The 57,671-nt window shown below is 59.4% G+C and carries 45 protein-coding genes (2 of these 45 running past the window's edge); 30 read left to right on the forward strand and 15 right to left on the reverse strand.

The features are described 5' to 3' along the window. On the reverse strand, positions 1-1,165 hold the 5' portion of the coding sequence (locus GTQ55_RS05030) for an MATE family efflux transporter (protein ID WP_161857753.1). The gene continues 188 nt to the left of window position 1, outside the view; only the first 1,165 of its 1,353 coding nucleotides appear in the window; the start codon lies at positions 1,163-1,165; its stop codon lies beyond the left edge, outside the window. Between the two features lie 119 nt (positions 1,166-1,284). Between GTQ55_RS05030 and GTQ55_RS05035 the strand changes: the two genes are divergently transcribed. Together GTQ55_RS05035 and rhlB are read left to right on the forward strand one after the other, a co-directional pair. Next, positions 1,285-1,911: an HvfX family Cu-binding RiPP maturation protein gene (locus GTQ55_RS05035; protein WP_161857754.1), complete on the forward strand. Its 627-nt coding sequence runs from the start codon at positions 1,285-1,287 to the stop codon at positions 1,909-1,911. 171 nt (positions 1,912-2,082) lie between these two features. Continuing rightward, a complete protein-coding gene (rhlB, locus tag GTQ55_RS05040) occupies positions 2,083-3,633 on the forward strand; it encodes an ATP-dependent RNA helicase RhlB (RefSeq protein WP_161857755.1) in 1,551 nt (516 codons plus the stop codon). Between the two features lie 81 nt (positions 3,634-3,714). Here rhlB and GTQ55_RS05045 read toward each other — a convergent pair whose 3' ends face one another. The 6 genes from GTQ55_RS05045 to gatC form a co-directional block, all read right to left on the reverse strand. Further along, positions 3,715-4,593 (reverse strand): PPK2 family polyphosphate kinase, encoded by an 879-nt coding sequence (locus tag GTQ55_RS05045; protein WP_161857756.1) that lies wholly within the window; start codon positions 4,591-4,593, stop codon positions 3,715-3,717. Positions 4,594-4,687: 94 nt separating this feature from the next. Beyond that, positions 4,688-5,590 carry a sulfate transporter CysZ gene (cysZ, locus tag GTQ55_RS05050; RefSeq protein ID WP_161857757.1) on the reverse strand — a complete coding sequence of 301 codons (903 nt, stop codon included), beginning with the start codon at positions 5,588-5,590 and terminating at the stop codon, positions 4,688-4,690. A gap of 4 nt (positions 5,591-5,594) precedes the next feature. Beyond that, entirely contained in the window at positions 5,595-5,891 is a 297-nt protein-coding gene (locus tag GTQ55_RS05055; RefSeq protein ID WP_161857758.1) for a PA4642 family protein, read from the reverse strand. A gap of 418 nt (positions 5,892-6,309) precedes the next feature. Then, positions 6,310-7,761, reverse strand: a complete 1,452-nt coding sequence (gatB, locus tag GTQ55_RS05060) for an Asp-tRNA(Asn)/Glu-tRNA(Gln) amidotransferase subunit GatB (protein WP_237567830.1) — start codon at positions 7,759-7,761, stop codon at positions 6,310-6,312. Positions 7,762-7,772: 11 nt separating this feature from the next. Beyond that, positions 7,773-9,227: an Asp-tRNA(Asn)/Glu-tRNA(Gln) amidotransferase subunit GatA gene (gene gatA / locus GTQ55_RS05065; RefSeq protein ID WP_161857759.1), complete on the reverse strand. Its 1,455-nt coding sequence runs from the start codon at positions 9,225-9,227 to the stop codon at positions 7,773-7,775. Between the two features lie 61 nt (positions 9,228-9,288). Continuing rightward, the gene (gene gatC / locus GTQ55_RS05070) at positions 9,289-9,576 is read right to left on the reverse strand and encodes an Asp-tRNA(Asn)/Glu-tRNA(Gln) amidotransferase subunit GatC (RefSeq protein ID WP_161857760.1); all 288 of its coding nucleotides are present in this window, start codon (positions 9,574-9,576) and stop codon (positions 9,289-9,291) included. Between the two features lie 508 nt (positions 9,577-10,084). Between gatC and GTQ55_RS05075 the strand changes: the two genes are divergently transcribed. The 7 genes from GTQ55_RS05075 to GTQ55_RS05105 all read left to right on the forward strand — a co-directional run bounded on the left by GTQ55_RS05075 (position 10,085) and on the right by GTQ55_RS05105 (position 20,280). Beyond that, the gene (locus GTQ55_RS05075) at positions 10,085-11,119 is read left to right on the forward strand and encodes a rod shape-determining protein (protein WP_010132216.1); all 1,035 of its coding nucleotides are present in this window, start codon (positions 10,085-10,087) and stop codon (positions 11,117-11,119) included. Positions 11,120-11,346: 227 nt separating this feature from the next. Continuing rightward, positions 11,347-12,186 (forward strand): rod shape-determining protein MreC, encoded by an 840-nt coding sequence (gene mreC, locus GTQ55_RS05080; protein WP_237567831.1) that lies wholly within the window; start codon positions 11,347-11,349, stop codon positions 12,184-12,186. 3 nt (positions 12,187-12,189) lie between these two features. Further along, a complete protein-coding gene (gene mreD, locus GTQ55_RS05085; RefSeq protein WP_161857761.1) occupies positions 12,190-12,669 on the forward strand; it encodes a rod shape-determining protein MreD in 480 nt (159 codons plus the stop codon). A gap of 138 nt (positions 12,670-12,807) precedes the next feature. After that, a complete protein-coding gene (locus tag GTQ55_RS05090; protein ID WP_161857762.1) occupies positions 12,808-13,434 on the forward strand; it encodes a Maf family protein in 627 nt (208 codons plus the stop codon). Positions 13,435-13,446: 12 nt separating this feature from the next. Further along, positions 13,447-14,934: a ribonuclease G gene (rng, locus tag GTQ55_RS05095; protein ID WP_161857763.1), complete on the forward strand. Its 1,488-nt coding sequence runs from the start codon at positions 13,447-13,449 to the stop codon at positions 14,932-14,934. Positions 14,935-15,000: 66 nt separating this feature from the next. Continuing rightward, the gene (locus GTQ55_RS05100; protein ID WP_161857764.1) at positions 15,001-19,329 is read left to right on the forward strand and encodes a YhdP family protein; all 4,329 of its coding nucleotides are present in this window, start codon (positions 15,001-15,003) and stop codon (positions 19,327-19,329) included. A gap of 111 nt (positions 19,330-19,440) precedes the next feature. Continuing rightward, positions 19,441-20,280, forward strand: a complete 840-nt coding sequence (locus tag GTQ55_RS05105) for a hypothetical protein (protein WP_161857765.1) — start codon at positions 19,441-19,443, stop codon at positions 20,278-20,280. Positions 20,281-20,494: 214 nt separating this feature from the next. Here GTQ55_RS05105 and GTQ55_RS05110 read toward each other — a convergent pair whose 3' ends face one another. Both GTQ55_RS05110 and ypfJ read right to left on the reverse strand, forming a co-directional pair. After that, positions 20,495-20,776, reverse strand: a complete 282-nt coding sequence (locus tag GTQ55_RS05110) for a peptidylprolyl isomerase (protein ID WP_161857766.1) — start codon at positions 20,774-20,776, stop codon at positions 20,495-20,497. A 122-nt stretch (positions 20,777-20,898) separates the two neighbouring features. After that, a complete protein-coding gene (gene ypfJ / locus GTQ55_RS05115; protein ID WP_161857767.1) occupies positions 20,899-21,810 on the reverse strand; it encodes a KPN_02809 family neutral zinc metallopeptidase in 912 nt (303 codons plus the stop codon). 148 nt (positions 21,811-21,958) lie between these two features. Between ypfJ and GTQ55_RS05120 the strand changes: the two genes are divergently transcribed. The 16 genes from GTQ55_RS05120 (at position 21,959) to GTQ55_RS05195 (ending at position 41,921) form a co-directional block, all read left to right on the forward strand. Beyond that, positions 21,959-22,534 carry an LON peptidase substrate-binding domain-containing protein gene (locus GTQ55_RS05120; RefSeq protein WP_161857768.1) on the forward strand — a complete coding sequence of 192 codons (576 nt, stop codon included), beginning with the start codon at positions 21,959-21,961 and terminating at the stop codon, positions 22,532-22,534. Between the two features lie 94 nt (positions 22,535-22,628). After that, positions 22,629-25,358 (forward strand): DUF2339 domain-containing protein, encoded by a 2,730-nt coding sequence (locus tag GTQ55_RS05125; protein WP_161857769.1) that lies wholly within the window; start codon positions 22,629-22,631, stop codon positions 25,356-25,358. 191 nt (positions 25,359-25,549) lie between these two features. Next, a complete protein-coding gene (locus GTQ55_RS05130) occupies positions 25,550-26,788 on the forward strand; it encodes a glutamate-5-semialdehyde dehydrogenase (protein ID WP_221296352.1) in 1,239 nt (412 codons plus the stop codon). A gap of 89 nt (positions 26,789-26,877) precedes the next feature. Further along, positions 26,878-27,462 carry a nicotinate-nucleotide adenylyltransferase gene (gene nadD, locus GTQ55_RS05135; RefSeq protein ID WP_237567832.1) on the forward strand — a complete coding sequence of 195 codons (585 nt, stop codon included), beginning with the start codon at positions 26,878-26,880 and terminating at the stop codon, positions 27,460-27,462. 26 nt (positions 27,463-27,488) lie between these two features. Beyond that, a complete protein-coding gene (rsfS, locus tag GTQ55_RS05140; RefSeq protein WP_161857772.1) occupies positions 27,489-27,851 on the forward strand; it encodes a ribosome silencing factor in 363 nt (120 codons plus the stop codon). 47 nt (positions 27,852-27,898) lie between these two features. Further along, positions 27,899-28,375, forward strand: coding sequence for a 23S rRNA (pseudouridine(1915)-N(3))-methyltransferase RlmH (gene rlmH, locus GTQ55_RS05145; RefSeq protein WP_161857773.1), 477 nt, complete (start codon positions 27,899-27,901; stop codon positions 28,373-28,375). Between the two features lie 188 nt (positions 28,376-28,563). Further along, a complete protein-coding gene (gene mrdA / locus GTQ55_RS05150) occupies positions 28,564-30,486 on the forward strand; it encodes a penicillin-binding protein 2 (RefSeq protein WP_161857774.1) in 1,923 nt (640 codons plus the stop codon). Further along, a complete protein-coding gene (rodA, locus tag GTQ55_RS05155; RefSeq protein ID WP_237567833.1) occupies positions 30,479-31,624 on the forward strand; it encodes a rod shape-determining protein RodA in 1,146 nt (381 codons plus the stop codon). Before mrdA ends, rodA begins: the two co-directional genes overlap by 8 nt. Before the next feature lie 156 nt (positions 31,625-31,780). Next, complete coding sequence (mltB, locus tag GTQ55_RS05160; RefSeq protein ID WP_161857775.1) at positions 31,781-32,770, forward strand: lytic murein transglycosylase B; 990 nt, start codon at positions 31,781-31,783, stop codon at positions 32,768-32,770. A gap of 133 nt (positions 32,771-32,903) precedes the next feature. Continuing rightward, on the forward strand, positions 32,904-33,818 hold the full coding sequence (locus GTQ55_RS05165; RefSeq protein WP_161857776.1) for a septal ring lytic transglycosylase RlpA family protein: 915 nt from the start codon (positions 32,904-32,906) through the stop codon (positions 33,816-33,818). A 78-nt stretch (positions 33,819-33,896) separates the two neighbouring features. Continuing rightward, a complete protein-coding gene (locus GTQ55_RS05170; protein ID WP_161857777.1) occupies positions 33,897-35,045 on the forward strand; it encodes a D-alanyl-D-alanine carboxypeptidase family protein in 1,149 nt (382 codons plus the stop codon). Positions 35,046-35,244: 199 nt separating this feature from the next. Further along, on the forward strand, positions 35,245-35,526 hold the full coding sequence (locus tag GTQ55_RS05175) for an HP0495 family protein (protein WP_161857778.1): 282 nt from the start codon (positions 35,245-35,247) through the stop codon (positions 35,524-35,526). Next, positions 35,526-36,248, forward strand: coding sequence for a lipoyl(octanoyl) transferase LipB (gene lipB, locus GTQ55_RS05180; protein WP_161857779.1), 723 nt, complete (start codon positions 35,526-35,528; stop codon positions 36,246-36,248). The genes GTQ55_RS05175 and lipB overlap by 1 nt, the downstream gene beginning before the upstream one ends. Further along, positions 36,241-37,290, forward strand: a complete 1,050-nt coding sequence (gene lipA, locus GTQ55_RS05185) for a lipoyl synthase (RefSeq protein WP_237567834.1) — start codon at positions 36,241-36,243, stop codon at positions 37,288-37,290. Before lipB ends, lipA begins: the two co-directional genes overlap by 8 nt. 960 nt (positions 37,291-38,250) lie before the next feature. Continuing rightward, entirely contained in the window at positions 38,251-40,275 is a 2,025-nt protein-coding gene (locus GTQ55_RS05190; protein WP_161857780.1) for a cellulase family glycosylhydrolase, read from the forward strand. Positions 40,276-40,655: 380 nt separating this feature from the next. Further along, positions 40,656-41,921, forward strand: coding sequence for a sugar MFS transporter (locus tag GTQ55_RS05195; protein ID WP_161857781.1), 1,266 nt, complete (start codon positions 40,656-40,658; stop codon positions 41,919-41,921). A 130-nt stretch (positions 41,922-42,051) separates the two neighbouring features. Here GTQ55_RS05195 and GTQ55_RS05200 read toward each other — a convergent pair whose 3' ends face one another. Beyond that, on the reverse strand, positions 42,052-42,342 hold the full coding sequence (locus tag GTQ55_RS05200) for a DUF1540 domain-containing protein (RefSeq protein WP_161857782.1): 291 nt from the start codon (positions 42,340-42,342) through the stop codon (positions 42,052-42,054). A gap of 222 nt (positions 42,343-42,564) precedes the next feature. Between GTQ55_RS05200 and GTQ55_RS05205 the strand changes: the two genes are divergently transcribed. Next, entirely contained in the window at positions 42,565-46,110 is a 3,546-nt protein-coding gene (locus tag GTQ55_RS05205; RefSeq protein WP_221296346.1) for a hybrid sensor histidine kinase/response regulator, read from the forward strand. A gap of 1 nt (position 46,111) precedes the next feature. Here GTQ55_RS05205 and GTQ55_RS05210 read toward each other — a convergent pair whose 3' ends face one another. Both GTQ55_RS05210 and acs read right to left on the reverse strand, forming a co-directional pair. Continuing rightward, positions 46,112-46,828 (reverse strand): LuxR C-terminal-related transcriptional regulator, encoded by a 717-nt coding sequence (locus GTQ55_RS05210; protein WP_161857783.1) that lies wholly within the window; start codon positions 46,826-46,828, stop codon positions 46,112-46,114. A 183-nt stretch (positions 46,829-47,011) separates the two neighbouring features. Next, positions 47,012-48,916 (reverse strand): acetate--CoA ligase, encoded by a 1,905-nt coding sequence (acs, locus tag GTQ55_RS05215; RefSeq protein WP_237567908.1) that lies wholly within the window; start codon positions 48,914-48,916, stop codon positions 47,012-47,014. 322 nt (positions 48,917-49,238) lie between these two features. Here acs and GTQ55_RS05220 point away from each other — a divergent pair, with 322 nt between their 5' ends. The 3 genes from GTQ55_RS05220 to GTQ55_RS05230 all read left to right on the forward strand — a co-directional run bounded on the left by GTQ55_RS05220 (position 49,239) and on the right by GTQ55_RS05230 (position 52,669). Beyond that, positions 49,239-50,552, forward strand: coding sequence for a DcaP family trimeric outer membrane transporter (locus tag GTQ55_RS05220; protein WP_237567835.1), 1,314 nt, complete (start codon positions 49,239-49,241; stop codon positions 50,550-50,552). Positions 50,553-50,629: 77 nt separating this feature from the next. Continuing rightward, positions 50,630-50,965, forward strand: a complete 336-nt coding sequence (locus GTQ55_RS05225) for a DUF4212 domain-containing protein (RefSeq protein WP_161857785.1) — start codon at positions 50,630-50,632, stop codon at positions 50,963-50,965. Positions 50,966-50,968: 3 nt separating this feature from the next. Further along, the gene (locus GTQ55_RS05230; protein WP_161857786.1) at positions 50,969-52,669 is read left to right on the forward strand and encodes a sodium:solute symporter family protein; all 1,701 of its coding nucleotides are present in this window, start codon (positions 50,969-50,971) and stop codon (positions 52,667-52,669) included. A gap of 162 nt (positions 52,670-52,831) precedes the next feature. Here the strand turns inward: GTQ55_RS05230 and GTQ55_RS05235 are convergent, their stop codons facing one another. Next, the gene (locus GTQ55_RS05235) at positions 52,832-53,350 is read right to left on the reverse strand and encodes a GNAT family N-acetyltransferase (protein ID WP_161857787.1); all 519 of its coding nucleotides are present in this window, start codon (positions 53,348-53,350) and stop codon (positions 52,832-52,834) included. Between the two features lie 331 nt (positions 53,351-53,681). Between GTQ55_RS05235 and GTQ55_RS05240 the strand changes: the two genes are divergently transcribed. Then, on the forward strand, positions 53,682-54,404 hold the full coding sequence (locus tag GTQ55_RS05240) for an alpha/beta fold hydrolase (RefSeq protein ID WP_161857788.1): 723 nt from the start codon (positions 53,682-53,684) through the stop codon (positions 54,402-54,404). A gap of 117 nt (positions 54,405-54,521) precedes the next feature. Here GTQ55_RS05240 and GTQ55_RS05245 read toward each other — a convergent pair whose 3' ends face one another. Then, positions 54,522-56,894, reverse strand: coding sequence for an autotransporter outer membrane beta-barrel domain-containing protein (locus GTQ55_RS05245; RefSeq protein WP_161857789.1), 2,373 nt, complete (start codon positions 56,892-56,894; stop codon positions 54,522-54,524). 294 nt (positions 56,895-57,188) lie between these two features. Next, positions 57,189-57,671, reverse strand: partial view of a BCCT family transporter gene (locus tag GTQ55_RS05250; protein WP_161857790.1) — the end only. The gene runs 1,512 nt beyond the window's last position; only the last 483 of its 1,995 coding nucleotides appear in the window; the start codon falls outside the window, past its right edge — the gene reads right to left on this strand; it ends in the stop codon at positions 57,189-57,191.

Consider the following 57,671-nt stretch of genomic DNA (forward strand, 5'->3'; position numbering starts at 1 on the left):
GGGTGTCTTTGTAGCCGCGCAGTGCGCCCCAGGCCATGGCCTGGGTGACGTCCACCAGCTGGAAGGCGGCAGCAAGCAGCAGCAGGTTGCTGGCTACCGCAATGATGTCGGCGTTGTCGGTGTAAGCGAGCACCAGCACATTGCGCAGGCCGACCAATATCACCCCGGTCACCAGCGCATACACCAGCCCGCTGCCAACGCCGACAATACTCACAAAGCGGGCTCGCCTGGGGCGACCCTGGCCCAGTACCTGTGCTGTGCGGATACTGACCGCCTGGGCGAGTGCCAGCGCGACGAGGTAGAAAGTAGAGCCGATACTGAGGCCGATCTGGTGGGCGGCGACGATGGTGGCACCGTAGGACGCCAGCAGCAGGGTAAGGCTGGCGAAGAAAGTGACTTCACTGGCCGCGCCGATACAGATCGGCATACCCACCGCCAGCAGGTGCTTCAGTGTTGGCCAGTGGGGGCGAGGTGGCAGCAGCTTCAGGTCGAGAGCGCGATACGCGGGGGCCTGCCCCGCGTGCCAGTAGAGGGCGATGGCGATGCACCAGCACACCAGGCTGGTGGCCCAGCCACAGCCCGCGCCGCCCATGGCGGGGATCGGCCCCCAGCCGAACACCAGCAGGATGTCCAGTGGGATATTCAGCGCTGCTGCGGCGAGATAGATCCGCATCACCGGTCGCACCTGCCCCATCCCCTCACAGTAACCGCGCAGGGCGCTGCCGAAGGCAAATGGCAGGGTGCCGGTAGCCAGTGCCAGCAGGTATTTCACCATGACCTGGCGCACCGGTTCTTCCGTCTGTACCCACTGGCTCCACAGGGGGGCCGCCAGCAGGCCGAGCGCCACCAGCAGCCCGCCGACCAGGGCGATCCATACGGACTGGCTCATCTGCCGGGCGCAGCCGTGTTCGTCGCGCCGTCCGCGCAGGTTGGCTACCACGGGGGACACCGCAGCCAGCATACCGATCAGGGTGACTGCGCATACCGCCCAGATGCTCGAGCCCAGCGCCAGCCCGGCCAGGTTCACCTCGCCGGACTGACCGGCGACGATGGTGTCGGTAACCCCCATGCTGACCACTGCAAGGTTGCTCACCACCAGGGGGCCTCCCAGATTGGTGAGGTGGCGCAGCTCTGTGGCCGTGGCGCGTTTGTAGAGTCTTGGCATGGAGTGGGTACAGAGTGGCTAAACTGTTCGGGGCCCGGGCTGGGGCGAGTGCATTGTAAGAATCTCGCGAGGAAACCGACCAGTCCAAAAGGGCATGCCGGAAAAATCGGGAGCGAATTATGGATGGCGGCGTCAGTGGGTTCAATCGTCTTTATGGCTGTTTTCTGCACTTGCTGCGGCCACTGGATGGGTTGGGGCCGCTGGCGCTGCGCTTGTTTGTCGGTCCCATTTTCATTCTCGCCGGATGGAACAAGCTTACCGGTATTAACGACGTGGCTGCCTGGTTCGGTAACCCGGACTGGGGGCTGGGCCTGCCCGCGCCAGTGCTGATGGCGTGGCTGGCGGCGTTGACAGAGTATCTCGGGGGTATTGCGCTGTTGCTGGGCCTGGGGGTGCGGCTTGCCGCCATTCCGCTGATGGTTGTCATGGCCGTGGCAGCCGTGACCGCGCACTGGCAGTACGGCTGGCATGCGCTGCCGGAGCAAACACTCACTATGCCCTGGGAGTGGCGGGAGGACCTGATCGAGGAGGCGGTGGTGCGCAGGGAGAGGGCGGTGGAACTGCTCAAGGCCCACGGCAATTACAACTGGCTGACGGAAGCGGGCAGCTTTACCGTACTCAAGAACGGGATCGAGTTTGCGGCCACTTACTTCGTGATGGTTCTGGCGCTCCTGTGCACGGGAGGCGGCCGGTATGTGAGCCTGGATTACTGGATTGCCCGCCGCCGGGGGCTGCTCGCGGAGTGAAGCGGGGGGTAGGGTGTGCGCTCGAGGCTCGCGTTTCGCATATAAATGATATACTCGCCGATTATTTAACCCGTTACCACCGCCAGGGCGGTGGTACCGGGGTCTGAGCAGGTTGGATCACGGCGAACGGATCACCACCACGGGCCCCGGAACAATTGAGCGAGCAATCCTTTGATAGGTAAGTTTTTCCGTCGGTCGTCTGATAAATCTGAATCCACTGCCGGAGGCGAGAAAGCCGCCTCTTCACGGCCTGATAAGGGCCCCGCAAACCCGCGTTCCGGTGCTTCAGGCAAAGAGGCCGAAGCTGGCAGCGAGCGCTCGCGCAATCGTCGCCGTGGCAGCGGCGGCAAGGGTGGCGGCAAGGGCGACGATGGTGGCCGCGGGCGCAGCGCGCCGAAGAAAGCGCCGCAGAAGCCCTGGACTCTCGACGAGTTCCAGGTTCCTGAGGAAGAGGGCAAGGTACGGTTTCACGACCTGGACCTGCCGCTGCCGCTGATGCACGCCATCGCCGACCTCGGTTTCCAGTATTGCTCGCCCATCCAGGGCCAGTCTCTTCCCCATACCCTCAACGGTCACGACATGGTGGGCAAGGCCCAGACGGGGACCGGCAAGACGGCCGCCTTCCTGATTACGGTAATCGACGACCTGCTCAAGCACCCGTTTGAAGGCGAGCGCTATGCGGGTGAAGCGCGTGCGCTGATTATCGCGCCCACCCGCGAGCTGGTGATGCAGATCGCTGACGACGCCAAGGGCCTGTGCAAATACACGGATCTGGAAATCCATACGCTGGTCGGCGGCATGGACTACCAGAAACAGCAGAAGGCATTGAACGAACGTCTGGTGGATATTCTGGTGGCCACCCCCGGCCGCCTGCTGGATTTCGTCAGCAAGCGCGACTGCTTCCTCGACCAGACCGAGATCCTGGTGATCGACGAAGCCGACCGCATGCTGGACATGGGCTTTATCCCCGATGTGCGCCGCATCGTGCGCCAGACTCCCCGCAAGACCCACCGCCAGACCATGTTCTTCTCCGCCACTTTCACCCCGGAAGTTGACGATCTGGTGGAGCAGTGGACCTCGGAGCCGGTGATCGTCGAAATCGAGCCGGAGCATGTCGCTACCGATACGGTCACCCAGCATGTGTACCTGGTATCCGGTGACGAGAAGTACCCGCTGCTGTTCAATATTGTGCAGAAAGATGAGGTGGAAAGCCTGATCGTGTTTGCCAACCGCCGCGACCAGTGTCGCCGCCTGCACGAAAACCTGGTGGCCCACGGTATTGCCGCGGGGCTGCTGTCTGGTGAAGTGGCACAGAACAAACGTGTGCGCACCCTGGAAGATTTCAAGACGGGTAAATCCAAGGTGCTGGTGGCCACGGATGTGGCCGGTCGCGGTATTCACATCGACGGCATCAGCCACGTGGTGAATTACACCCTGCCGGAAGAGCCAGAGGATTATGTACACCGTATCGGCCGCACCGGGCGCGCGGGCAAGAGCGGTACTTCCATCAGCTTTGCCTGTGAAGACGATGCCATGCGCCTCGAGCCTATCGAGAAGTTGCTGGGCAGCAAACTGACCTGTGAAGTGCCGCCGGAAGAGCTGCTGGTCGAGCCACCCAAGGTGCATGTGAAGCGTAGCAGTGGCGGCGATCGCAATGATCGTGGTGGCAATCGTGATGGCGGCCGCGGCGGACGCCGTGGCGGTGGACGCCCACGCCGCTAATTCCTTTCTTTATTTTACTGCCCGGGACGAACCTGGTCCCGGGCAACCTCCCCACGCTAACGTCAGCTAACAGGGCTTGTATCAGTCCTTGAGCAGTTGTTTGCGATATTCCCTGAGCTCCTTGCGACGCGCCTTGGAGACAGTGGGGTAACACATCTTCATTTCGTCCAGCGCCTGGAGTACGGCGCTTGCCACAATCAGGCGCATGTTTTTCTTGTCATCTGCGGGCACTACGAACCATGGCGCGTGTGGAGTGGCTGTCTCGTTGATCATGTCCTCAAACGCACGCTGATAATCGTCCCAGAAGCCGCGCTCCTTCAGGTCCGCCTCGGAAAACTTCCAGTTCTTGTCGGGCTCATCAATGCGAGACAGAAAGCGGTTGCGCTGCTCTGTGCGGGAAAGGTTGAGGAAAAACTTCAGGGTGACGGTGCCGTTGTCCGCGGAATAGCGCTCGAGCGCGCGGATGGCTTCAAACCGGCTGGCAAATAGTGCGTCCAGGTCACGCGTGTGCTCTCCGGGTATTTTCTGGTATTCGGTAATCAGTTCCGGGTGCACGCGGCACACGAGCACTTCTTCGTAGTAAGAGCGATTGAAAACGCCGATATTGCCCCGCTTGGGCATGACGATGGATGTACGCCAGAGGAAGTTGTGCTCCAGCTCGGCACTGGTGGGGTGTTTGAAGGAAGTGATCTCCACGCCGTGTGGATTGACGCCATTGAAAACGGCTCGGATGGTGCCGTCCTTACCCGCGGCATCGAGGGCCTGGAAAATGGTCAGCAGGCTATAGCGATTGTGGGCGTACATGACCTGTTGGCGCACATCGATGTCGCTGCGTAATTTGCGAATCTTTTTCTGGTAATCTTTTTTGTCCGTATACAGGGGATCTATCCAGGTGGGAGACTTTCCCTGTCGGTATTCCTCCTTGCCATCGAATCGGATTGCCTTCCAGTCAATGTTCATCTACGCCATGCGCTCCGCTGCTCTTGCTTCCATGTAATGTTAGACAAGTGCGGCGGGGCGGTGAGGCTCTCAGCCGGGCGATCGGTTGCTGGCGTTATTTTCGGGGGCCGTCGATCCCTTTGGGGTATTTCTTCTCGGTAGTGATGGCCTGTGTTGAAGTGGCGGGTAGGTCGGCGCCATTCGGTCCCTTGCCAGGATCGCCTTCGGCCCAGATTCGTTCGACCCACAAGGCCGTTCCTCCGGCTACAGCGGCTGGCATCACAAAAATATTCAGTATCGGCACCATCTTGGCCAGCATCACTGCGCCACCAAAGCCGAGGGTGGTGAATTTCTTGCGCATCAGCACGCTTTTCAGCTCGGAAAAGGAACGCTGGTGGTTGTCCAGCGGGTAATCCACGTACTGAATCGCCATGCACCAGGCGCCCCACAGGGCACCGAGAATGGCGGGAATAAAGACGGTCCAGCTGGTGAGCAGGGCGATGACGAAGATCACGATGCCCCAGCCGATAAAGTACATAAGTTTGCGCAGCTCCCGTCCGAGGGTGCGGAATACCATGCTGTGCAGTGCCTCCGGGGGCGGGGGATGGCCGGTGAGAAGTTCCTCGACTTTTTCCGCGAGGAAGCCGTTAAACGGCGCGGCAATGATGTTGGTGATAATGCCGAACAGGTAGCCATACACAAAGAAGAACAGCAGCACCACGACGATGGCGATCAGCCATGCCAGCCACTGAAAGACGCTCGCCGCCCAGTCAGCGCCCTTGGCGAGAATCGCACGCCACCAGGACATGTTGGACGTGTCGACTGGGGTGTCGGAAAGCAGGCTGCCGATATAGCGGCCGAGGTCGTCGAACTGGCTGACCATCAGCGCGCCCAGTGCGATAAACAGCACCAGGTTGATGAGCAGTGGCATGATGATGAACGGGCGCAGCTCTTTCCGGGTAAGCAGCTGCGCCCCCCGGATCAGTGCGTGTACGCCATGTGCCGGGTTGGAGGTCATGATGTTATTCCGCTCCTGAAGCCTTGAGAATATTGGCGTATTCGGCGCTCTGCTGGTGCTCGCTGATGCGCGCCAGCAGTGTCTGTCCCTCCGGGCTCTGGCTATTCAGGTCCAGTCCCTGCTCCTTGAACAGGCGCACGAAAGTCTCGAAGTTCTCTGCCTTCATGCCGCGATAGGCCCGCTCCAGCAGATAAAAATCCCGATTGAACCCTTCCGGTGGCTCACCTACCAGAAACCCGGCGATTCGCTCGTCGTCGAATACTTCACCGAGGACTTTTTGCTTGTCTTTTTTCAGGCTCACTTGTTAATTCCTTTCGTGCTCTGATCGTACTTTAGTGTTCGTTTTGAGGTCAGCCCGGTACCGGGGTGCCTGTTAGCGGTGGTGCGGCCGGGGCTTGTTTGCGAAACACGCCGTGAACCCATCCCTGGGGGCTCTTCCGCGAGGTCCCTCTCGCGGAAGGTTTCGCAAACAAGCCCCGGCCGCACCACCTTCGCATCGAGGTCTGGTGCTTCCGAAAAATCAATCATCGATATTGCTACGAAGCGCAATCGTTCAAATCTAAGGCCAAGTGCCGGGGGAGACTTTTCGAAAGCGTCGGCGACAGGGACGTCGCCGACGCAGCGTACAGGGATGTATTCACAGCGGTTTCGAAAAGTCTCACCCGGTGCTTGGCCGCCACCGGGCCTGCTTTCAGGCGGGCCCGGTAACGCGGATGTGCTTATAAAAGCGCGTCCAGTTTCTCTTTCAGGATCTTGTTGATCATCTGCGGGTTCGCCTGTCCTTTGGACGCCTTCATGATCTGGCCAACAAAGAAGCCCATCATTTTGGGGCGCTTGTCCGGATCTGCGTTGCGGTAGTTATCTACCTGCGCAGAAGAGGCCGCGATCACATCGTCCACCATCTTCTCGATGGCGCCGGTATCCGTAACCTGCTTCAGGCCCTTGGCCTCGATCACCGCATCCGCATCTCCTTCGCCGTTGGCCATCGACTCAAACACCTGCTTGGCGATCTTGCTGGAAATGGTGTTGTCCTTGATGCGCGCAATCAGGCCCGCAAGATGCTCCGCTGAAACCGGAGAGTCCGCGATGGCTTTTTCCTCCCGGTTGAGTAGTGCCGCGAGCTCACCCATCACCCAGTTGGCGGCCAGCTTGGGCTCGCCGGATTTGGCCGCCACCTGCTCGAAATAATCCGCGGTGGCGCGCTCCTGGGTCAGCTGGTCTGCATCGTAGGCCGACAGACCGTAATCTTTTTCAAACCGAGCACATTTCGCATCTGGCAGCTCCGGCAGATCACGGCGAATCAGTTCCACATAGTCATCGGTAAGTACAACCGGGAGCAGGTCCGGGCACGGGAAGTAGCGGTAATCATTCGCCACTTCCTTGCTGCGCATGGAGCGTGTCTCGTTTTTATCGGAATCGTACAGCCGGGTTTCCTGCACTACCTTGCCGCCGTCCTCGATCAGGTCGATCTGGCGCTGGGCCTCGACCTTGATCGCCTTTTCGATAAACCGGAAGGAGTTCAGATTCTTGATTTCCGCACGGGTGCCCAGCTCGTCTTCGCCCTTGAGCCGCACGGACACGTTGGCGTCACAGCGCAGGGAGCCCTGGGACATATCCCCGTCGGAGATGCCGAGGTAAGTCACAATACTGTGAATCTTTTTCAGGTAGGCCACCGCTTCCGCGGCGCTGCGCATATCCGGCTCGGACACGATCTCGATCAGTGGCGTGCCGGCGCGGTTTAGGTCGATGCCGGACATGCCGTGGAAGTCTTCATGGAGTGATTTGCCGGCATCCTCTTCCAGGTGTGCGTGGTGCAGGCGCACGGCCTTGCTGCTGCCATCTTCCAGATGGATCTCGATCTGGCCCGCACCCACGATCGGCTTTTCCAGCTGAGTGGTCTGGTAGCCCTTGGGCAGATCCGGATAGAAGTAATTCTTGCGCTCGAACACGGAGCGCTTGCCAATTTCCGCATTCATGGCGAGGCCGAACATCACCGCAAAGCGGAACGCCTCTTCATTGGGTACCGGCAAGGTGCCCGGCATGGCCAGGTCTACCGCGCAGGCCTGGGTGTTGGGCTCGGCACCAAACGCGGTGCTGGCGCCGGAGAAAATTTTTGATTGGGTGGCCAGTTGCACGTGCACTTCCAACCCGATGACGACTTCCCATTCCACGTCGCGTCTCCTTATTCTGCTGTCGGGGCGGATTTCTGGTGCCAGTCACTGGCCTGCTGGAACTGGTGCGCCACATTGAGCATGCGCGCTTCGTCCAGGTAGTTGCCGGTGATCTGCAGGCCCACGGGCAGGTTGTGGGCAAAGCCACAGGGCAGCGACATGCCCGGCAGGCCCGCCAGGTTGGTGGCGATGGTGTAGATGTCTTCCAGGTACATGGCTACCGGATCGGCATTTTTCTCGCCGAGCTTGAACGCGGGGTTCGGTGCAGTGGGGCCCATGATCACGTCAACTTTGCTGAACGCATCGACAAAATCCTGCTTGATCAGGCGACGCACCTGCTGAGCCTTGTTGTAGTAGGCATCGTAGTAACCGGCGGAGAGCGCGTAACTGCCGACGAGGATGCGGCGTTTTACTTCCTCACCGAAACCTTCACCGCGGGAGCGCATGTAGAGATCACGCAGGTCCGCCGGGTTTTCGCAGCGGTAGCCATAGCGCACGCCATCGAAACGGGACAGGTTCGCCGATGCCTCGGCCGGGGCGATCACATAGTAAGCCGGTACCGCCAGGTGGGTGTGGGGCAGACTGATTTCCACAAGTTCTGCGCCGAGCTTTTCGTATTCCTTCAGGGCTTCCTGTACACGCGCGCCGATTTCACTGTCGAGACCTTCGCCGAAGTACTCCTTGGGCACGCCGATTTTAAGGCCCTGAATGCTGTCATTCAGGTTGGCGGTGTAGTCCTGTGCCGGTCGGTCCAGGCAGGTGGAGTCTTTTTTGTCACTGCTCGCCATCACAGACAGCATCAGTGCTGCGTCTTCTGCGGTGCGGGTGATCGGCCCGCCCTGATCCAGGCTGGAGGCGAAGGCGATCATGCCCCAGCGGGATACCCGGCCATAAGTGGGCTTGAGGCCCGTAGTGCCGGTAAGCGCGGCGGGCTGGCGGATAGAGCCGCCGGTGTCGCTGGCGGTGGTGCCGGGCACGAGCCGTGCTGCAACCGCTGCCGCGGAGCCGCCGGAGGAGCCGCCGGGCACACGCTGCACATCCCACGGGTTTTTCACCGGGCCGTAGAAGCTGGATTCATTGGAAGAGCCCATGGCGAACTCGTCCATATTGGTTTTGCCGAGGCTGACAGCGCCGGCCTGCTGGAAGTTGTCTACAACCGTGGCGTCATAGGGTGGCACGAAGTTGTCGAGCATTTTCGAGCCACAACTGGTGCGCACGCCGTTGGTGCAAAAGATGTCCTTGTGGGCAATGGGTACGCCGCAGAGGGCGTGGGCATTGCCTTCGGCAAGGCGGGCGTCGGCAGCGGCGGCTTCTTTGAGGGCCTGGTCGCCGGTGACGGTGATAAAACTGTTGTACTGGCCATCCAGCTGCTGGATGCGCTCGAGCAGGTGGCTGGTGATCTCGACGCTGGAGAACTGTCTGTCGCGCAGGCCGCGGACGATCTCGGCGATGGTCAACTGATGCATTGGAAATCCGGTTTCTTGTCTATTCTTTGGTAGCCCGATTGGCTGGCGGGGCCAGGTGGACTCAATCGATGACCTTGGGGACCAGATAGAGGCCCGCTTCGGTCTGGGGTGCCAGGGCGAGGAACTCTTCGCGGCGATTTGGCTCGGTGACTTCGTCCTTGCGCAGCACCTGTACTTCGTCCAGGGGGTGCGCCATGGGCTCGACGCCGTCGGTATTGACCGCCTGCAGCTGGTCCACCAGCTGCAGTACGTCGCCCAGTCGGGTGCTGACTTCGTCTATGGTTTCTTCGGAAATGGCGATGCGGGCCAGTTCGGCCAGCTTTTCAACGGTTTGCGCGTCCACGGCCATGGGGATGGAGACTCCAGCTTCTCATTGGCTAATTTGCGGTCAGGCCCGGTGTGTGGGGCCCGGACGGAATAGAAGGAGCGCAAATTTACCATATATGCGGGGGAATCTCCCAAGATCGATTGGGTAAAAGGGGGATTGCTCTGGCGGCCGCGGGGCTCGAATAAAACGCCTGGGGCTGAATAATGTGGTATCGACCCTCCTGCGGCTGCCAATTCGGGCTGTCCGTGGGCCTGGAATGGGGGAATTTCGAGATGGTTATTATTCAGCCTTGCCCTCAACCCCCGCCGTTGTTAGAGTTTGCCGATTCTGGCCAGGGCACCAAAGCCTGTGGCTTATTTGACAGAGACCGGGCAAAAACGATGTCCGGAACACAGAATTATTTGCGCGGACTAACTACCCTGTAACGCTTTCCCCGCCGGGGGCGCTATCGGGCTGTGATTGGCGCTCTGCGGCACCTGCCCTGATTCTGCCTCAGGTGTTGTATTTCAGATTAAGGTAACCGAATTCCATGTTTAAACGTTTGCGGGGCATGTTCTCCAGTGATCTCTCCATCGACCTGGGTACAGCCAATACGCTGATCTACGTGCGCGATCGCGGCGTAGTCCTCGATGAACCCTCTGTTGTCGCCATTCGCCATTACAACGGCACCAAGATCGTCGAAGCGGTTGGCGTCGAGGCCAAGCGGATGCTGGGCCGTACGCCGGGTAACATCACCGCCATCCGTCCGCTGAAGGACGGAGTGATTGCCGATTTTCAGGTTACCGAGAAGATGTTGCAGCACTTCATCAAGAAAGTGCATGAAAACAGCTGGATGCGCCCGAGCCCACGGGTTCTGGTGTGTGTGCCCTGCCAGTCCACCGAGGTAGAGCGCCGGGCGATTCGCGAATCCGCCCTGGGCGCCGGTGCCCGTGAGGTGTGGCTGATCGAAGAGCCGATGGCTGCGGCCATCGGTGCCGGACTGAAGGTGGAAGAAGCCAGCGGCTCCATGGTGGTGGATATCGGCGGCGGTACCACCGAGATCGCGATCATCTCCCTGAACGGCGTGGTTTACTCCGATTCCGTGCGCATCGGCGGCGACCGCTTTGACGAGGCCATCGTCAACTATGTGCGTCGCAACTACGGCAGTGTCATTGGTGACGCCACCGCGGAGCGTATCAAGGAAGAGATCGGCTGCGCCTATGCCGGCAGCGAAGTACGCGAGATCGATGTGCGCGGCCGCAATCTGGCAGAAGGGGTGCCGCGCAGCTTCACCCTGAACAGTGACGAAATCCTGGAAGCGCTGCAGGAACCGCTGACCGGTATCGTGCAGGCGGTGAAGAGCGCGCTGGAGCAGTCTCCCCCCGAGCTGGCATCCGATATCGCCGAGCGCGGTATGGTTCTGACCGGTGGTGGCGCACTGCTGCGCGACCTGGATCGCCTGCTGATGGAAGAGTCCGGCCTGCCGGTTATCGTTGCCGACGACCCGCTGACCTGTGTTGCCCGCGGTGGTGGCCAGGCGCTGGATATGATGGACAAGAGCCGCCTGTATCTGGTCTCCAGCTGAGACTGGTTGGCAGCTGGCCCCGGCCTCCAACTGGCTGGGGCCTCGCCTGGTCTGCGGCGGTGCTCAGGGAGTGTTCTGGCAAGTACAGGACAGTAAGAGTGCCGCCGATTCACCTGCGTACGGACACGCGCCAAATCCAATAACAATATCATTGCAGAACTGGTCAATGGGGGCCGCCCATTAAACCGCTATTTACCCGAGGCCCGTCGCCTGAATCCCGTATCATCGTGCTGGGGCTGGCGGCGACCGCGCTGATCCTGATCAACCTCTATACCGACTGGCTGGACCCGGTGCGCGAGCGCCTCTCCAGTTTCGCCGCGCCTTTTTACTGGATTACCGGTACCCCCTCGCGGGTGGGCGACTGGGCCGGTGAGCAGCTGCGTACCCGTGAAGAACTGCTGGAAGAAAACAGCCGTCTGCAGCACCAGGTGATGCTGCTGGAGCAGCAGACCCAGCTTCTCGCCGCGGTGCGCGCGGAAAACACCCAGCTGAAAGAACTGATGAATTCTGCCGAAACCGTGGATCAGCGGGTACTGGTGGCGCAGGTCATAGGTGTTTCCCCGGACCCGCTCGAGCATGTGGTGATCATCGACAAGGGGCGCAGCGATGGTGTGCGGCAGGGTGCCGCGATCATGGACGCCAGCGGCCTGTTGGGGCAGGTGATCGAGGCGGGAGACTTTTCCAGCCGGGTACTGCTGATTACCGATGCCAACCACGCGCTGCCAGTGCAGGTTCTGCGCAACAGTGTGCGTGCGGTGGCCGAGGGGACCGGCGATCTCTACCGCCTGGAGTTACGTCACCTGGCCAACACGAGTGATATCCGCGAGGGAGATCTGTTGCTCAGCTCCGGTCTCGGCGGCCGTTTCCCCGCAGGTTATCCCGTGGGCGAGGTCATCTCGGTCCGACGTGACCCGGGGCGGGCGTTTGCGGATGTGGATGTGCTGCCGAGAGGACGTATGAACCGCAGTCGCTTTGTGCTGGCGGTTATTGATGATGAGCACTCCGGCCTTATGGACGGTCTGGAATCTGAGCTTGAGAGTGAGCCGGTACCGGAGCCTCAGGACTAAGCCATGGATGCGCACAATCGCTGGTTTATCCTGCTGACGGTCTTTGTCGCCCTGCTGCTGGCGGTGATGCCGTTGCCTATCAATTGGCTCTGGTTTCGCCCCGCCTTCTGTGCCCTGCTGGTGATCTTCTGGACCACCCGCATGCCCCAGGAGCTGGGAGTCGGCTTTGCCTGGATGGTCGGCCTGGTGGAGGACCTGGTTACTGGTTCAACCCTCGGCGCACATGCACTGGCGCTGGCGGTTCTCGCTTATTTTAGCCTGCTGACCTACCGGCGTACCCGGGCGTTCAACCCGGGGCAGCAACTGATGTGGGTGTTCGTGCTGGTGGGGATACACCAGTTGCTGGGAAACTGGGTGCACAGCCTGGCGGGCAAACCGGTTCCCGGGCTCACGTTTCTGTGGCCAGCGCTGACCACCGCACTGTTATGGCCACTGGTGACACCCTGGTTGCATGGCATGGCCTCCCGGCTGCGAATTCGCTGACCAAGAGAGTGTTAACAGTCGGAAACAGAAAAATAGTGTTAAGTGCCGCGCTGAGTGCGGTTATTTTTCAAGCGCTGACGCTATAATCAGGCCTTCAGCTGACAACACTTACAATATTAATAACCACAAGCCGTGCCCGTGCCACACTCCGACCCAGAACAGCGCCTGATCCTCGCTTCCGCATCGCCGCGGCGGGCGGAGCTGCTGATGCAGATCGGTGTGACCTTTTCCTCTGCGGCGACTTCCGTTGAAGAGCGCCGCTTCCCGGATGAATCCCCCGAAACCTATGTGCTGCGCCTGGCACAGGAGAAATCTCGCGCTGGTCTGGCGCTGCTGGACAATCCCAACACCTGGTCCCTGGGAGCTGATACCCTTGGGGTGGTTGATGGTGAGATCCTGGAAAAACCCCGCGATTTCACCGATTTTGCCCGCATGATGCGCCTGATGTCGGGCCGCGAACACTCGGTACTCACGGCGATCTGCCTCACCGGCGCGGAGGCCGCGTTCAGTGAAGTGGTGGAGACGCGGGTGCGGTTTCGGGCGTTGGATCGACGCCTGATCGAGGGCTACTGGAACACAGGAGAGCCCGCCGACAAGGCCGGTGGCTACGGTATTCAGGGGATGGGTGCCGTGTTGGTCGAGTCCATTCACGGCAGTTACAGCAATGTGGTCGGGTTGCCGCTGGAGACATTGGGCGAGTTTCTGGAGCGCGCGGGGATCCCCTACTGGCAATTCGACAAGCGCGCAGACGCAGGGATGATCTAGGAGTTACGCCCAGTGAACGAAGAATTACTTATCAATGTGGCGCCCATGGAAACCCGCGTAGCGCTGGTGGAAAACGGCGTGCTGCAGGAAGTCTATCTGGAGCGCACTGCCAGCCGCGGTATTGTCGGCAATATCTATAAGGGCAAGGTGGTACGCGTGCTGCCAGGCATGCAGGCGGCGTTTGTGGATATCGGCCTGGAGCGGGCCGGTTTTATCCATGCTTCGGATATCGCCCCTCTGGATGAAGATGGTATGGAGTCCCGCGAGGGTGAGGTGGCGGATATTCGCGCGCTGGTCCGCGAGGGACAGTCGCTGGTGGTGCAGGTGGTGAAAGACCCGATTTCCAGCAAGGGCGCCCGCCTGACCACGCATCTTTCGGTTTCCGCCCGCTATCTGGTGTATATGCCCCAGACCCGCCATATCGGCATTTCCAACCGGATTGAAGACGAAAGTGAACGCGAGCGCCTGCGGGATCTGGTGGATCTGGCTTCAGCCAAACTCGCGGATGAAGGGCTTAAGGGTGACGGTGGCTTTATCCTGCGCACCGTGGCGGAGGGAGTGAGCGAGGAAGAGCTGCTGCGGGATATCCCGTTTCTATACAAGTTGTGGCTTGAGCTGGAACAGCGCATCAAATCCGAGAAAGAGCCGGCGATCATCTACGAAGACCTGCCACTGTTTATGCGCGCGCTGCGGGATCTCGCGCGTCCGCACACCGAGAAGATCCGTATCGACTCCCGCGAGGCCCACGCCCGCGCGGCCAAGTTCACCAGCAAGTACGCATCGGAAATAGCCCCCAGGATCGAACACTACCCCGGCGAGCGCCCACTTTTCGACCTGTACGGTGTCGAGGAGGAGATTCGCAAGGCGCTGCAGAACAAGGTTACCCTCAAGTCTGGTGGCTATCTGATCGTCGAGCAGACCGAAGCGATGAGCACCATCGACGTCAACACGGGCGCGTTTGTCGGTCACCGCAACCTCGAAGAAACCATCTTCAAAACCAATCTGGAAGCGGCCACCGCCATCGCCCGCCAGCTGCGCCTGCGCAACCTGGGTGGAATCATCATCATCGACTTTATCGATATGCTGGACACCGAGCATCAGCGTCAGGTTCTGCGCACCCTGGAAAAAGCACTGGAGCGTGACCACGCCAAGAGCAGTATCACCGGTGTGTCCGAGCTGGGGCTGGTGGAAATGACCCGCAAACGCACCCGCGAGTCCCTCGGCCAGATGCTGTGCGAACCGTGTTCGGTATGTGCCGGTCGCGGCACGTTGAAGACGGCAGAAACGGTATGTTATGAAATTTTCCGCGAGATCATCCGCGAGGCCCGCGCCTACGACAGCGAAAAAATCATGGTGTTGGCGAGCCAGGTAGTGATTGATTTGCTGCTGGACGAGGAGTCCGCCAATGTGGCGGACCTGGAAGAATTTATCGCGCGCCCGATCCAGTTTCAGGTAGAGCCCATCTACAACCAGGAGCAGTACGACATTGTACTGGTGTGAGTTCAACGCTGGCGCCACTTGCGGCGGCCACAGCCTGTGCCATTGCGGTCGCGGGAGGCTCTCCTGATGCTGTGGTTGCGCTGGTTCGCCCGCAAGTTCTGGTTGCTGGTGGTGGTGGTGGTGATCTCTCTGGCCATTCTGGTGCAGACCGGTCGCATCCTGTCGCCCCAGGTGGGCAAGTACAGCCCGGAAATCGGCCGCTGGTTCTCCGCGCGCCTTGGTGCTCCGGTGCAACTCGAACACATCTCCCTGCGCTGGAAGGCGCTCGAGGTGGCGCTGCAGATCGACGGCCTGAAAATTGGTGCCGAGGGGCAGGTGCGGCTGGAGCGAGGCCTGTTTCACCTGGACCTGCTGTCGACCATCTGGAACCGGGAACTGATCTGGAAGAATCTGGAAGTTGACGGGTTCTCCGCACAGCTGCAGCAGCACGCCGAGGGTGGCTGGCAGGTGCAGGGTTTCCCTCTGGTGGCTAGCGCTCCGGACAGCGATGTAGAAGTCGGGGAGGGCGGGCTGCGTCTGGGTGATCCGGCACGGATCTTCCAGCTGGGGCCAAAGGTGCTGGTGCGCGATGCGAGTATTGGCCTGGCCCTGGCCGGTGGCCAGTCTGCGAATCTGGACCTGCGTGAGATACAGCTTGAGAACAGCGGCAACTTTCACCGCCTGGTGGCGCGTGCTTACGTTACCGGCGCCATGGAGAGCTTGCACAGCGGTGAGGAAAGCCTGCATCTGGTACTGGAGGGCCACGGCAACCCCCGCAACAGCGAAGACTTTTCCCTCAAGGGCTATGTGCAGCTGAACGAGTTGCTGGTGGATGCCGACCTTGTTGGACTGTTGCACCAGCTGTCGCCTCTGCCGGAAAAGCTCTACTGGCCGGGGCGCAAGCTCGCCGGCGGTCGCCTCTGGCTCAGCTCGGACGCCCAAAATGGCTACAGCCTGCGCGGAGACCTCAGCCTTGCGCAGATGCCCGAAGCCGGAGGCGATCCCGCGGCAACGGGCCAGACGCAAAAGAGTGGTGCACTGGAAACCCTGAATGCCCTGTCCAGCAATATTTCCGGACGCTGGCGCCCGGGGGACTCCTGGGAGCTGGTACTGCAGGAGCTGGGGCTCAACTGGCAGCAACTGGAAGTCCCTGAGGTCAATCTGCAGGCCAGCGGTGACGAGTACGGCAACCTGCAGCTCGCGGTGGATCAGATCGAGTTGCAGGCCTGGCACCGGGTGCTCCGCGTACTGGAGCTGATACCCGAAAAAGCCGACGAGTGGCTCAACGCCCTGGAACCCACGGGCGAATTGCAGAATGTGCGCCTCGCACGCACTGACGGTGAACTTACCGTGGCCGCCAACCTGCACGATGTGGTGGCGGGGGCACATCGCGGCGCCCCGGCGGTTACCGGCGTGAATGGCTATGTGTCGATGAATGGTCGCGGCGGCCGTGTGGAGCTTGCAAGTGGCACCGGCTTCAGTGCGCACTTCCCGCAGTTGTACGAGGCCCCGTTTGCATTCGGTGCGGCCCGCGGCACGGTGGCCTGGGATATTGATCGCGAACACAACACCGTTTCCATTTACTCGGGACCGATTTTGCTGGACTCGGCCGCAGATCCCGAGACAGGTGCGATACCTGCTGCCGGTGCGTTTCGCGGCCAGTTCCTGCTGCAGATTCCGCTTAAGCCGCACACCCGCGCTGCCGATTTCACCCTCGCGCTGGGGTTGCGCAATGTAGCGGTGGAGGAACAGCGCAACCTTGTGCCCACTGTGGTGAGCGATGACCTGCGTAAGTGGCTGAACCAGAGTGTGGGCAAACACAACGACGGGCGTATACCGACCGCCGGGTTTATCTACCGTGGATACAGCTATCGGGAAGGGGACGACGAGGACTTACTGGCGCTTGGCCAGCACGATTTCCGCCACACCATGCAGTTGCAGGCCGATATCCGCGACAGCAGTCTCGAGTACGCGCCGGATTGGCCAGCGGCGGAAGATGTCGACGGGCATCTGACCATCAATGATCACGATGTACTTGTGGTGGCCCCCAAGGCGCGGCTGTGGAATGTGGATGGAGCGAATGTCTCTGTCCACCTGTCCCCTGAGTCCGGCGGGTCCCGGCTGGACGTGCGTGCGGAGCTCGCGGGCCCCGCCGCCGATGGACTGAAAATCCTGCGGGAATCTCCCCTGCGCGAGCAGCTGGGCAGTGCCTTTGATGACTGGTCACTTGACGGTGCCATGCGGGGCACCTTGCAACTCAGCCAGCCGTTGGGCGGTGCGGAATTCGAGCCCAGCCAGCAGATCGACCTGGAACTGTCCGGGGGCAGCCTTTCCCTGCAGAACCTCAAGCTGAACATCGAGCAACTGGCCGGCAACGTGCGTTTCCACAGCCGCGACGGCCTCAAGGGTTCCAGTTTCCGCGGCCGTTTATGGGGTAAGCCGCTGCGGGCCAACATCCAGCACCTGGGCGCTGGCGATACGCGTGATACCCAGGTAGTGGTACGCGGCGAGGCGGTGACCGAGAGTATCGGTGAATGGAGTGGGCGGCCGGAATTACAGTGGCTGGATGGTGCTCTGGATTACACCGCACGCGTCACCATTCCGGCTAAAGCCAAGGAAAAACCCTATGCGGCAGTGCTGGAATTGTCTTCCGACCTGGAGCAGGTGGCCGTAAACCTGCCCGCGCCGCTGGGAAAGCCCGCTGGCGAGAAATCCCGCTTTGTCCTGCGGGTGCCCATTGGCGATGAGGGTAATCTCTACCATCTCAGTTACGGTGAGCACTTGCAGGGGCAGATATGGCAGGTCGGCGGGCAGCTGGAGCGGGCGTCGATAGCGTTGAACGCACAGGCTAAACTGCCGAAATCTCCGGGAATCTCTGTTATTGGCGACCTGCCAGTGGTGGATCTGCAGCCGTGGAAAAAGGCACTGGCCATCTACACCGATAGTCCGGGTCCAAAAAGCCAGCCCGCCGCTCAAACTGCCTTGTCAGACGCAGACAAAACCGTTTCGGACAGCGCGGGCGATGGCCAGACCGGTGAGGGCGATTCGCCACTGCCGATCTCCCTCGATCTCAGTACTGACCTGTTGCAGGTTTCCGAAACCACCAGGATCGAGAATATTCATATGCGCGGGCGCGGTCTGGGAGCGGACTGGCAACTGGACTTCGACAGCGAGACTGCGGCCGGCGAGCTCGTCGGTACACTCAACTCGGCGACACCGCTGCAGCTGAAGCTGGCTCACCTGCGGCTGCCTGCGCTGACGCCGAAAGCGCAGGCAGAGGAGGTGGCAGAAGAAAGTGATGAAAATACAGGCTCGCTCGCTGCCCGGCTTAAGGACCGCTGGAAAGGTTTTGACTTTACCAGTCTGCCCAGTGTGGACTTCAGCACCGAAAACTTGTGGCTGGGCGAGGAACCCATGGGGCCCTGGTCATTCGAGCTGCGGCCTTCTGCAGAGCGCCTGGTGGTGAGTGAAATCGAGGGAACCATGCGTGGTATCCGCATCGAAAGCCGCGGGAAAGGAGAAAACCGTCTGGGCGCACAGTTGATGTGGATGCGCGATGATCAAGGTCGCGAGTCTTCACAGTTTATCGGCCGCCTCAGTGGCGACAACCTCGGGCACGTACTGCAGGCCTGGGGGCAGGAAGCCGCAATCGAAAGCCGCAGTGCAGTATTTGATACCGCGCTGCGCTGGCAGGGTTCACCGGCAATGATGAGCGCCAACAGTCTGAATGGCGAGATCCGGATCGATATCCGCAATGGCCGTTTTATGCGTGCCAGTGACAACGCCGGGACTTCGCTATTGCGCCTGCTTTCGCTGTTCAATTTCGATACCTGGGCGCGGCGCCTTCGCCTGGATTTCTCCGATCTGGTGCAGAGCGGCCTGACTTTTGACCGTGTGCATGGCGAAGTATATTTCGAGGGGGACGGAGAGCTGCTGATCGCGGTTCCGATCCAGGTGGAAGGCCCCACCAGCGAGCTGCAGATGGCGGGTCGCGTGAACCTTCAGCGCGAAGACCTCAACCTGACCCTCGTGGCAACGCTGCCGGTTGGCAACAACCTGGCTTTCGTGGCCGCGCTGGCGGGGGGGCTGCCCGCGGCGGCGGGGGTCTACCTGATCAGTAAGGTGTTCAAGAAGCAGGTGGACCGGGTGGCCAGTGTGAGTTATCGCATCAGCGGTGAGTGGTCGGATCCGAAAGTGCGATTTGACAAGCTGTTTGACGATGGTGCCGCCGGCCGAGAAGGGCAGAGCGCCGTGGCCCAGAGTAAAAAGGAAAAGGCCGCAGGCCGCGATACTCAATCAGCGGAATCCGCCGGTGTGGAAATACCTGCGCAACGCGCGGGTGACGTGCCAGCGGATCTGCCTGCAGACACCTCCCGCCAGGCGCCACCGAAGCCGATGCCATATGGGGCTGGTTGAATTCGCCGATCAATGGTTGCAAAAACCGAATAATTATTCGATATTGACACGCTAACTAACAAATAATAACAGCAACCCAACAATAAACTCACTATCAGAGGTGCGTCGCCAATGTCTGAGGTGGTCTCTTTGGCCGGTATCCCGTTCAACCGCTTTACACTGTTCAAAATTTTCAAGTACACCGTCTACTGCCTGCTGACGTACAACGTCTATGCCTTTTTCCTGGAAAACCAGGCGGCCGCGGGGACAGTGTTCGCCGACGGCGTCAGCTTCGGGAAAATCATCGAGGCCTACAACGATTCCATCGATACCCTGGCGTGGGTGTTGTTGCTGCTGGTGTTCGAGCTGGAAACCTGGGTCTTGTCCGACGAAAAGATCAAAGGTGGCACCAAGTGGTTGCTGAACGCGGTGTCGGCGTTCTGTTATGTCTTCATCGTGTATTCGTTTTACGGCTACGTCTCGGAGATGGTGTCGCTGACGCACCTGCTGCCGGTGACGGGCAGCGCCTGTGACCTGGCGTCGAACGGTGGTTGGTCGATGGTCCTGGAACAGGACGATTATACGGCGCTGACCGCGGCCAATTGCGGATCACTGGCGGACGTGCATTTACTGCGCTTGGCGGATGCTCAGGTGTTGGGAGACGCGGCGATCTGGCGGGAGATCCAGTGGCTGGCGTGGGTGGATGTAATCAATGCCGGTGCCTGGCTGTTGGTGGTGGCTATTCTGGCGTTCGATGTGTGGCTGCAACTGCGTCACCAGCTGTCCGACGCCATCATGCGCTATTCCCAGGTCATCAAAGGCCTGCTGTATTTCACCCTGCTGCTGTGCGCCATCTACTGGGGCATCAACGGCAGCTTCCTGGATTTCTGGGACGCTTTCCTGTGGCTGGTAGCCTTCTTCTTTATCGAATTGAACCTGTTCGAGTGGCAGGCTGAGACGAGCGCTGAGTAGGCCTTCTGCCAAGTCCTTCCTTGCAAGAGGAACTCCGATTCGAGCCCGGTGGCGGTACCGCTGCCGGGTATAGTTTCGTGAGACACGCCGTGAACCCATCCCTGGGGGCTCTTTTAAAACACCACTGTTTTAGAAGGTCTCACGAAACGATACCCGGCATCGGCACCTTCAATTTTTGCTTTAACACTTCGAATAGATATCAGGCGTTTGGTGCTTAATCGCTACGACTGGTGACTTCCAGCAGGTGATAACCGAACTGGGTTTTCACCGGACCGTGCACCTTGTTCAGCTCATCGTTGAAAACCACCTTGTCGAATTCCGGAACCATCTGACCCTGGCTGAACTCACCCAGGTCACCACCATTGCGGCCCGAGGGGCACTTGGAATATTGCTGGGCAATTTTTCCGAAATCAGCGCCATCTTCAATCTGCTTTTTCAGATCCTGACACTGGGCTTCGCTTTCCACGAGGATGTGGCGGGCTGTTGCTCTTGGCACGGGCGTCTCCATATTTATTGGCAATAAACAAATTCTTGAGCGGCAAGCTTAGTGGGTTATGAACTGGTGGGCCAGCCTGCAACGGTGTTCAGGTTTCACAAATAAATGCAAAAATGTCGGGGTCATTGCCCGGACAATGCCGCAAAGGTATTGCACTTGTTCACGTCACCCGTCGTAAAGCCCTGGTTAAACCAGTACGCGCGTTGTTCCGCGCTGCCGTGGGTGAAGGCGTCCGGTGATACCGCGCGGCCGGCGCGGCGTTGCAGGTGGTCGTCGCCGACCGCTGCAGCGGCACGGAGGCCTTCTTCTATGTCACCGGGTTCCAGCATATTGCGGTCGCGGTGGGCGTAAAATGCCCACACGCCGGCGAAGCAATCCGCCTGCAGCTCCAGCATGACCGACAAGCGGTTGGACGTTACCTTGTCCGCACGCATACGCGCCTGCTGTATCTTTTCCGAGGTGCCCATCAGGTTCTGTACATGGTGACCAACCTCATGGGCGATCACATAGGCAAATGCAAAGTCACCCGGCGCTCCAAGCTTCTTGAGTTCGTTCATAAAGCTCAGGTCGAGATATACCTTCTGGTCGCCGGGGCAATAAAACGGGCCAACCGCGGCGGAACTCAGGCCGCAGGCGGAGCGCACCGCATCGTTGTACAGCACCAGCTTGGGTGGGCCGTATTGGGAGCCTGCCTGCTGGAATAAGTTGCCCCAGGTATCCTCGGTATCCGCCAGCACCACAGAGACAAACTGCGCCACTTCGTCGTTAGCGCCCGCACCTGCGGTCCCCGGCCCTGTCTGCGCATCGGGACCAGCGCTGGGAGACTCCGTACCCGGCATCCCGCTAAAAAGGTTGCCGCCGAAATAGTAGATGGCGCCGAGCGCCAGCAGGATTAGCCAGCCCTTCTTGCTGCGCAGTAAAAAGGGCGCGAGGGCAAGCAAGTTGCCCAGCCCGCCCATGCCGCCACCACCGGGCGCTTTTTCCCCACGGCGATCTTCCACATTCGAACTTCTACGACCCTGGCGCCAGCGCATCGGACTACCTCTCGATTCACATCCGCGTATTGCTTTCAGCATAGAACAGATGGCGCAATTTTTTGTTTGATACGCGGTAGATTATCCTTGGTGGCGGGATACCGATGGTATCTTTGTCGCTTACCCAACCAACAAGTGAGCCGAAACCTTGTCGTTGATACCTCTATTTCCTCTGAACATGGCGCTGTTTCCCGGTGTAACGCTGCCGTTACGGATATTTGAACAGCGCTACCTGCGCCTGGTTACCGAGTCACTGAAGACCGACACTGGCTTTGGTGTGGCGTTGATTCGCAATGGCCGGGAAGTCGGGCAGGCCGAAGTGTGGCCGCTGGGGCTGTATGTACGCATTGTGGACTGGAGTCAGGGCGAGGAGGGGTTGCTGCATATCGATGTGGCTGGTGAGTCCCGCTTCCGCGTGCTGGAAACCTTTCCTGAGGAAGATGGGTTGTTGATGGCGGAAGTGGAATGGTTGCCCGAGGAGGAGTCGCACCCGGTGCCGGAGAGTTGCGATGGCCTGCTGGCGATATTGAACGAACTCAAACAGCACGCCGCCACCCTGGCGCTGAAATTCGAACCGGTAGAAACCGCCGAAGCGCTGTCCTGGCAGCTGGCCCAGCTGCTGCCTCTGGAAGATGCCGCGCGGGTGGAGCTACTGGCCAGTCACGACCCTCTGGAGCGGCTGGCGAGCATTGCCTCGAACCTGGACCGCTGGGCGAAAGAGTAGTCGCGCTACCGCGCCGCTGAACAATGCGACCGCTGGCAAATACGGTCGCCGATAAAAACGAGCACAACAAGAATAAATCGCTTTCTGGGGAAATATGGACAACTTTGTCTTACTCGGTGTGCTGCTGATCATCACGGTCATCGTCGGCGCATTTATGGGGATCTTTGCATTTGCCGAAGTCAGAAGCCTGCGGGTGGAGGTGCGTCGCCTGCGCGCGATGATGGAAGGGGGGCAGGGCAGTGAGCGCAAAGACAGTTACGCAGCGCCGGCCAGTGTATCTACTGTGGTGCAGAAGCCTGACGAAATAGAGTCGCCTGAAGAGGCGGGCAAAACTGCTGCCCCCCATATTGCCTCCCATTCCACCACCCACTCCTCCGCTCAGAATGTACCCAGTGGCAAGCCGTCCGTGGCTGCGCGATACGCCTCGCGTCAGGTACAACAGTCCCGTGCTGCGGCGGCGCAATCTGTGCGCGGCAGAGCGGCGAGCCCGCAAGCGGTGGCCACTCGTGCTCTTTTCTGGACCCGATTGCAGGAAAACTGGATGGTGTGGCTGGGCGGCGCCTGCGTCGCTCTGGCGGGGGTTTTTCTCGCCCGCTATGGCATCGAGCAGGGGTTGCTGGGGCCGAAAGTGCGCGTGGCCATGGGGCTGGTTACTGCGGTGGCGCTGTATGTTGCCTCCGAGGTATTGCGCCGCAAAACCGGCAGCAGCCATCCCACCTTTGCTGCCCTCGCCGGTGGTGGCGCGATTACCGCGTTTGCCGCGGTACTGTCTGCGGTACACCTCTACCACCTGATGGCGCCGGGGCTCGCGTTCGGCCTGCTGGCAGTGGTCGCCATGATTACCATGTGGTTGGCGCGGCTGCACGGGCCGGTACTGGCGGCCATCGGCATGCTCGGCGCCTACTCGGTACCGGCGATGGTCTCCACCGGCAGCGGCAACGTGCTGGGCGCCATGATCTATGCGTTGATCATCAGTGTGTCGGTACTCTTTCTACTGCGGCATGTTTACCGCGCCTGGCTATGGCTCGGGCTGCTGGCGGGTGCATTGGCCTGGTGGCTGATCTCTCTGGTGGGGCACCAGGCCGACGACTGGCGCGGTGTTTACCTGGCGGTATTGGCGTACCTGTTGCTGGCGGTAGTGCCGGGCAACTGGTCACTGACAAAACCGGAAGACATAAGCGGGGAGGGCCGTGGGAACAGCCCGGCCGGCAAAATTGCCCCGCTGATCGTGCCCAGCCTGCTGGTTCTGGTCGCCGCTCAGTGCCTGTCAATCCTGCGTGAGGGTTTTCAGCCTGCGGTAATTTGGGCGTGGAGCCCTCTGGCCATCGTGGTGCTGGTAGCGGCGCGTCAGCGCGCCAGCCTCGCGCTGGTGCCCTGGACGCTTGTGGTCGGCCAGCTGGTTGCGTGGCTGGCTGTGCGACTCGACCATTGGGGGGAGCAGAATGTACGCCTGATACCGCTACCCGCAGAGCAGCAGGGGAGTTTCCTGTTGTACCTGCTGGTCACCGCTGCGCTGTTTGCAGGGTTTGCGCTGTTCAATTATCGCCGGGGGCTGGCGCGTTACTGGTGGGCTTCATTGGCGGTAATGGCACCATTGCTGACCCTGTTGACGGGTTATGTGCTGGCCGGGGACTACCTGCCGGTGTACTGGTGGTGCCTGTACGCCGCGGTATTCGGCGCGGTATGCATGTATCTGGGGAGTCGCGGTGCGCTGCACCAGTGGCACAAGGGCATGGTGGTGTGGCTGTTTATTGCAGCGCATTTCGCCTACAGCCTGGCGGTGTGCCTTTGGCTGGAGCAGGCCAGCCTTACCCTGGCGCTGGCTCTGCAAGCGGTTTCCCTGGCCTGGATAGTCCGGCGCTTTGAGGTGCCGGCACTGGGCTGGTTGCTGAAAGCAGTGCTGTTGCTGGTAGTTGTCCGCCTTACCCTGAACCCGTGGCTGCTTACCTACAGTGATGATTCGCACTGGTCCCTGTGGACCTACGGCGGTTCTGCGCTGTGCGCATGGGTTGCCGCGCGGATCCTGAGCCGCGCAGTGAATCACTCATACCAGCCGCTGGCGGTCTGGGCCGAGGCCGTGGCGTTGCACCTGCTGGTGCTCGCACTCTGGGCCGAGTGTCGCTACTGGCTGTATGGCGGCAATGCATTTGCCGCGGAATTCAGCTTTACCGAGGCGGTGATCAACATGTGGTTGTTCACTATGCTCGGACTGGTTTATTACCGCAAATCGCGGGTCTCCGACAGCTTCAGTCGCTGGTACGACGGCTACAGTCGCCTGCTGGTCGTGGCGGGGCTGGGAAATTACCTGGCGATCCTGTTTGCCACTGCCACCAGTGCACCCTGGGCGTGGCACGCCATTGGCGAGCGCCCGGTATTCAATATGCTGGTGCCAGCGTTTGCCGGCGCTGCACTGCTTGCAGCCGTGGTCAGCCGGTTTTATTTGCCCGGTGTGCGCAGGTTGGCGGCGCTGATTGCGGCGGTGGCCGCATTTGTCTGGGTGTCACTGGAGGTCCGGCACCTGTGGCAGGGCAGTATCCGGCTGGACACCCCGGCGGAGACCGGTGAGTTGTATACCTACTCCGCCGTCTGGTTGGCGCTGGCCGTGGCGGGGATCCTGCTCGGGAGCTGGCGCGGATGGCGCAGCTGCTATCAGGGCGGTATGGCGGTGCTGGCGCTGGTGATTGTAAAGCTGTTTCTGGTGGATATGTCAGGGCTTGAGGGGCTGCTGCGAGTGGCTTCTTTTATGGGAATGGGGCTGGCCCTGCTGGGAATCGCCTATCTTCATCAGAAACTCGGCGGGAAAAGCGCAGGTCAGGGCCAATAACTCGTATCTGCGGGCAATTTCAACGTGCGGTTGCGGTATACTGCGCGCCCATTTTACGGAGGGCTTTCCCGGTTGCGGGGAAGAGCCTGGGGATCGAGGGCGATCCCTGAGTTTTAGCGTGAATTGCATGGAGATCAGCAGTGAACAGTATCAGTGCCACCGAGGTCGAGCAGGATTCCACCGAAGCAAGCATGCAGGCAATGGGCCGCGCCGCCCGCGCTGCAGCCCGCCTGATGGCTCGCGCTGATACCGGCACCAAAAATGCTGCCCTCAAGGCCATTGCCGCCGAGCTGGATGCTCAGCGACCGCAGCTGGCGGCGGCCAACGCCAAAGACATGCAGAATGGCCGCGACAACGGGCTCGATGCGGCCCTGCTCGATCGCCTGGAGCTGACGGATGGGCGCATCGACGCCATGATCGAAGGGCTGAACCAGATTGCTGAGCTGCCCGATCCGGTCGGAGAGGTGAGTGATCTCAAATATCGACCCAGCGGTATTCAGGTGGGGAAAATGCGTGTGCCCCTGGGGGTGGTGGGAATCATTTACGAGTCCCGCCCCAATGTAACCATCGACGCCGCCAGCCTGTGCCTGAAGTCCGGTAACGCCACGATACTGCGCGGCGGCAGTGAAGCCCTGCATTCCAATGGCGCTATCGCCGCCTGTGTGGCGGCTGGCCTGAGGAAAGCCGGCCTGCCGGAAACCGCGGTACAGGTGGTGGGTACCACCGATCGCGCGGCGGTGGGGGCCCTGATTTCCATGCCGGAATATGTGGATGTGATCGTTCCCCGCGGCGGCAAAGGCCTGATCGAGCGCATCAGCCGTGAAGCGCGGGTGCCGGTGATCAAACACCTGGATGGCATCTGTCATGTCTACATCGACGACCGCGCAGATCCGGCCAAGGCGTTCAATATTGCGCTGAATGCCAAGACCCACCGCTACGGGGTATGCAACGCGATGGAGACCCTGCTGGTGGCCGAGGCCGTTGCCGCTGAGTTTCTACCGAAACTCGCGGCGGCCTATGTCGAGAAGGGGGTGGAGTTGCGCGGCTGCGACAAGACGCGCGCGATTCTCGCCGGAGCGCTGCCTGCGACGGAAGAAGACTGGGCCACCGAATACCTGGCACCGATACTGGCAATTGGGGTGGTGGCGGATATGGACGCGGCGATGGAGCATATTGCCTGTTACAGCTCCGGTCACACCGAGTCCATCGTGACAGAGGACTACACCCGCGCCCGCCGGTTTATGGCGGAAGTGGACTCCAGCTCCGTGATCGTGAACGCTTCCACCCGTTTCGCCGATGGCTTCGAATACGGCCTGGGCGCGGAGATCGGTATCAGTACCGACAAGATCCACGCTCGCGGCCCGGTAGGCCTTGAGGGGCTGACATCGCAGAAGTGGATCGTATTCGGGGACGGGCAGATCCGGGAATGAATTCTCCCTCGTCAGAGTCCCCGTCTTCGCGGAAGTGCCTGGCCTTATTTGGGGGCACTTTTAACCCGGTGCACTTTGGCCATCTGCGCATGGCTTTGGAACTGAAAGAATTGCTGGGCTTTGACGAGATGCGCCTGCTGCCCTCGCACCAGCCAGCGCACCGCGCAGAGCCCGGTGTCAGTGCCGGTGCCCGGCGAGACATGCTGGCGCTGGCGCTGGAACATTGCCCGGCGCTGCTGCTGGATGAGCGGGAGCTGCAGCGCGCAGGCCCCACCTATACCGTGGATACCCTGGAAGAACTGCGGGCGGAGCTCGGCAGCGAGGTTTCCATCAGCTTCTGCATGGGGCTGGATTCCCTGCTCGGTCTGCCCGGCTGGCACCGCTGGGAACGACTGATACAACTTGCCCATCTGGTGGTGGTTACTCGCCCCGGCTGGCAGATTCCCCGAGACGGAGAGGTGGCGGAATTACTGGCACGCCACCGCGCTGACGCGGCGGAACTGAAGCGGAAACCGGCCGGTTGTATTCTGCTGCGGGAACAGACGCTGCTGCCGATCTCGGCCACGGGAATTCGCAGCCTGATCGCGAGCGGCCGCTCACCGCAGTATTTACTGCCCGAGCGGGTGTTCGACTACATTCAAACTCATCAGCTCTACAAGAGCGAAAAACAATAGGAACCACGGTTCCTGATACAGGTGTTATGACTGATATCAAAACAATTGCGGTAAACGCACTGGAAGACCTCAAGGGCAAAGATATTGTCTCTCTCGACGTATCCGAACTCAGTGATGTGATGGATACCCTCATCATCTGCACCGGCACCTCCAACCGGCAGGTGAAATCCCTCGCCAATAATGTGGTGGAAGACGGCAAAGAAGCCGGGTTTCGCCCAATTGGCGTGGAAGGCATGGAGCAGGGTGAGTGGGTACTGGTCGACTACGGGGATGTGGTGGTGCATGTGATGCAGGCCGAGACCCGTGGCTTCTATGACCTGGAAAAGCTCTGGTCGATGACGCCAAATACCCGGGAAGATGCCGATGGCAGCGATCCTCACGAGCACTGACTGAAGTCAGCGACCAGTGAGCGACTGCCCGTGAAGGTCTGTTCCGTATGAAGATCCGTATCATCGCCGCCGGTGGCAAGATGCCCGCATGGGTGCAGGAGGGCTACAACGAGTACGCCAAGCGCCTGCCGCGGGAGCTGACACTGGAGCTGGTAGAGGTCCCGCTCGGCAACCGCGGCCAGAAAAACTCCGCCGCCCTGGTGGAGAAGGCCCGCCAGAAAGAGGGTGAGGCGATGCTGGCCGCGATCAATCCACGGGACCACGTGGTCGCGCTGGAGGTGAAAGGCAAGCCCTGGAGTACCGAGCAGCTGTCGCGGGAGCTTTCCGGCTGGCAGATGTCTGGCGACAACATGTGCCTGTTGATCGGCGGTCCCGATGGTCTGTCTCCGGACTGTGTGGCGCGGGCCAACCAGAAGTGGTCCTTGTCGGCGCTGACTCTGCCGCATCCGCTGGTGCGGGTGCTGCTGGCTGAGCAGCTGTACCGGGCGTGGACATTGCTGGCGGGGCATCCGTATCACAAATGAGCAATGTTGCTGAGCGCTCCTCTATTATTGTTCCCGGTTGAACTTTTCGGCGCCTGAATACTCCCAGACTGGTGGCGTGTGCTCGCTCCCTATGTGGGCCAGTGCAAACCAAAGACTCCGCAGGGAAGGCAAACTTGTGTACACTTCGTGGTCATTTTCGCGCCACTGATTAATCTGCTTCGACCACCATGTCAGAAAACCTGCGCTTTAAAGACCACCACACAGAACAGCGGCTGTTCCGCAACCGTATGCTGGTGGCGATATTCGGCGTGGTGGCGCTGCTCGGCGTGCTGGTAGCGCGCCTCTACAACCTTCAGGTAGTCAACTACGAGGACTACCGCACCCAGTCCGATCAAAACCGCATTCAGGTGCGCCCGGTGCCCCCCACGCGCGGGCTGATCTACGACCGCAATGGCGAGATGCTCGCGGACAACCGCGCGAGTTATACCCTCTCTGTCGTGCGAGAGCGGGTCAAGGACCTGGACGCCACCATCGAGCTGCTTGGCCATCTGGTACAGCTGGAAGACAGTGATGTGGAGAAATTCAATCGTCGCCTCCAGCGTCGTCGTCCATTTGAGCCCGTGCCCCTCCGCTACCGTTTGAGCGAGGAGGAAATCGCCCGTATTAGCGTCAATGAGTTCCACCTGCCCGGTGTGTCCGTGGAGGCGGAACTGGTCCGCTACTACCCGGAGAGTAAGCTGTTCGCTCACAGCGTGGGGTACGTGGGACGGATCAACGAACGCGAGCTGTCCAATTTTTCCGAAGAGGACGTGCGCCGCTACCGGGGCACCCAGAGTATCGGCAAGGTGGGGCTGGAACGCTCCTATGAGGACTTGTTGCTGGGGGAAGTCGGCTACGAAAATGTCGAGACCAACGCCCGTGGCCGGGTGTTGCGTGTGCTGGAACGCCACGACCCCAAGCCCGGTTCAGAGCTCACCCTGCACCTCGATACCCGCTTGCAGCAGGTAGCCACGGAAGCACTCGGTGACAACCGCGGCGCCGTAGTGGCCATCGACGTCAAGACCGGTGGTGTGCTGGCCTTCGTCAGCCAGCCTTCCTTCGATCCCAACCTGTTTGTGACCGGCATCAGTTTCAAGGACTACAGCGCACTGCGGGATTCGCTCGACGTGCCACTGTTCAACCGGGTGGTGCAGGGGCAGTACCCTCCCGGCTCTACCCTGAAACCGATGATGGGCCTCGGTGGACTCGCTGCCGGCGTTATCAGTGGGGAAACCGAAGTGGCGGATCCCGGGTATTACAAACTGCCGAATGACACGCGAATTTACCGCGACTGGAAGCGCTGGGGCCACGGCAAGCACATCGACCTGATTGAGGGGCTGGCGCAGAGTTGTGATGTTTTCTTCTGGGACATGGCGGCGCGCTGGAATATCGACGGCATGCATGATGTTGCCACCCGCTTCGGCCTCGGGGAAAAAACCGGAATCGACCTGCCGCGGGAATACCCCGGGTTGTTCCCGTCACGCGCGTGGAAGCGCGGTGCCCGTGGGGTGCCGTGGTTTCCGGGGGACAGTCTGAACGCGGTACTGGGACAGGGATTTGTACTGGCTACGCCACTACAGCTGGCCGTGATGACCGCCACCATCGCCAACCGGGGCACCCATTACCGTCCACAGATGGTGATGGCCATCGACGGCGTGGAGCAGCCTCCGGAAGTGCTGCACCACGTAGACGCGCGCCCGGAGCACTGGGACCTGGTGTTCGAGGGTATGGAAGCGGTGGTGTACAGTGCCCACGGTACCGGTAAGAAAGCCGGCGCAGGGCTTGATTTCAAAGTCGCGGGTAAATCCGGGACCGCCCAGGTTGTCGGCATTGCCCAGGGGGAGAAATACGACTCCGAGGCGCTGAAAGAGCGCCACCGGGACCACGCCCTGTTTGTGGCTTTCGCACCGGTGGATGACCCGCAAATCGCGGTGTCGGTGCTGGTGGAGAATGGCGAGGGTGGCGGTCGTGTGGCCGCGCCGGTAGCGCGCGAAGTATTCTTTGACTGGATGTCGCGGCCGCTGGAAAACACCGCCAGCCTGCAATCCTGGCGCCCACCCATGGCGGTTACTGGTTCCGCATACGTACAGGAGGCTCACATCCGTGGCTAGTCGCGATTACATGCACCGGCTGCCGGATGCCGGCAGTAGTCTGCGCCGGCCGGAGAGTCTCTCTCGTCGCTGGCATATCGATCTTCCGCTGCTGTTGCTGCTGATGGTACTGGCGGGGGTTGGCCTGGTGGTGCTTTACAGTGCTTCCGGCGAAGAGGTCCATTACGTCAAGCGTCAGGCCGTGTTTATGGGGTTGGCGTTTGTGGGTATGTTGATAGCCGCGCAGATTCCCCTGGAGTTCTACCGGCGCTGGTCGCCATGGTTTTATCTCGCCGGCTGCTGCCTGCTGGTGGCCGTACTGTTTTTTGGTGTGGGCGCCAAGGGCGCGCAGCGCTGGCTGCAGATCGGAGGTTTTCGCTTCCAGCCATCGGAGGCGCTCAAACTTGCCGTTCCGATTGCCGTGGCGGCCTATCTCCACAAGCGCAGCCTGCCACCGTCATTGGTCACGGTCATTGGCACGCTGGTGATTATCGGTATCCCCGCGGCGCTGATTGTGCGCCAGCCGGATCTCGGCACCTCGATCCTGATTGCCGCGTCGGGCGTTTTCGCGCTGTACCTGTCGGGGCTCAGCTGGAAAATGATCGGTAGCGCACTGGTTATGGCGCTGATGGCTGCCTGGCCAATGTGGATGTGGGGACTGCGGGACTACCAGAAGCAGCGCATCCTCACCCTGTTCAACCCGGATGCGGACCGACTGGGCGCAGGGTGGAATATCTTCCAGTCGAAGGCCGCCATCGGCTCTGGCGGCTGGGATGGCAAAGGGTATATGCAGGGTACCCAGTCACAGCTGGATTTTCTGCCGGAGAGCCATACGGATTTCATCATTGCGGTACTGGCGGAAGAGTGGGGCATGCGCGGTGCGTTGATCCTGCTGGCCCTGTATCTGTTGATCATTGCCCGGGGCATCTATATTAGTTTCATGGCCCAGCATGTATTCGGACGTCTGTTGGCGGGTAGTATCACGCTGACGTTCTTCGTATACGTGTTTGTAAATATCGGAATGGTGACTGGCCTGTTGCCGGTGGTTGGTGTGCCACTGCCGCTGGTGAGCCACGGTGGCACCTCGGTGATTACCCTGATGGCCGGGTTCGGTATTCTGATGGCGGTCAGTACGGAAAGACGAAGGGTACTTTTTTAGTGGCTGTTAGTGGCTGATTGTGAGGCGGTTCAGGCTGGCTTCACTTTTTCCCGTGTATCGTGCCACTTTTTGGCGCGTTTGTAGTCACAACAGCAGATCGAATTTAATAACTGAAAAAGTAGTTGGAAGTACTCTATGAGCACAGGAGCGGTTGTTTTGAAGTGGACCACAGGATTGTTGGCAGGTTTGGGACTGGTTCTCAGCGCCTGTGCGCAAGAGCAGGGGCACGGGGAAAATGCCCAGGCCAAGGCCTTTGTGGATTACATGGTGGCCGAGCACAACTTCAACCGCGATGAGCTGCTCCTGTTAATGAAAGACGCCAAGCGCAAGGATGCGATCCTCAAGGCGATCAAGCGCCCGGCGGAAAAAGCCAAGCCGTGGCACGAATACCGTAAGATCTTCATTACCAATGCGCGCATCACCGGCGGTGTCGATTTCTGGGACAAGAACGCAGAGGCACTCAAGGCCGCGGAAGAGAAGTACGGCGTGCCGGCGGAAATGATCGTGGCCATCATCGGCGTGGAAACCCGCTATGGCGGTACTATGGGGAGCTATCGGGTACTCGATGCACTGGCTACGCTCGCGTTCGATTACCCGCGCCGCTCCAAGTTTTTCACCAAAGAGCTGGAAAATTACCTGCTGCTGACCCGCGATCAAAACATTGACCCCACCACGTTGAAAGGCTCTTATGCCGGCGCTATGGGCTTCGGTCAGTTCATGCCCTCCAGCTACCGGCACTACGCAGTGGACTTTAACGGCGATGGCCGGGTAGATATCTGGACTGATACCGAAGACGCTATTGGCAGTGTCGCCAACTATTTTGTCGAGCACGGCTGGAAACGGGGCGAGCCGATTAGCGTTATCACGCAGCCGTTGCCCAATGCCGATATGACCATCGTCAATGACGACCTCAATCCCAAGTGGACGGTCGGTGAGCTGGAAGCGAAAGGCTTCCCCACCACGGCCCAGGTCACCAAGGATATGCCCGCCAATGTGTTTTCCCTGGATACGCGGGACGGTGAGCAGTTCTGGATCGGTTTGAATAATTTCTACACAATTACCCGCTATAACCACAGCCGTCTGTACGCCATGGCGGTATACGAGCTGGCCCAGGAAATCATCAAGGCGCGGGGCGGACGCTCCTGACATATCAGGGGCCGTAAACATATAAAGCAATTTCGAGTGCCGGGCGCATTCAATGCCTCCGGTCTTTATTACGCATAGCAAGTACGATAAATCGCGGTAGCGGGCGCTGTTTGACCTGCTCCGGGGGGAAGTCATGAAAACCAGAAAAATAGCGGGTAAAACCGCGGATTTTATTCGCCTGGGTGCCGCCTGCACGCTGGCAGTACTCAGTGCCTGTAGCACTGTCCCCCTGCAGGACCCGGGGAAAGCGAAGGTTGAACCGGATGAGGTTCCGTTTGACCAGGTTCGTGACAAAGGCCCGGACGTTCCCGTGGACATGTTGGCGACGCCCGAAGTCACCCCGGTGCGCGAACCGATCGGTGTTGCCGGCAACAAATCCCCCTACGTGGTCAACGGCGTTAGGTATCGTGTATTAAAAGGGGTAAAGGGCTACAGTGAGCGCGGCCACGCGTCCTGGTACGGCACCAAGTTTCACGGCCGCAAAACCGCCAACGGCGAGGTTTACAATATGTACGCCCTGTCCGCGGCGCATAAAACCCTGCCTCTGCCCAGTTATGCAAAAGTCACCAATCTGGACAACGGCCGCAGTATCATCGTGCGCGTAAACGATCGCGGTCCTTTTGTGCCTGGGCGAATCATCGACCTGAGCTACACCGCAGCGCAGAAACTCGGTTATATCGACAAGGGCGTGGCCCGTGTAGAAGTTGTTGCGCTGGACCCGGAAACCCTGCCCAGTGCCACTGAAAGCCTGGCGGTGGAAAAAGACGCCGCAGCACGCAAGGGGCTACCAGAAGATGCCAGCTTCAAATTGCCGGAAAATACCTTTTTGCAGGTGGGCGCGTACAGCTCCGCCTCTCAGGCAGAAGAGATTCGTGGCCAGCTTGCCGCTGCATTCGGCTATCCTGTATCCGTCAGCCCGGTTAACCGTGATGGGAACATGCTTTACCGGGTGCGTATCGGACCCATCGCCCAGCAGCGGGCACTGGCCGCATTGCGGGAATCTGTTGAGGAACAGAATTTCGGCCAGCCCCAGGTGGTAGTTGATTGATTGACTGCCGCGCAGCGCATTCCCCGGCCGGAGCCGGGTTTTTGACACTTTTCGAACGCAAGGAATAAAGAGATACCCATGTTCAAACGCTTGTTTGCCTGTCTGCTCCTGATTGTCAGCACCAGTGTTGCCCAGGCCGATAAACCGCTGATACCTGCGCCACCGCAACTCGCGGCGACCGCCTATCTGCTGATCGATGCCCACACCGGCCAGGTACTGGTAGAACACGACGCAGATAAAAAGATTCCTCCCGCCAGCCTGACCAAGATGATGACCAGCTACATCGTCTCCGAAGAGCTGGAAAAGGGCGCCATCAAAGAGCAGGACATGGTCAATATTTCGGAGAAGGCCTGGCGCAAGGGCGGCTCCAAAATGTTTGTCAAAGTCGGTGACAAGGTGCCGGTCATCGACCTGCTGCGCGGGGTCATCGTGCAGTCGGGTAACGATGCCAGTATCGCGCTGGCGGAATATGTTTCCGGCAGTGAAGAAGTGTTCGCCGAAGTAATGAACCAGCAGGCGCAGCTTCTGGGTATGGAAGACACCCATTTCGTCAATGCGACCGGTTGGCCGGCAGATGGCCATGTGACCACGGCTCGCGACCTGGGCAAACTGGCGCGTGCGCTGATCCAGAATCACCCGGACCACTACGCCCTGTACTCCGAGAAATATTTCCGCTTCAACGGCATCAACCAGCCCAATCGCAACCGCCTGCTGTGGCGTGACCCTGCGGTTGACGGTATCAAGACCGGCCATACAGAAGAAGCGGGCTACTGCCTGGTGGCTTCGGCGGTAAAACGCGGCATGCGCCTGATCTCGGTAGTCGTCGGGACGGACAGCGATGAGAAGCGCGCTGCGGAAACCCAGAAACTGCTCGCCTACGGCTTCCGCTACTACCAGACCCACAAGGTCTACGGTAGCAACGACGTGCTGCAGACCGAGCGAGTATGGGGCGGCAAGACGGATTCTGTCGGCGTTGCGGTACAGAACGATGTGTTCGTCACCATTCCCCGTGGCGGCGAAGAGAGCATCAAGGCTGACCTGATCATTGATGGCGAACTCAAGGCGCCATTGGCCAAGGGCCAGCAGGTGGGGAAAGTGGTTGTGACCCTGGACGGTGAAACCGTCGCCGACGTGGCCGCGGTGGTTGCCGAAGACGTGGAAGAAGCTGGCTTCTTCAAGCGCCTGTGGGATTCTATCAAGCGCTTTGTGATGGGCTTTTTCGAGTAACCGTAACTGAAAATGCCCCATTCAGCCCGGTGCCATAGCGCGCCGGGCTGCCAACTGGCCCCTCCAAAGCAGTTTCTTCTGCAATCTTTCCTCCCTGTCCAGCCTCCTGTCGGCACTGTATAATCGCCGCCCAGCCGCAACTCCCGCTGGGATTTGTCCCCGCGCCCCCAACACTGACCTGCGGCCCTGTGAGAGTGGTATGACCCAGGATTCAGAACAGCAGCCTCCAAAAATCGAATTCCCCTGTGAAGACTATATGGTCAAGGTGGTGCGTGACACCGATGACGAGGTGCACGAGTTCGTCATGGAGGTGATGCGCCGCCATGCGCCGGAGCTGGATGAGAGCCAGCTGAAACACAAGCCGAGCCGCAACGGCAAGTTCACTTCGGTGACCTTCTTTATTCTCGCCACCGGCGAGCCCCAGCTGAAGGCGCTGTTTGAAGAACTCAAAGCCCACCCGGGCGTCTACATGGTGCTGTGATGGCCGCGCCTGAACCGGTCATCTGTAACCTGGGCCGGCGCGACTACGAGTCCGTTTGGCGAGCCATGGCCCATTACACCGACCACCGCGGCAACGACGCCGGGGACCAGATCTGGTGTGTCGAGCATCCTCCCGTATTTACCCAGGGCCAGGCCGGCAAGGCGGAACACCTGCTCAACACCGGGGATATTCCCGTGGTGCAGGTGGATCGCGGCGGCCAGGTCACCTATCACGGTCCCGGCCAGCTGGTGGTCTACCCGTTGCTCGACCTGCGACGCAGCAAGATCGGCGTGCGCGACCTGGTCACCGCGCTGGAAGAGGCCACCGTTGCCATGCTGGGTGAATTCGGTATTGCTGCCGCGCCGCGTGCGGACGCGCCCGGTGTCTATCTCACCGACGGGCCGCGGGCGGGCAACAAGATTGCCTCTATCGGCCTGCGGGTGCGCCGGGGCTGTAGCTTCCACGGTATTGCCATCAATATCGATATGGACCTGGGCCCCTTTCTGCGTATCAACCCCTGCGGGTATGCGGGGATGCAGATGGTACAGATGGCAGAGGTCATCCAGCCCACTCCTCAGTGGGAAGCAGTTGCAAAAAGCTTTGTGGCGGCGTTGCAGCGTAATCTGCAATTGCCGGAGGCCAGCTGGCAGCCGGTAGACGAGAACCTATTTGCAGTGCCAGGGAATGAGCCCGGTGCTGAACCAGGAACGAGTAATGTCTGAGAGATTTGACGCGGAAAACCCGGAAACTCGCCAACAGGAGGCGGCACAGCCGGAAGGTACTCCGGAAATTGTTCCGGTAAAACGTACCCGGCGTCTGCAGCAGGGCGAAAAGCTGCGCGACGGCGACAAGGTTGAGCGTATCCCGGTAAAGGTGATCGCCAGCGACCAGACCCTGCGCAAGCCGGACTGGATTCGCGTGAAAGTGCCTTCGGTAAAAGCGTCCAAGGAAGTAGAGCGGATCAAGAGCATCCTGCGCTCGCAAAAGCTTGCTACCGTGTGCGAAGAGGCCAGCTGCCCGAACCTGGGTGAGTGCTTCAGTGGCGGTACGGCCACCTTCATGATCATGGGCGAGATCTGCACCCGCCGCTGTCCCTTCTGCGATGTGGGCCACGGCAAACCGAATCCGCTGGACCCCAACGAACCGCAACACCTGGCGGAAGCCATTGCCGCCATGGGCCTGCGTTATGTGGTCATTACCTCTGTAGACCGCGACGACCTGCGCGACGGTGGCGCCCAGCACTTTGCTGAATGTATCCAGCAGTCCCGTGCGCTGTCGCCGAACCTGCAGGTGGAGATCCTGACCCCGGACTTCCGCGGGCGTATGGATATCGCACTCGACATTCTCGAGGCCGAAGCCCCGGATGTGTTTAACCACAACCTGGAAACCGTGCCGCGCTTGTATCGCGAGTCCCGTCCCGGTGCCAACTACAAGTGGTCCCTGAAACTGCTGCAGGAATACAAGAAGCGCCGTCCGGACGTACTCACCAAATCTGGCCTGATGGTCGGGCTCGGTGAAACCAAAGAAGAAATCTTCGAAGTACTTGATGACATGCGCGCCCACGATATCGACATGCTCACGATCGGCCAGTACCTGCAGCCGAGCAAGGAGCACCTGCCGGTACAGCGCTATGTACACCCGGACGAGTTCGAGGAGTACCGCCGCTACGCCGAACAGATCGGCTTTACCCACGCGGCCTGTGGTCCGATGGTTCGTTCTTCCTATCACGCCGATAAGCAGGCGCACGGGGAAAAAGTCAGCTAACCCTGCCATTCCCGATTTTCGGCCCGGTGAAGAATCACCGGGCCACACTCTTCCCCTCTGGTTCGCTCCCGAGCTTTCCTGATTGCAAACCTATTTTTTGTATTTCGCGAACTCCTGGCTTTCGCGTAGTCGAATATTCCCATCCTTTCACGCTCACATTCGCAATGTGACGAGCCCGCCGTATTTCTTGCGCCTGAATTCACATCGCGTATTTTTTCATTTTTTATCCTCCGCAGTTTTGAAAATTTGGCTCAAAACTCATCTTTTTATGGGGTTGTTTTCAAATTCAGGCACGTTGCAACAAAGCAGATGCCGCGATCGGCAAGATTAAAAACAATAAATTTCCTGAACCAGCAGGATGTCATGAAGATGCGGTTGGTTTTATCTGATGGTTTTAATCATCGGTGTCAGTTGTATTTGATCCGATCATTTTTTCGTTTTTTTCTATGTGCTCGCTGCGGCCTCGTCGACCTACGGTGATGAAATTGTATTTGTAGAAAAATTAATGGGGCTTGTTCGAATATTTATTCACTTTTTGTTTTCGAGGAAAAGTGGGTCGCGGATAGAAGTCTCGCTGCGAATGGTGTCAAAAAAATTACCGAAAATATTCGCTTCAAACACTGGCGGATAGTGCGCAGGATGAAATGACATCCAGGTTTAGTCCGCGCGGTGTTCAGGTGGCCTTTATTCGCGAGTCCAGGCAGAAGGGCGTTGCGATTCAGGCGGTGAAGCCAGCAGCGCGCCTGTTCACTCACCAGTGATCACTAATTAGTTATTCACACAGGATGGATTTATCGGTGCAGTGGTACGGACTGGCGGTGTCCGTTGCACAGGGAAGAGGTAAGGCAGGGAGCCGGGTGCGAAAAGGGGTCGTGTTGATCCGTCACTGCTGTGGTAGTTGCGGCCCGGATTCACACCACACAACAAACTGACATAACTCATAGCGACTGGAGAGAAGTGATGGGAGTAAAAACAATGCAAAGACGGTCAATGTACCGAGCCTTTGCCAAAGCCGGGCTGGTGATGTGGTTGGGGACTTCGTCCGCCGCATTGATGGCGGCGGAAGCGGAGATGCTTATTGTCAACGATTGGGGCAGTGGTTTTCAGGCAGAGATCGTTGTTACCAATGATGGTAGTGAGCCTCTCACCGACTGGTCCGTATCCTTCAATATGGATGTGGATATCAACAACTTGTGGAATGGTGTGATCGAGTCTCAGAGTGCCAGCCAGTATTTGGTGGGTGCGGCCGCGTACAACAACAGTATTGCGCCTGGTGCCCAGGTCAGCGTCGGGTTTACTGCATTCCCGGGAGGAGTGGCTCCGGTTGCGGTCACTGTAAACGGTGATGGCGGCGGGTCTTCTTCCGGCGGATCGTCAAGCAGCTCGTCGAGTTCTTCAAGTTCCTCGAGCTCGTCAAGTTCATCAAGCTCTTCCGGCGGCAGTTCCTCGAGCTCGTCAAGTTCATCCAGCTCTTCCGGCGGTAGTTCCTCGAGCTCGTCCAGTTCATCCGGTGGTTCCAGCTCCAGCAGCAGCTCCTCAAGTTCGTCCGGCAGCAGCTCTGGTGGCAGCACCCCCGGATCAGGCCGTTTTCGCGTGGATACATCCGGTAATATCACCAAGAACGGTGAAGTCATTCCGATGAACTGTGGTTCCTGGTTTGGCCTGGAGGGGCGCCACGAGCCGTCTGACGACGCGACCAACCCCAGTGGCGCACCGATGGAGCTGTATGTGGGCAACACCTTCTGGGCCAATGGCGGTTCAGGCACCGGTCGTACCATCCAGCAGACCATGAGCGAGATCACCGCCATGGGCGTGAATGTGGTGCGCTTCCCCGTAGCGCCACAGACCCTGGATCCGAATGATCCGCAGGGCACTGGCGCTGTACTGAAAAACCATGAATCAGTGCTGGTACCCAATGCCCGCCAGGCAATGGAAGAGTTCATCATTGCTGCAGATGCCAACAATATCGAAGTGATGCTGGATATCCACTCCTGCTCCAACTACTTGGGCTGGCGCGCCGGTCGCCTGGATGCGCGCCCTCCCTATGTGGACCGCGACCGTGAAATGTACGACTACCCGCGGGAAGACTCCTCCTGTGCCGCCACCAACAACCCTGACGGTGTGACCCGCATTCAGGAGTACAACCGCGATATCTGGCTCGACAACCTGCGCGAGCTGGCCAGCCTCGAGCAACAGCTGGGTGTCGATAACATTATCGGTATCGATATTTTCAATGAGCCCTGGGATTACACCTGGGAAGAGTGGAAAGGCCTGGTGGAAGATGCGTACGTCGCTATCAACGAGGTGAATCAGGATACGCTGCTGTTTGTCCAGGGCATCTCGGCAACGGCCGACAACCAGGACGGCACCCCGGACACCATTACCCAGGTGCCGCATGGGGATGAGTCCACCAATCCGAACTGGGGTGAAAACCTGTTCGAGGCGGGCAACAATCCGCCCGATATTCCCAAGGATCGCCTGGTGTGGTCTCCGCACACCTACGGCCCCTCGGTATTCGTGCAGAAAGGCTTTATGGATGTGGCGGCACAGCCGGAGTGTGAAGGCCTGGAAGGCGACGCCGCCGGTGATGCCGACTGCAACATCGTGCTTGACGCAGAACTCCTGCGCCAGGGTTGGGAAGAGCACTTCGGTTACCTGCGCGACTTGGGCTACGCGGTCGTAGTGGGTGAGTTCGGCGGCAATATGGACTGGCCGGCCAAAGCCACCCTGCGAGACCAGGCGCGCTGGGATCACATCACCCCTGGAATTGACCAGGAGTGGCAGGACCTCTTCGTCGATTACATGGTCGAGGAAAATATCCAGGGCTGCTACTGGTCCATCAACCCCGAGTCCGGTGATACCGGCGGCTGGTATGGTCACGCCTACGATCCGGTGAGCAACACCACCGGTTGGGGCGAATGGCTCGACTTCGACCAGCGCAAGACCAACCTGCTGAACCGTTTGTGGACAAACACTCCCGAGTAATTTCCGGTATCAGTTTGCCGGTACCCGCCTGACGGGTACCGGCTTCCCAAACAAAATTTTCGCACGCAGAGCCGGCACCCGGTATCGATGCCTACGTGTGCCTCCTCCCACTTCCCACCGTCTGAAAAGTGGGACGTGCCTGCGCAAAGTGGCAACAGCCGGCGCTTTTACGCCGTGCTAGTCTGCCGCGACACTGTGTGTTCCTGCCTGAAAGGTTTGTCGCCCGGGAAGGGAGCGGATGGTGCTGTTTGGCGCGTCTCAATCAGTAGAGTGCATGAACCGGTACTGGCTGCCCGGGTGCTCCATTGACCAGTCATGACGCTGACCAGGCATTCAGGCAATGATGATGCAGGCACAATAACTATCATAAGAGGTGAACTATGGCCGGACCCCAGGCTCCAGTGAGCAATATTCCAATCAATTCTTCCTCCAGCGAGGCAACCGGAAATTTCCGCTTCGCGCTCACAGCACTTACGGTGCTGTTTTTTATGTGGGGCTTCCTGACCTGCCTCAACGATATCCTCATTCCGCATTTGAAAGCGGTGTTCAACCTCAGCTATACCCAGGCGATGCTGATCCAGTTCTGTTTCTTCGGTGCTTATGCCACCGTGTCATTGCCGGCAGGTGCACTGGTGAAGCGCATCGGCTACCAGAGCGGCATTGTGGGTGGGCTGAGTGTCGCCGCAGTGGGGTGTTTGCTGTTTTATCCCGCCGCGGAGAGTCATTCCTATCCGGTGTTCCTTGGGGCGCTGTTCGTGCTCGCTTCCGGTATTACGCTGCTACAGGTATCTGCAAACCCGTACGTCACCGCACTGGGTGACCCGGCAACAGCTTCCAGTCGACTGACCATGACCCAGGCATTCAATTCTCTGGGTACCACGGTTGCCCCGTTTTTTGGTGGCGTACTGATCCTGTCTGCCGCCACGGTCGGTGCCGAGGCCCTGAGTGCTGATGCGGAAGCCGATGCGGTGAAGCTTCCTTACCTGATGCTGGCAGGGATACTGGCAGCGCTGGCCGTGATCTTCAGCAAGCTGAAGCTGCCTAAGATTGAAATGCACGAAGACAAGACGGTGGCCGAGGAGGGCAATTCCGTGTGGTCCCACCGGCACCTGGTGCTGGGCGCTGTCGGTATCTTCGTATATGTGGGCGCAGAAGTGTCCATCGGCAGCTTTCTGGTGAACTTCCTTGGCCTCGACAGCGTGGCGGCGATGGAAGAGGCCAAAGCGGCCCATTACATTGCCTACTACTGGGGCGGTGCCATGATCGGCCGGTTTATTGGTGCGGTGGTCATGCGCAGTGTGTCGCCCGGCCTGGTACTGGCCTTCAATGCCGCTGCGGCTATCCTGCTGGTGTTTGCCGCCATTCTGGGCGCGGGTGCCGTGGCCATGTGGGCCATCCTGCTGGTTGGCCTGTTCAACTCCATCATGTTCCCGACCATCTTCAGCCTGGCGCTACAGGGCCTGGGCAGGCAGGCGGGACAGGCATCCGGGGTACTCTGCCTGGCGATTGTCGGCGGCGCGATCGTACCTCTGATCCAGGGTGTGGTGGCGGATACCGCCGGCCTGCAGCTGTCCTTCCTGGTACCGGTCGTATGCTACGTATACATCGCCTACTACGGCCTGAAAGGCTCGAAAGTGACCGGCTGATCCCGGTTTCAGCGACATAAAAAAGGGAGGGAAGCGCAGGCTTCTCTCCCTTTTTTTGTGGGCAGCTTCTATTGGCAGGCTGTTCCGGCTGACGGTTCCGTCTGACGCGCCTTTAATCCGTGTATAACGGTCAGTGTGCGTAGGTCAGGCAGTTGACCGAGTCGCCACTGTAGCCCAGCTCGATCTGATCGGCGCAGCACTCAAAGTCCACGTTGTGGTTACAACCGGTGACCTTGCAGGCGCCCACACCGGCAACGCGTTCGCGCTTGGTGTGCTGGTGGTTACTGAAAAAGGTATCGCAGTCCGGGTGATTGCCGTCGCCGATGGTAATGGCACGGGCATGGCAGGCAGAATCCGTGTTGTAGGCGCATTCGCTGGCGGCACAGCTGCTCACTTCGGGCATATCGGTAGCAATGATCATGGCGCAATTCTCTTTGGATTATCGTCGAAGGACCAAACTCCCGTTTTGAGCCTAGCCCAGCGTCATCGCCTGTCAATTCGCTGGCACCAAATTAAACGAAATCCGGGCGGTATGGATTCTTGCGGCTTGCAAAGGGTTTTCGACCTTCCGCTAATTGCCCTCGGCTTCACGCTTCAGGTATACAGGGTAGGGAATCCATTCGATAGCTGTTGCGAGTAGACCATGATCGGCAAGCCGCTGCTTTTACTCTTTGCGCTGTTATATGTGGCGCTGCTGTTTGTCGTTGCGTGGCGAGCAGATCACCACCGGCATTGGATGCAGCGCTTCCGGCCGATTATTTACGGTTTGACTCTGGCCGTGTACTGCAGCTCGTGGACCTTCTTCGGTGCGGTCGGGCAGTCGGTCAGTGCTACCTGGAGTTATCTGCCGATTTACCTGGGGCCCATACTTCTTTTCCTGTTTGCCGGAGGCTTCCTGCGCAAGCTGATGCTGGTCGGCGAGCGCCAGAAGATCACATCGATTGCCGATTTTATCGGCTCCCGCTATGGAAAAAGTCGCGGCCTGTCCGCACTGGTGACGCTGCTGGCCATTGTCGGCAGCCTGCCTTATATCGCCTTGCAGCTGCGTGCGGTGACCATGGGGTGGGAGTCTACTGGCGGCAATGCCGAAAGTGGCAACGTCGCCAACCTGGATACCGCACTGGCTACGGCATTGATGATGGGGTTGTTCGCCATTCTGTTTGGTACTCGTCATCTGGAGGGGCGCGAACGCAACCTGGGGGTAGTGGCGGCCATTGGGCTGGAGTCACTGGTAAAACTGTTTGCGTTTGCCGCGGTCGCGGTGCTGGCATTGTGGTTGCTGGTTACCGGTGCCGCAGGAATGAATGCGCAATCCGCGGATTGGCAGCCGTACCTGGACTGGCAGATGCCGGATATCAATTTTGTCACCCAGACAGTACTCGCGATGATGGCGGTTATCTGTCTGCCGCGTCAATTTCACATGGCGGTGGTCGAGTATCGCTGCCCCGATGACCTGAATACCGCTCGCTGGCTGTTGCCGGCCTACCTGATCCTTTTCTCGGTACTGATTTTACCCATCGCCATTGCCGGGCAACCGCTGGTTGCGATGGGGCTGAGTGAGCCGGATACACTGGTGCTCACTCTGCCCCTGAGTAATAACCAGGGCGCGCTTGCCACGCTCGCTTATATAGGCGGTTTCTCTGCCGCCACCGGAATGGTGATTGTGGCGGCGTTGACGCTGGCAGTGATGGTTTCAAATGAGCTGGTGGCGCCGGTGTGGCTGTACCTGACCCGCTACACCCGGCTGACTGCGGTTTCCCTTGGCAATCACCTGCGCTTGATCCGCCGCATCAGTATCCTGCTGCTCATGCTGATGAGCTGGGGCGTCAATCGGGCCATTTCCGGTATGGACGCGCTGGCTTCCATTGGCCTGCTTTCCTTTGCTGCGGCCGCACAATTCGCGCCGGCTCTACTCGCTGCACTCTACTGGCCGCGGGCGCACCGGCGCGGGGTCTGGGCCGGGTTGATCGTTGGCTACGGGCTCTGGGCATACTGCCTCGTTTTGCCTGCAATATACCCCGATGCAGGGCTATTGGTGCGCGGGCCTTTTGGGATTGAAGCGTTGCGGCCACAGTCGCTGTTCGGTATTTCCGGGCTGGATCCTCTGAGCCACGGGGTGTTCTGGAGTTTGCTCGGTAATGTACTGCTGCTGGTGGGGGTTTCCCTGATGAATCGGCAGAATGACGGGGATGTGCGCCAGGCCGCTGTTTTTGTGACACCGAGCGATCCGGGCGAGCTGGCGCCAGACCTGGTGCCCACGGATATCCATATGGGGCAGGTCCGCAGTCTGTTGCAACCATTTGTGGGCCGTGAGCGGCTGGAAGAAATCTGGAACGATTTTGAACAGCGCAGTCAGCAGCGTTTGCTGCCGGACGATGCTGCCCCGCGGTTTGTGATCAGCGAGGCGGAACATACGCTCTCCGGTATTGTTGGCTCCGCCGCTGCCCACCAGCTAACGGGTTTGCTGCACAGTAACCGCCCACTCAAGCTGGAGGATATCGCGCGGCTGGTGGATAGCACCTCCGAGCGCCTGCGTTTCAGTCAGGAGCTGCTGCAGACCACGGTGGAAACCATCAGCCAGGGGATCAGTGTGGTAGATGCGGATCTGCGCCTGGTAGCCTGGAATCGCCAGTATCTGGAGCTGTTCGATTACCCCGAGCGGCTGCTCTATATCGGTTGCCCGGTGTCTTCATTGTACCGCCATAACGCGGAGCGCGGCCTGTACGGTCCCAGTGACGATCCGAACATTTTGGAAGGGCATGTACAGCGACGGCTGGACCTGCTGCGGCACGGCAGTGCGCATCGCTTTGAACGTCGCCTGCCCAGTGGCACGATTGTGGAGGTGCGCGGAACGCCCATGCCCGGTGGTGGCTTTGTTACCACCTTTACCGATATCAGTGAGTACCGCGCTGCGGTCGACGCGTTGGAAGAAACCCGTCGCAGCCTAGAGGACCGGGTGCAGCAGCGTACCTCGGAACTGTCCGAGAGTAATCGCGCGTTGCAGCAAGAGAACCGCCGCCGTGCGGAGGCGGAAATGCAGATACGCGAACTGCACCGCGCAAAAACGCGTTTCCTCGCCCACACCAGCCATGACCTGCTGCAGCCGATTAATGCCGCGCGGCTGTTTATCGCCTCGCTGCAACAGAAAGCTGCCACTGGCAGTTGGCGGGAAATGGGCGATGATATTCATTACATCGACAGCGCGCTGACCTCGGCGGAACAGTTGATCGGCGCGCTGCGGGAAATCAGCCGGCTGGACTCCGGCAACCTGACGCCGAAGCGCGAGCATTTCCGTCTGCGTCAGTTGCTCGACGGGCTCAACGCGGAGTTTTCTGCACTGGCCAGCGAGCGCGGTCTCACACTTGACTATGTGCCGACGGACGCGTGGGTCTTCAGTGACCGCCACCTGCTGCGTCGGATTCTGCAAAATTTTCTCAGCAACGCCATGCACTACACCGCACGGGGCCGCGTGCTGCTGGGAGTACGCCGGCGCACAGAAAAGGACGCGCACGGCGAGCCGCAATCACTGCTGGAAATTCAGGTGTGGGACACCGGCCCGGGCATCGCGAACGATGCCCGCGAGCAGGTGTTCGATGAATTTGTGCGCCTCGGTGGCAGCGAGCGCGGTTCGGACAAAGGCCTCGGCCTTGGCCTCGCCATTGCCCGCCGCAGTGCCGACCTGCTGGGGCATGCGCTGGGATTGGCGTCGGTGCCGGGACGTGGCTCCATGTTCAGTATCCGGGTACCAGTGGGTGTATCGCGAGTGGAGCCTGCGGTGGCGGCACCGGCAGAGCAGGGGGTGACAACACTGTCTGCCGCCCGGGTGCTGTGCATTGATAACGAGCAACAGATCCTGCGCGGAATGGAGAGTCTGTTGAAGGGCTGGGGCTGCCAGGTGGTGACGGCGGCTTCTCTCGAGGAAGCACTGGAAACCTGGCCGCATCGCTCGCCGCCTGCGGTGGTGATTGTCGACTATCACCTCGACCGCGATGCCAATGGCCTGGATGCACTGGATACCCTGTGTGGTCACTGGCAGGTCGATTTGCCCGCGATCCTGGTGAGTGCGGACACGTCGGAAGCGGTGCGCAACAGTGCCTCGGAGCGAGGATGCTTCTATTTGCCCAAGCCGGTGAAGCCGGCGCTGTTGCGGAATGTGATGCGGCGTCTGGTGCGGACTGTACCGGCTTGAGTCAGTTCACCTCATGACTTTTCGCTTCGGGTTTTTGCGGTGCCACAAACTGGCCCGGTGGTTCCACATCCAGGCTGCTCAACGCCAGCACTGCCTGGGTACGCGAATTCACGTCCAACTTGCGGAACAGTGCAGTAAGGTGGGCTTTGACCGTGGCCTCCGTCACCTGCATTTCATAGGCGATCTGTTTGTTCAGCAATCCCTCCGCCAGCATGGTCGCCACGCGAAATTGCTGCGGCGTGAGGGTGGCAATCACATCCACCACTTCATTGCTGTCCTCGCGGGCCTGCGCGCCGGCGCTATAGCGTTCACGCACTAGTGGTGGCAGCCAGATTTCGCCATCGATAGCCTGGTTGAGCGCATCGGATATCTGGTCAACCGGGGCGGACTTGGGAAGAAACCCGCAGGCGCCAAAGTCGATCGCACGGCACATGATTTCCGGTTTCTCGTTGGCGGACACCACCATCACCGGCAGTTGTGGGTACTGGCCATTGAGAAAAATGAGGCCACTGAAGCCGTGAGCGCCGGGCATGTGCAGGTCCAGCAGAAGCAAGTCGCAATCCGGGTGCTCTGCCACGCATTGCTGCAGGCTCTGCATATCGCAGGCCTCAATCACTTCCGCACCGGGGAAAGTCTGCTTGATCGACTGGCACAGGGCGCCGCGAAACAGCGGATGGTCGTCCGCGACGATAAACTGCCGGGCATTATGAGAGTGCATCGCTATTCATCCCCTGCATTCTGACCTGATTACCCACTGTACGAATATTGTGACGGTGGCGCCAGCAGGTGCAACATTTTCTAATTATCGTTCGTTGTTCGCGCAAGCCGGGATGCTTCGCCTGCGCGTTGCCGCGGCCCGAAATTGCTGGGCCGCGAGCTTCTGGTCATGCGGCTGGGAACATCACGCGCCTTCCGAGAGGGCAGCGCGATTGGCGACCAGATTGTCGACTACCGACGGATCCGCCAGGGTGGAGGTATCCCCCAGCTGGTCGCATTCGTCCGCGGCCACTTTACGAAGAATGCGCCGCATAATCTTGCCGGAACGGGTTTTCGGCAGCCCCGGTGCCCACTGGATTATATCCGGCGTGGCGATAGGGCCGATTTCTCTGCGCAGCCAGTTGCGCAGGGCGTTGCGCATCTGCTCCGTCGGTTTCACGCCGCTGTTCAGGGTAACGTAGACGTAGATGCCCTGGCCTTTTATGTCATGTGGGAAACCAACCACCGCCGCTTCTGCTACCGCCTGGTGGGCCACCAGTGCGCTTTCCAGCTCGGCGGTTCCCATGCGGTGGCCGGAAACATTGAGTACATCGTCGACGCGCCCGGTGATCCAGTAATAGCCATCATCATCACGCCTTGCGCCGTCGCCGGTGAAATACATATTGTCGAACGTGCTGAAGTAGGTATCGATAAAGCGCTGGTGATCGCCGAAAACGGTGCGCATCTGCCCGGGCCAGCTACCCAGAAGTACCAGATTACCCTCGGCGGCCCCCTCCAGAATATTGCCTTCGCCGTCGACAAGCGCCGGCTGTACCCCGAAGAACGGGCGAGTGGCGGAGCCGGGCTTGAGTGCAGTGGCGCCGGGCAGGGGCGTGAGCATCGCGCCCCCCGTTTCAGTCTGCCACCAGGTGTCCACGATCGGGCACTGGCCGCGGCCGAAGGTGCGGTGGTACCACTTCCACGCTTCGGGATTGATTGGCTCTCCCACAGTGCCCAACAGCCGAAGGCTTTCCAGGCTGGCTCCAGCTACCGGTTTGTCGCCCTCCGCCATCAGCGCGCGGATTGCGGTAGGAGCGATGTAGAGAATATTGATCTGGTGGTCGTCGATAATCTGAGACACCCGGGTGGCATCCGGGTAGTTGGGCACGCCTTCGTACATCACAGTGGTGGCACCATTGGCCAGTGGACCGTAGATGATGTAGCTGTGCCCGGTGATCCAGCCGATATCGGCAGCGCACCAGTAGCGCTCGCCACGGCGGTAATCGAATACGTATTCGTGGGTGATGGATGCGTAGGTGATGTAGCCGCCGCTGGTGTGCAGCACACCTTTCGGCTTACCGGTGGAGCCAGAGGTGTAGAGTATAAACAGCGGGTCCTCCGCATCCATCACTTCCGCCGGGCAGTCGTCGCTTTGCGCTGCGATCAGTTCGGCGTAGTCACGATCTACTGCCGGATTCCAGTCGTTCACACCGCCGGTGTAATTGACCACCACCACGTTTTCCACGGTGGTTTCCGCGCACAGGGCTACGGCCCGGTCCACATTCTGCTTCAGCGGTACCGAGCGTCCGCCGCGGCGGCCGGCGTTGGCGGTGATCAGCGTGCGGGACTTGCCGTCGTCCATGCGTCCGGCGAGGGCCTCCGGCGAGAAGCCGGCGAACACAACCGAGTGAACCGCGCCGATACGTGCGCAGGCCAGCATCGCCACGGCGGCTTCCGGAATCATTGGCATGTAGATGGTCACCACATCGCCTTTCTGTACGCCGAGGCTTTTTAGGCCATTGGCAAAGCGGCATACCTCGCGGTGCAGTTCGAGGTAGCTGATCTCGCGGGAAGTGCCGGGTTCATCGCCCACCCACAGGATAGCGGTGGTATCGCCGTGTTCGACCAGGTGTCGGTCGAGACAGTTGGCGGCCACGTTCAGCTTGCCGTCGGCGAACCAGCGAATGTGCAGATCGTCTTTGGCGAAGGACACATCTTTTACCTGGTTGAACGGTTCGATCCAGTCGATGCGCTGCGCCTGCTCGCGCCAGAAGCCTTCGTTGTCCTCAACGGAGCGATTGTAGAACTCGAAATAGCGCGCCTCGTCCATCAGGGTATTGGCGGCGTAGGCGGTGGGTACGGGGTAGGTTTCAGTTTGACTGGTCACGGGCCGGCCCTCTTCATCGATGCTGTATTTATCAGTTTTCTGTTGGCTGAGGGCATTTTGTCACCGAGCCCGCAGGGGTACGTATTAGACAAAAGTCGAAAGGCGGTAGCAGCACACGCCGGGTAATATTCCCAGGCATAGACATTGGTCTAAATTAGCCCCCGATTTAGACCAATGGTTAATACCCAGATTTTCCATGGCGTTGTTTGCTTGGGCCTGTGTTACCCAAAAATGGCAAACAACGGCAAGGACAATAGTTATGACGGTGAAAATAATAAAAAACCGCAAACTGGCCGGTGCGCTGGCACTGACAGCGATGGTAAATACGATACCCGGTCTGGCGGTGGAAGTAGAAGAGTCGAGCGCAGCGCAATTGCAGCAACGGATCGCCGAGCTGCAGGCGCAGGTGGACGCGCTCGCCGCGCGCCCGGTCGAAATCGAAAACCCGGAGCCAACACAAGCTTCTACCTTCGGCGATACCAATATCCAGATTGGCGGTTACGTCAAACTCGACAGTATTTTCAGTGACTATTCCGATGGCAGTAGTGCAACGGCCGGTGTAGGTGAAGACTTCCTGGTGCCTTCCACTATTCCCGTCGGCGGCGAAGGCGGCGATGTGCATTACAATGCCCATGCCAAGTCCACCCGGCTATTTTTCAAGTCCTCCACGGATGTGGGGGCTGGCAGTGTGAACACGCATATCGAGATCGATGCGATGGCCGGTGCTCAGGGCGACGAGCGTATCAGTAACTCCTACGCCCAGCGGCTGCGTCACGCCTATGTAGACTGGAAGATTGATGGTGACCGCTCTTTGCTTGCGGGTCAGTCCTGGTCAACTTTCTTTAATGTTGGTGCACTGCCGGAAGGGCTCGACTTTGTCGGCCCGGTGGGCACCATTTTTGAGCGGCAGCCACAGATTCGTTATACACAGGGGATTGGCAGTGGCAGTCTGCAGTTTGCCGCCGAGAATCCTGCCACCACTTTGTACAACGGTGCGGAAAATCCCTACGATGACAATAGTCGCCCGGATCTGATCCTGCGCTACAACAACAGCATTGGAGACCTCAATTACTCTGTTGCCTCGATGAGTCGTGAGCTGGCTTATGACCGTTCCGATGCTTCCAGTGATTCGGAGCAGGGGTATGCCATCAGCCTCTCGGGAAAATGGCAGCTGGGGCGCGACGATCTGCGTTTCATGTACAGCTACGGCAATGCGCTCGGGCGCTATCTGGGGCTGAATAGTTACCGTGCGGGTATCATTGATCCGGTCAATGGCAATATCGAACTGATCGACCAGCATGGAGGCTACGTTGCCCTGCGCCATTTCTGGAGTGAACAGTGGCGGAGCAATCTCGTACTTTCCGCCACTGCAGCGGATAACCCGGGGTTGGTTGCCGACACTACGCCGTCTTCTTATCAGAGTCTGCATCTAAACCTGATGTATTCTCCTGTACCGAAAATGACACTGGGCGGCGAATATATTTATGCGAGTAAGGAGCTGGAAAATACCAGTGGTCTGCTGGCAGATGACGAGGGGGATATGCAGCGTATGCAGCTGTCCGTGAAGTATGTGTTCTGATATGCGTTGTATTCTTAAACCGTATTAAATATTCAACGTCAATCCGATAATTCCAGAATAATTGAGGAGAGAAAACGATGAGTTTCAAAAATAAAGAGCTGGCCAGGGCATACTGGCGCGAGAACCTGAAGCTGATGTTCGGCCTTCTGGTGGTCTGGTTTGTGGTGTCTTTCGGCTGCGGTATTTTATTTGTCGAAGAGCTGAACCAGATTCGCATGGGCGGCTTCAAGCTCGGATTCTGGTTTGCCCAGCAGGGCGCCATCTATGTGTTTCTGGTGCTGATTTTTGTCTACGTCTACAAGATGAATCAGTTGGACCACAAATACGACGTTTATGAAGACGATAACCTTACAGAAACGGCTGCCGATACAGGTGTTGCCGGCGAAGCACAACAGCTGCAGGGGGAGCACTGAGCCATGGATGTCCAAACTCTCACTTTCCTGATCATCGGTGCGACTTTCCTCTTATATATCGGCATTGCCATCTGGGCCCGCGCCGGTTCCACCAACGATTTCTATGTGGCCGGTGGCGGTGTGCACCCGGTAGCCAATGGTATGGCTACGGCAGCGGACTGGATGTCAGCCGCCTCGTTTATTTCGATGGCCGGCCTGATCTCCTTTATGGGGTATGACGGTACCGTGTACCTGCTGGGCTGGACCGGGGGCTATGTACTGTTGGCCCTGTGCCTCGCACCTTACCTGCGCAAGTTTGGCAAATTTACTGTGCCGGACTTTATCGGCGACCGCTACTACTCCCAGGCAGCGCGTACCGTGGCAGTTATCTGTGCGATCTTCGTGTGCTTCACCTATGTGGCCGGACAGATGCGCGGTGTGGGCGTGGTGTTCTCTCGCTTCCTCGAAGTGGATATTGTCACCGGCGTGGTGATTGGCATGGGCGTGGTATTTTTCTACGCGGTGCTCGGCGGCATGAAAGGCATCACCTATACCCAGGTGGCCCAGTACTGTGTACTGATCTTTGCCTACATGGTGCCAGCGATTTTCATTTCCATCATGATGACCGGACATGTCCTGCCACAGACCGGTTTCGGCGGCATGCTCGCTGACGGTACTTATCTATTGGATAAACTGGACGGCTTGTCTACGGAACTCGGATTTGCGGAATACACGTCTGGTACGAAAAGTACCATCGATGTGTTCTTTATTACCGCAGCTTTGATGGTGGGTACCGCCGGTCTGCCGCACGTGATCGTACGTTTCTTTACCGTCCCCAAAGTGCGCGATGCACGTAAATCCGCCGGTTGGGCATTGCTGTTTATTGCCTTGCTCTACACTACGGCGCCGGCCATTGCGACCTTTGCTCGGGTGAATATGATCGACACCATCAACGGTTCGGACGGTCAGGGTACGCCCCATGCTGAAGCCCCTAGCTGGGTAAGCAATTGGGAGGAGACCGGACTGATCGCCTGGGAAGACAAGAATGCCGACGGCAAAATGTTTTATTCAGGTGACGAGCGTAACGAGATGAGCGTGGATCGCGACATCATGGTGCTGGCCAACCCGGAAATTGCCAATCTGCCAGCCTGGGTAATCGCCCTGGTGGCAGCCGGTGGCGTAGCGGCTGCGCTGTCCACATCGGCGGGGCTGTTGCTGGTGATTTCCACCTCGGTGTCGCACGACCTGTTGAAACGCAACCTGATGCCCCGGATTACCGAGAAGCAGGAGTTGTTGTATGCCCGTTCCGCAGCGGCGGTGGCAATCTGCATTGCCGGCTATCTCGGCGTGAATCCGCCAGGCTTTGTGGCCCAGGTGGTAGCGTTTGCGTTCGGGCTTGCGGCATCGTCCTTCTTCCCGGCGATCATCATGGGCATTTTCTTCAAGCGCATGAACAAGGAAGGCGCAATTGCGGGTATGGTGTCAGGCATTCTGTTTACCGCCGCGTATATTTGCTACTTCAAGTTTATTAACCCGACCGGGAATACGCCGGAGAACTGGTGGTTTGGTATTTCACCGGAGGGCATTGGAACACTGGGGATGATAATTAACTTTGTTGTGGCGATAGCGGTCGCCAAGGTCACCCGCCAGGTGCCTGCCGACGTTCAGGAAATGGTGGAGAGTATCCGCTTCCCGCAGGGCGCCGGCCAGGCCAGCGCACACTAACATTTGCGGTGCCAACAGCCGGGAGCCAGTCTCCCGGCTTTTTTTGGGGGTACGGAATCCATCTATTCAAATTCAGGCTGAGCCAGCTCATCTCCCCGGTAGACTCGGGGTCACTCCCGGCTACCACCACGTCACAAGCAGTTTGCGATCGAAAATCCAGATTTATTCGATGGTTGCGCCCTGCCATGCCAGAAGTGCGATTTCCTCACTTTCGCCCGGAAGCAGGATATTTCCCTCGCGGCGTAACCCGATTTTCTCCAGCAGGCGAATGGACGGTACATTGGCGGGAGAGACAATGGCGAGAATCCGCGGCAGTCGCAGTTCATTACAGGCAAAATCCATCACCTCCCGTGCCGCTTCCAGCGCATATCCCTGGCCGCGGTATTCCGGCAGCAATGCATAGCCGATATCCACGTCCTCTAGAAAGTCACGTTTGACCAAACCACACAGACCGATAGGGCGGCCGTCCCTGAGGGCAACCTTGTACATGCCGAAGTTGTGTTCGCGATAGGAAGCAATCGGGCCGCGTTGCAGATAATCCTCGGCCGCTTGCAGTGTTCGAACACCGCGGTCGGCGACATTGCGGACAAAGTCCGGGTCATTGAGGATGGCGAGCATCAGCGCGCTGTCTTCCCGGGAAAGCTCAGTAAGCACGAGCCTGCTGGTTGTGCGTTGAAACATGGAACGACGATCCGTTAAAAATGTACTCAGGCGGGATAATAGCCCGCAGGCTTACCGCGGAGAAAGGACAGCGCGAAATAGACAGGGCCGGGCGATAAGCAGAGCGCTCGCAACTGGTGTCATACACGGCAGCTTACTTAAAGATGAAGCAAGCGAAGTTCCGTCGCGCGCCAGTATGCGACCTTGGTCGGATTCCACCCCTGTGATGGCTGCGGGAAATTGTATCGGTGCGAGTCTGGTTCGCGATGAGCGGTAAATGGCGACGCCCTCGGACCGTAAAACAATAATGCCGCCGGCTAGAACCGGACGGCCCCAGCGAGTTGAGGAAAATATGAATAAAAAGAGCGATCTGCCCTGGTGCACCACGGCCACAATCCGACTGTTACTTGCGTCCCTGTGTGTACTGTTTGCCGGTGCCGCCGGCGCAGCCTGCCGCGACAGCGTGGTCCTGGTGCACGGCAATACCGGTGAACCGGCGGACTGGATCAATACCTATAACGAGTTGCGCAACCGCGGTTACAGTGCGAGTGAGCTCTACCTGCCGGACTGGGGCTCGAAGTCTTGCCCCACCTGCAACAATCACGATGGCAGTGAGGAAACTCCGGTACGCAACGCCATCAAAACGGCCATCGCCAGCTCCTGCACCGGCAAGATCGACGTTATCGGCCACTCCATGGGTGTAACGCTGGCGGCGCAGCAGATTATCAAGCTGGGTGAACAGAGCCGGGTGGATGCTTTCGTGGGTATTGCCGGGGCCTACCGGGGGCTATGGAGTTGCGGCACCTACCCCTACAACGTGTGGAACAGCACCTGTGGCTATAACGGACTGTCGGTGTCGAGCCCGTTCCTGGACTGGTTGTACGGCAAGCCCATCGCCGGGCGGGTGTACAGTATCAAAAGCTGGTCGGACCAGATTGTGTGTGTGACAGGCGTATGCACCGTTGGTGGCGTTCACTCCAGCCGCATCGCGGGGGAGCAGGCCACCTACTCCTTTAGCTATGGCCACTTCGGGCTGCAGGAATACACCTACGACCTGCAGGCTGACTTGCTCTAGTTAGGCTTGTCCGCCCCTGCCCAATGAACGGGCAGGGGCGTCAACATTCCACGCCGCAGTTGCCGATGGCAAGAGAGACGTTGCGCCCCCGGGAAGGGGCGCAGGGATGGGCGGGTTTCAGAAGGTGTAAGTAACACTGATGGAGCCATGCTCCGACGTCGGCCGCGCAGTAAGGTTGGCACTTACCGCAATCGCATCGGCTGCCTGCCAGCGCATGCCAACCAGCGCGCCAGCACCATCCTGGAACAGACCGGTATCTTTACTGGAGTAACTGGGCATTGCATTCATGTTGCCTTGCATGGATTTGACCCCCACTTCCAGCTGATCGGTTTCCGAGCCAGTGGTGTCTTCATACCAGAGCTGTCCATACGCACTGATATTTCCCCACTGCTTGTCGGCAAAGGCCCCCAGACGCATGGTGGAGTAGCGGCGATCCTGCGCCCCATAGTTCATACCGAATGGATCCATTTCAGCTCCGGTTGCATCGGTATAGGTGAAGCCCGCCAGCGCGTCTTCGGTATAACCGTCTACGTCCGCCTCAACCCGGGTAACGCCGACAAAGGGCCCGAAACGACTGGCTCCACCGGAAATGTTGACCCCGCCGGTGAGATCGAGTGTGGTGTTATCACCGCTGGTCGAGCCTTCGAGGGTGCCGTTAAAATTTTCACCCAGGCTGAAGGTGCGGCCTACCTGATCGTAATCCACCTCGGTCATGGTGGCGCTGGCTTCGAGGAAAAACTCGTTGTAGTGGATGCGGCCAAACAGGCTGTAGTTGGTGGCGGTGGATTCGATATCGCTCAGCTGGTTTTCCAGGGTCTGGTCGGCGCGGCTGACGGCAAAGCCAAGTTCGGTGTTGTCGCGCAGCGCGTAGCGGGCACCAATTACGCTGCCGTTCTGGTCGCCGCTGGCGGCGGGAGCGAAATTATTGTCGTAGTCGCTGTTACCCAGGGTGCCGCTGACAAATACGCCGGTTTCGGCGGAGCGGTAGCGGGTTCCGAGCAGGGCTTGCTGCAGGCTGCCCACGTGGCTGCGGGAAGCCTGTACGCCCATATCCGGCAGCTGACCGGCAATCTGGGCAGCGCTGACAATGCCGGTGTAGTAGTCGGCCAATACCTGCTGTGCAGCCTGGGTGGGGTGTACGGCATCGTTGAATACCAGTTTGCTGTCATCCGGCGCAGAACCGCTGATGCCATACACCGGGTGCTCGATACAGCCGCCACTGCCGTCGTAGCAGAATGCACTCTGGTTGATGTCTGCATACCCCAGCGCCGTGGCATTGGCGAGGGAGACCTTGAGTACACCGCCCATATCTACCATCAGCACGCCGTCGATATCCTTCGCGGAGTCGAGCAGGGTGCTGTTGAAAAGATCGACCGCGGAGCTGGCCGTGCTCAGGGTGCTGTTGATCGCCGCAGACAGCTGCGCGTTGGCCTCTTCCTGGGACAGCAGGCCCGCGGCGACGGCGTCGGCCAGTTGCTGTGCTTGCGGGCTCGCCGCAACAGCCTGGCTCACGGCAGCGTACATGCCGGGGGTATTGCTGATGTCCGGTACATTGGACACCAGAATATAGTTGGCCCCGGCGTCAGACAGCGCCTGAGCGCCATCGGCCAGCATGCTGGCTGCGAGTCCGGTCATCGCCGCGAACTGGTCATTGTCGATGGCGCCAGCAAGGGTGGCGGTAAAACCCCCAATCAGGTCGTTACCGCCACCGTTTATCCAGTACAGAGCCTTGCCGTCGGCACGGCGCTGGCTGGACTCCAGATAACCGAGGCCGAGCGGGTGCGGATTACCGGTGGTGCCTGAATCCGCAACAATATTGGCCGGTGCCGCGTCGATCTGGGCCTGCAGTGCGTCCGCCTGGGCGGTGTAGGCGGCAGCGGTCGCACTGTCACCGGCGGCTTCATACTGCGCGGCCGCAGCGCGTAACTGCGCTACTCCTTCCGGCCCCTGTAACAGGAGCCCGAGCAACTGGAGGTCAGGGTAAAGGCCGGTGCTGGTGTCGCGTGTGGGGTCCGGAAGCAGGGCGCTGACGAAATTGTGCCGGGACGGGTCGGGCAGGAGTCCATTCTGGTCGAGATATTCGAGGTAGCCCCGGGTGCCGAGAATATTCAGTAGTACATCCGCCGCGCGGTGCCCGCCCACCGCCCAGCCGCCGCCAACATTGGGCAGTGATGCACGTACCTGGGCCTCGGCCGCCGCGAGCATTTCCGCTTCCGACAGACTCGGGTCCACATCGGGCAGGCAAAGGTACATACCGGCACAGGACGGAGTGACCGCGCCCAGGCCCAGTTGCTGCGAGAGAATACTGATAGCCGCCTGCTTGTCCTCGCCGCTGGTGAATACACCGGCATTGCCAACATCAGTCAGGCTGTCCCCGAAGGCGATAATCTGGGAAAAAGGGGTGTCGCTGGCAGAGGCTGTGGTGCTCAGGCCGGTAGTCAGAGAAGCGACAGCAATTGCTGTCGCCAGGCTGCGCTTGGCGTTGGGCATGGTTTTCTCCTTTCATCGCAACACACAGTGAGCTTGTCCGCTACTCGCGGCTCTGTCCTGTGCGCGCGTCATTATTTTTATGTGTGATGTGTCCTGAAACTACCAGGGTGTGACCGAGATTAACCAAGCTGGGCTTGATGTTAAATGAAAAGTCAGAACTAAATCCGTCTGGCTGGTCACGGTTGAGGTTGGCGTGTATTTATGTAACACGTCGGACTGGAATAGAAACAATGGGCGCCTCTCAGCGCTCGCAGAGTCGCCGAGAGAACGCGGTAGGTGTGGCTGTCCGGCAGACTATCGCAGGGTATGCAGAAACTGCAGGTGGCGCTCGTACTGAGTAACCATATCCGTCAGCAACTGCTCTTTGGTCCAGCCCATCACATCGTAGTCCTGGCCACCTTCGTACAGGTGCACCTCCGCGCGGAAGTAGGTGTCGGGCGACCCGTCATCGTAAGTGTCATTCAGCTCTTTTTCCGGGTGGCTCGCATCGGGCTTCATCGTGGCTTTGGGATAGATGCCGTAGATGAACTCGACTTCTTCGCCGTGGCTGACTTCCAGCTGAATCCACTGGTCACCTTTTTCTTTTACCGTAGTCTCGTAGCCATTCTTGCGCATCTCTTCCGCAAATTCGTCCAGCGCCGGTTGGCCGATATCACGGATATATTCGTGTACTTCGGCGAGTGAAGGCAGTTGCAGGGCATTTTTCAGTCGTCGCTGCCACACAACGGGATTGCGGGCGCTGATCGGCGCGACGACGGCCGACTGGGTAATACGCTT

It is taken from the genome of Microbulbifer hydrolyticus (genome assembly GCF_009931115.1).
GTDB classification, from domain to species: domain Bacteria; phylum Pseudomonadota; class Gammaproteobacteria; order Pseudomonadales; family Cellvibrionaceae; genus Microbulbifer; species Microbulbifer hydrolyticus.

Coding starts and splice junctions, on each gene's coding strand:
- GTQ55_RS05035 (WP_161857754.1), top strand. CDS start 1,285: ATGGATGGCGGCGTCAGTGGGTTCAATCGTCTTTATGGCTGTTTTCTG.
- GTQ55_RS05045 (WP_161857756.1), bottom strand. CDS start 4,593: ATGAACATTGACTGGAAGGCAATCCGATTCGATGGCAAGGAGGAATAC.
- cysZ (WP_161857757.1), bottom strand. CDS start 5,590: ATGACCTCCAACCCGGCACATGGCGTACACGCACTGATCCGGGGGGCG.
- gatA (WP_161857759.1), bottom strand. CDS start 9,227: ATGCATCAGTTGACCATCGCCGAGATCGTCCGCGGCCTGCGCGACAGA.
- gatC (WP_161857760.1), bottom strand. CDS start 9,576: ATGGCCGTGGACGCGCAAACCGTTGAAAAGCTGGCCGAACTGGCCCGC.
- GTQ55_RS05075 (WP_010132216.1), top strand. CDS start 10,085: ATGTTTAAACGTTTGCGGGGCATGTTCTCCAGTGATCTCTCCATCGAC.
- mreD (WP_161857761.1), top strand. CDS start 12,190: ATGGATGCGCACAATCGCTGGTTTATCCTGCTGACGGTCTTTGTCGCC.
- GTQ55_RS05100 (WP_161857764.1), top strand. CDS start 15,001: ATGCTGTGGTTGCGCTGGTTCGCCCGCAAGTTCTGGTTGCTGGTGGTG.
- GTQ55_RS05105 (WP_161857765.1), top strand. CDS start 19,441: ATGTCTGAGGTGGTCTCTTTGGCCGGTATCCCGTTCAACCGCTTTACA.
- ypfJ (WP_161857767.1), bottom strand. CDS start 21,810: ATGCGCTGGCGCCAGGGTCGTAGAAGTTCGAATGTGGAAGATCGCCGT.
- GTQ55_RS05125 (WP_161857769.1), top strand. CDS start 22,629: ATGGACAACTTTGTCTTACTCGGTGTGCTGCTGATCATCACGGTCATC.
- GTQ55_RS05130 (WP_221296352.1), top strand. CDS start 25,550: ATGCAGGCAATGGGCCGCGCCGCCCGCGCTGCAGCCCGCCTGATGGCT.
- nadD (WP_237567832.1), top strand. CDS start 26,878: ATGGCTTTGGAACTGAAAGAATTGCTGGGCTTTGACGAGATGCGCCTG.
- rsfS (WP_161857772.1), top strand. CDS start 27,489: ATGACTGATATCAAAACAATTGCGGTAAACGCACTGGAAGACCTCAAG.
- rlmH (WP_161857773.1), top strand. CDS start 27,899: ATGAAGATCCGTATCATCGCCGCCGGTGGCAAGATGCCCGCATGGGTG.
- mrdA (WP_161857774.1), top strand. CDS start 28,564: ATGTCAGAAAACCTGCGCTTTAAAGACCACCACACAGAACAGCGGCTG.
- GTQ55_RS05165 (WP_161857776.1), top strand. CDS start 32,904: ATGAAAACCAGAAAAATAGCGGGTAAAACCGCGGATTTTATTCGCCTG.
- GTQ55_RS05170 (WP_161857777.1), top strand. CDS start 33,897: ATGTTCAAACGCTTGTTTGCCTGTCTGCTCCTGATTGTCAGCACCAGT.
- GTQ55_RS05175 (WP_161857778.1), top strand. CDS start 35,245: ATGACCCAGGATTCAGAACAGCAGCCTCCAAAAATCGAATTCCCCTGT.
- lipB (WP_161857779.1), top strand. CDS start 35,526: ATGGCCGCGCCTGAACCGGTCATCTGTAACCTGGGCCGGCGCGACTAC.
- lipA (WP_237567834.1), top strand. CDS start 36,241: ATGTCTGAGAGATTTGACGCGGAAAACCCGGAAACTCGCCAACAGGAG.
- GTQ55_RS05190 (WP_161857780.1), top strand. CDS start 38,251: ATGGGAGTAAAAACAATGCAAAGACGGTCAATGTACCGAGCCTTTGCC.
- GTQ55_RS05195 (WP_161857781.1), top strand. CDS start 40,656: ATGGCCGGACCCCAGGCTCCAGTGAGCAATATTCCAATCAATTCTTCC.
- GTQ55_RS05200 (WP_161857782.1), bottom strand. CDS start 42,342: ATGATCATTGCTACCGATATGCCCGAAGTGAGCAGCTGTGCCGCCAGC.
- GTQ55_RS05205 (WP_221296346.1), top strand. CDS start 42,565: ATGATCGGCAAGCCGCTGCTTTTACTCTTTGCGCTGTTATATGTGGCG.
- GTQ55_RS05210 (WP_161857783.1), bottom strand. CDS start 46,828: ATGCACTCTCATAATGCCCGGCAGTTTATCGTCGCGGACGACCATCCG.
- acs (WP_237567908.1), bottom strand. CDS start 48,916: ATGGACGAGGCGCGCTATTTCGAGTTCTACAATCGCTCCGTTGAGGAC.
- GTQ55_RS05225 (WP_161857785.1), top strand. CDS start 50,630: ATGAGTTTCAAAAATAAAGAGCTGGCCAGGGCATACTGGCGCGAGAAC.
- GTQ55_RS05230 (WP_161857786.1), top strand. CDS start 50,969: ATGGATGTCCAAACTCTCACTTTCCTGATCATCGGTGCGACTTTCCTC.
- GTQ55_RS05235 (WP_161857787.1), bottom strand. CDS start 53,350: ATGTTTCAACGCACAACCAGCAGGCTCGTGCTTACTGAGCTTTCCCGG.
- GTQ55_RS05240 (WP_161857788.1), top strand. CDS start 53,682: ATGAATAAAAAGAGCGATCTGCCCTGGTGCACCACGGCCACAATCCGA.
- GTQ55_RS05245 (WP_161857789.1), bottom strand. CDS start 56,894: ATGCCCAACGCCAAGCGCAGCCTGGCGACAGCAATTGCTGTCGCTTCT.